Annotated in this window: 53 protein-coding genes (1 of these 53 only partly in view); 35 read left to right on the top strand and 18 right to left on the bottom strand. The window is 60.1% G+C overall.

All coding sequences use genetic code 11. The features are described from left to right. The 5 genes from infB to pnp form a co-directional block, all read left to right on the top strand. On the top strand, positions 1-2,297 hold the 3' portion of the coding sequence (infB, locus tag FHR87_RS01910; RefSeq protein ID WP_183164987.1) for a translation initiation factor IF-2. The gene continues 232 nt to the left of window position 1, outside the view; 2,297 of the gene's 2,529 nt are visible here — the last part of the coding sequence; the start codon falls outside the window, past its left edge; the stop codon is at positions 2,295-2,297. A gap of 125 nt (positions 2,298-2,422) precedes the next feature. Beyond that, positions 2,423-2,812, top strand: a complete 390-nt coding sequence (gene rbfA, locus FHR87_RS01905; protein ID WP_183164986.1) for a 30S ribosome-binding factor RbfA — start codon at positions 2,423-2,425, stop codon at positions 2,810-2,812. A gap of 3 nt (positions 2,813-2,815) precedes the next feature. Continuing rightward, positions 2,816-3,733 (top strand): tRNA pseudouridine(55) synthase TruB, encoded by a 918-nt coding sequence (truB, locus tag FHR87_RS01900; RefSeq protein ID WP_183164985.1) that lies wholly within the window; start codon positions 2,816-2,818, stop codon positions 3,731-3,733. Between the two features lie 120 nt (positions 3,734-3,853). Continuing rightward, positions 3,854-4,123: a 30S ribosomal protein S15 gene (gene rpsO, locus FHR87_RS01895; protein ID WP_183164984.1), complete on the top strand. Its 270-nt coding sequence runs from the start codon at positions 3,854-3,856 to the stop codon at positions 4,121-4,123. 159 nt (positions 4,124-4,282) lie between these two features. Continuing rightward, positions 4,283-6,391, top strand: coding sequence for a polyribonucleotide nucleotidyltransferase (pnp, locus tag FHR87_RS01890; protein ID WP_183164983.1), 2,109 nt, complete (start codon positions 4,283-4,285; stop codon positions 6,389-6,391). Positions 6,392-6,790: 399 nt separating this feature from the next. Here pnp and FHR87_RS01885 read toward each other — a convergent pair whose 3' ends face one another. Both FHR87_RS01885 and FHR87_RS01880 read right to left on the bottom strand, forming a co-directional pair. Further along, positions 6,791-7,897 (bottom strand): alkene reductase, encoded by a 1,107-nt coding sequence (locus FHR87_RS01885; protein WP_183164982.1) that lies wholly within the window; start codon positions 7,895-7,897, stop codon positions 6,791-6,793. Between the two features lie 4 nt (positions 7,898-7,901). Then, entirely contained in the window at positions 7,902-9,188 is a 1,287-nt protein-coding gene (locus tag FHR87_RS01880; protein ID WP_183164981.1) for an SGNH/GDSL hydrolase family protein, read from the bottom strand. A gap of 114 nt (positions 9,189-9,302) precedes the next feature. Here FHR87_RS01880 and FHR87_RS01875 point away from each other — a divergent pair, with 114 nt between their 5' ends. Next, the gene (locus tag FHR87_RS01875; protein ID WP_183164980.1) at positions 9,303-10,211 is read left to right on the top strand and encodes a LysR family transcriptional regulator; all 909 of its coding nucleotides are present in this window, start codon (positions 9,303-9,305) and stop codon (positions 10,209-10,211) included. Between the two features lie 107 nt (positions 10,212-10,318). Here FHR87_RS01875 and FHR87_RS01870 read toward each other — a convergent pair whose 3' ends face one another. Then, positions 10,319-11,212: a LysR substrate-binding domain-containing protein gene (locus FHR87_RS01870; protein ID WP_183164979.1), complete on the bottom strand. Its 894-nt coding sequence runs from the start codon at positions 11,210-11,212 to the stop codon at positions 10,319-10,321. A 112-nt stretch (positions 11,213-11,324) separates the two neighbouring features. Between FHR87_RS01870 and FHR87_RS01865 the strand changes: the two genes are divergently transcribed. Continuing rightward, on the top strand, positions 11,325-12,233 hold the full coding sequence (locus FHR87_RS01865) for an alpha/beta fold hydrolase (protein ID WP_183164978.1): 909 nt from the start codon (positions 11,325-11,327) through the stop codon (positions 12,231-12,233). Positions 12,234-12,357: 124 nt separating this feature from the next. Here FHR87_RS01865 and ycaC read toward each other — a convergent pair whose 3' ends face one another. Together ycaC and FHR87_RS01855 are read right to left on the bottom strand one after the other, a co-directional pair. Beyond that, positions 12,358-12,984 (bottom strand): isochorismate family cysteine hydrolase YcaC, encoded by a 627-nt coding sequence (ycaC, locus tag FHR87_RS01860; RefSeq protein ID WP_183164977.1) that lies wholly within the window; start codon positions 12,982-12,984, stop codon positions 12,358-12,360. A gap of 92 nt (positions 12,985-13,076) precedes the next feature. After that, positions 13,077-13,943 carry a pirin family protein gene (locus tag FHR87_RS01855; RefSeq protein WP_183164976.1) on the bottom strand — a complete coding sequence of 289 codons (867 nt, stop codon included), beginning with the start codon at positions 13,941-13,943 and terminating at the stop codon, positions 13,077-13,079. Between the two features lie 123 nt (positions 13,944-14,066). On the opposite strand from FHR87_RS01855, the gene FHR87_RS01850 reads away from it, so the two are divergent. Next, complete coding sequence (locus FHR87_RS01850; protein ID WP_183164975.1) at positions 14,067-14,969, top strand: LysR family transcriptional regulator; 903 nt, start codon at positions 14,067-14,069, stop codon at positions 14,967-14,969. Positions 14,970-15,052: 83 nt separating this feature from the next. Here the strand turns inward: FHR87_RS01850 and FHR87_RS01845 are convergent, their stop codons facing one another. Beyond that, positions 15,053-16,060 carry a LysR substrate-binding domain-containing protein gene (locus tag FHR87_RS01845; RefSeq protein WP_221189680.1) on the bottom strand — a complete coding sequence of 336 codons (1,008 nt, stop codon included), beginning with the start codon at positions 16,058-16,060 and terminating at the stop codon, positions 15,053-15,055. A gap of 187 nt (positions 16,061-16,247) precedes the next feature. On the opposite strand from FHR87_RS01845, the gene FHR87_RS01840 reads away from it, so the two are divergent. Both FHR87_RS01840 and FHR87_RS01835 read left to right on the top strand, forming a co-directional pair. After that, the gene (locus FHR87_RS01840) at positions 16,248-16,829 is read left to right on the top strand and encodes a class I SAM-dependent methyltransferase (RefSeq protein WP_183164974.1); all 582 of its coding nucleotides are present in this window, start codon (positions 16,248-16,250) and stop codon (positions 16,827-16,829) included. Positions 16,830-17,081: 252 nt separating this feature from the next. Further along, a complete protein-coding gene (locus FHR87_RS01835) occupies positions 17,082-18,038 on the top strand; it encodes a sulfonate ABC transporter substrate-binding protein (RefSeq protein ID WP_183164973.1) in 957 nt (318 codons plus the stop codon). Positions 18,039-18,252: 214 nt separating this feature from the next. On the opposite strand, the gene FHR87_RS01830 is transcribed toward FHR87_RS01835, so the two are convergent. After that, the gene (locus FHR87_RS01830; protein ID WP_183164972.1) at positions 18,253-18,537 is read right to left on the bottom strand and encodes a hypothetical protein; all 285 of its coding nucleotides are present in this window, start codon (positions 18,535-18,537) and stop codon (positions 18,253-18,255) included. A gap of 405 nt (positions 18,538-18,942) precedes the next feature. Between FHR87_RS01830 and FHR87_RS01825 the strand changes: the two genes are divergently transcribed. Together FHR87_RS01825 and FHR87_RS01820 are read left to right on the top strand one after the other, a co-directional pair. Beyond that, positions 18,943-19,254, top strand: coding sequence for a hypothetical protein (locus FHR87_RS01825; protein WP_183164971.1), 312 nt, complete (start codon positions 18,943-18,945; stop codon positions 19,252-19,254). Between the two features lie 78 nt (positions 19,255-19,332). Further along, positions 19,333-20,256, top strand: a complete 924-nt coding sequence (locus tag FHR87_RS01820) for an aldo/keto reductase (RefSeq protein ID WP_183164970.1) — start codon at positions 19,333-19,335, stop codon at positions 20,254-20,256. A gap of 20 nt (positions 20,257-20,276) precedes the next feature. Here the strand turns inward: FHR87_RS01820 and FHR87_RS01815 are convergent, their stop codons facing one another. The 3 genes from FHR87_RS01815 to FHR87_RS01805 all read right to left on the bottom strand — a co-directional run bounded on the left by FHR87_RS01815 (position 20,277) and on the right by FHR87_RS01805 (position 23,925). Next, positions 20,277-21,122 (bottom strand): NAD-dependent protein deacetylase, encoded by an 846-nt coding sequence (locus FHR87_RS01815; protein WP_420826713.1) that lies wholly within the window; start codon positions 21,120-21,122, stop codon positions 20,277-20,279. Positions 21,123-21,269: 147 nt separating this feature from the next. Next, the gene (locus FHR87_RS01810) at positions 21,270-23,327 is read right to left on the bottom strand and encodes an AsmA family protein (protein WP_183164969.1); all 2,058 of its coding nucleotides are present in this window, start codon (positions 23,325-23,327) and stop codon (positions 21,270-21,272) included. A 157-nt stretch (positions 23,328-23,484) separates the two neighbouring features. Beyond that, a complete protein-coding gene (locus tag FHR87_RS01805; RefSeq protein ID WP_183164968.1) occupies positions 23,485-23,925 on the bottom strand; it encodes a response regulator in 441 nt (146 codons plus the stop codon). A gap of 214 nt (positions 23,926-24,139) precedes the next feature. Between FHR87_RS01805 and FHR87_RS01800 the strand changes: the two genes are divergently transcribed. Next, a complete protein-coding gene (locus FHR87_RS01800) occupies positions 24,140-25,834 on the top strand; it encodes a thiamine pyrophosphate-binding protein (RefSeq protein WP_183164967.1) in 1,695 nt (564 codons plus the stop codon). A 140-nt stretch (positions 25,835-25,974) separates the two neighbouring features. Continuing rightward, entirely contained in the window at positions 25,975-26,457 is a 483-nt protein-coding gene (gene tadA, locus FHR87_RS01795) for a tRNA adenosine(34) deaminase TadA (protein WP_183164966.1), read from the top strand. A 64-nt stretch (positions 26,458-26,521) separates the two neighbouring features. Here tadA and argF read toward each other — a convergent pair whose 3' ends face one another. Beyond that, positions 26,522-27,439 (bottom strand): ornithine carbamoyltransferase, encoded by a 918-nt coding sequence (gene argF, locus FHR87_RS01790; RefSeq protein ID WP_183164965.1) that lies wholly within the window; start codon positions 27,437-27,439, stop codon positions 26,522-26,524. 456 nt (positions 27,440-27,895) lie between these two features. Here argF and grxD point away from each other — a divergent pair, with 456 nt between their 5' ends. After that, positions 27,896-28,222: a Grx4 family monothiol glutaredoxin gene (grxD, locus tag FHR87_RS01785; protein ID WP_183164964.1), complete on the top strand. Its 327-nt coding sequence runs from the start codon at positions 27,896-27,898 to the stop codon at positions 28,220-28,222. Positions 28,223-28,476: 254 nt separating this feature from the next. Here the strand turns inward: grxD and bfr are convergent, their stop codons facing one another. Together bfr and FHR87_RS01775 are read right to left on the bottom strand one after the other, a co-directional pair. Next, complete coding sequence (bfr, locus tag FHR87_RS01780; RefSeq protein WP_183164963.1) at positions 28,477-28,950, bottom strand: bacterioferritin; 474 nt, start codon at positions 28,948-28,950, stop codon at positions 28,477-28,479. Between the two features lie 144 nt (positions 28,951-29,094). Beyond that, positions 29,095-29,343, bottom strand: coding sequence for a bacterioferritin-associated ferredoxin (locus FHR87_RS01775; protein WP_183164962.1), 249 nt, complete (start codon positions 29,341-29,343; stop codon positions 29,095-29,097). A 195-nt stretch (positions 29,344-29,538) separates the two neighbouring features. On the opposite strand from FHR87_RS01775, the gene FHR87_RS01770 reads away from it, so the two are divergent. The 7 genes from FHR87_RS01770 to FHR87_RS01740 all read left to right on the top strand — a co-directional run bounded on the left by FHR87_RS01770 (position 29,539) and on the right by FHR87_RS01740 (position 37,571). Beyond that, positions 29,539-30,078 carry a YaeQ family protein gene (locus FHR87_RS01770; RefSeq protein ID WP_183164961.1) on the top strand — a complete coding sequence of 180 codons (540 nt, stop codon included), beginning with the start codon at positions 29,539-29,541 and terminating at the stop codon, positions 30,076-30,078. 42 nt (positions 30,079-30,120) lie between these two features. Beyond that, the gene (gene recJ, locus FHR87_RS01765) at positions 30,121-31,836 is read left to right on the top strand and encodes a single-stranded-DNA-specific exonuclease RecJ (protein WP_183164960.1); all 1,716 of its coding nucleotides are present in this window, start codon (positions 30,121-30,123) and stop codon (positions 31,834-31,836) included. A 75-nt stretch (positions 31,837-31,911) separates the two neighbouring features. Continuing rightward, positions 31,912-33,018: an NADH:flavin oxidoreductase/NADH oxidase gene (locus FHR87_RS01760; RefSeq protein WP_183164959.1), complete on the top strand. Its 1,107-nt coding sequence runs from the start codon at positions 31,912-31,914 to the stop codon at positions 33,016-33,018. A gap of 159 nt (positions 33,019-33,177) precedes the next feature. Continuing rightward, on the top strand, positions 33,178-33,897 hold the full coding sequence (locus tag FHR87_RS01755) for a tellurite resistance TerB family protein (RefSeq protein WP_183164958.1): 720 nt from the start codon (positions 33,178-33,180) through the stop codon (positions 33,895-33,897). 84 nt (positions 33,898-33,981) lie between these two features. Beyond that, a protein-coding gene (gene prfB, locus FHR87_RS01750; RefSeq protein WP_183164957.1) for a peptide chain release factor 2 occupies positions 33,982-35,077 on the top strand; the annotation gives its coding sequence in 2 pieces (ribosomal slippage) (positions 33,982-34,053 and positions 34,055-35,077; 1,095 coding nt in all). Between the two features lie 204 nt (positions 35,078-35,281). Further along, entirely contained in the window at positions 35,282-36,784 is a 1,503-nt protein-coding gene (gene lysS / locus FHR87_RS01745; RefSeq protein ID WP_183164956.1) for a lysine--tRNA ligase, read from the top strand. Between the two features lie 487 nt (positions 36,785-37,271). Further along, positions 37,272-37,571, top strand: a complete 300-nt coding sequence (locus FHR87_RS01740; protein WP_183164955.1) for a DUF3144 domain-containing protein — start codon at positions 37,272-37,274, stop codon at positions 37,569-37,571. A 221-nt stretch (positions 37,572-37,792) separates the two neighbouring features. Here FHR87_RS01740 and poxB read toward each other — a convergent pair whose 3' ends face one another. Next, positions 37,793-39,526, bottom strand: coding sequence for a ubiquinone-dependent pyruvate dehydrogenase (gene poxB / locus FHR87_RS01735; RefSeq protein WP_183164954.1), 1,734 nt, complete (start codon positions 39,524-39,526; stop codon positions 37,793-37,795). A gap of 233 nt (positions 39,527-39,759) precedes the next feature. Here poxB and FHR87_RS01730 point away from each other — a divergent pair, with 233 nt between their 5' ends. From FHR87_RS01730 to FHR87_RS01710, 5 genes are all read left to right on the top strand, one after another. Beyond that, on the top strand, positions 39,760-40,533 hold the full coding sequence (locus tag FHR87_RS01730; RefSeq protein WP_183164953.1) for an FCD domain-containing protein: 774 nt from the start codon (positions 39,760-39,762) through the stop codon (positions 40,531-40,533). Between the two features lie 75 nt (positions 40,534-40,608). Then, positions 40,609-41,904: a flavohemoglobin expression-modulating QEGLA motif protein gene (locus tag FHR87_RS01725; protein ID WP_183164952.1), complete on the top strand. Its 1,296-nt coding sequence runs from the start codon at positions 40,609-40,611 to the stop codon at positions 41,902-41,904. A 51-nt stretch (positions 41,905-41,955) separates the two neighbouring features. Further along, positions 41,956-42,705, top strand: coding sequence for a TIGR00266 family protein (locus tag FHR87_RS01720; RefSeq protein ID WP_183164951.1), 750 nt, complete (start codon positions 41,956-41,958; stop codon positions 42,703-42,705). A 19-nt stretch (positions 42,706-42,724) separates the two neighbouring features. Beyond that, positions 42,725-43,585: an alpha/beta hydrolase gene (locus FHR87_RS01715; protein ID WP_183164950.1), complete on the top strand. Its 861-nt coding sequence runs from the start codon at positions 42,725-42,727 to the stop codon at positions 43,583-43,585. Between the two features lie 99 nt (positions 43,586-43,684). Further along, positions 43,685-44,185, top strand: coding sequence for an O-acetyl-ADP-ribose deacetylase (locus tag FHR87_RS01710; protein ID WP_183164949.1), 501 nt, complete (start codon positions 43,685-43,687; stop codon positions 44,183-44,185). A 71-nt stretch (positions 44,186-44,256) separates the two neighbouring features. Here the strand turns inward: FHR87_RS01710 and lptF are convergent, their stop codons facing one another. The 3 genes from lptF to FHR87_RS01695 form a co-directional block, all read right to left on the bottom strand. Continuing rightward, positions 44,257-45,039, bottom strand: a complete 783-nt coding sequence (gene lptF / locus FHR87_RS01705; protein WP_183164948.1) for a lipotoxin F family OmpA-related lipoprotein LptF — start codon at positions 45,037-45,039, stop codon at positions 44,257-44,259. Positions 45,040-45,203: 164 nt separating this feature from the next. After that, on the bottom strand, positions 45,204-45,596 hold the full coding sequence (locus FHR87_RS01700) for a DUF4398 domain-containing protein (RefSeq protein WP_183164947.1): 393 nt from the start codon (positions 45,594-45,596) through the stop codon (positions 45,204-45,206). A gap of 199 nt (positions 45,597-45,795) precedes the next feature. After that, complete coding sequence (locus FHR87_RS01695; protein WP_183164946.1) at positions 45,796-46,131, bottom strand: pilin assembly protein; 336 nt, start codon at positions 46,129-46,131, stop codon at positions 45,796-45,798. Between the two features lie 234 nt (positions 46,132-46,365). On the opposite strand from FHR87_RS01695, the gene ppc reads away from it, so the two are divergent. The 6 genes from ppc (at position 46,366) to FHR87_RS01665 (ending at position 52,717) form a co-directional block, all read left to right on the top strand. Further along, complete coding sequence (ppc, locus tag FHR87_RS01690) at positions 46,366-49,002, top strand: phosphoenolpyruvate carboxylase (protein ID WP_183164945.1); 2,637 nt, start codon at positions 46,366-46,368, stop codon at positions 49,000-49,002. Positions 49,003-49,245: 243 nt separating this feature from the next. Further along, positions 49,246-49,893 carry an adenylate kinase gene (gene adk, locus FHR87_RS01685; RefSeq protein WP_183164944.1) on the top strand — a complete coding sequence of 216 codons (648 nt, stop codon included), beginning with the start codon at positions 49,246-49,248 and terminating at the stop codon, positions 49,891-49,893. A 91-nt stretch (positions 49,894-49,984) separates the two neighbouring features. Beyond that, entirely contained in the window at positions 49,985-50,662 is a 678-nt protein-coding gene (tsaB, locus tag FHR87_RS01680) for a tRNA (adenosine(37)-N6)-threonylcarbamoyltransferase complex dimerization subunit type 1 TsaB (protein WP_183164943.1), read from the top strand. A 79-nt stretch (positions 50,663-50,741) separates the two neighbouring features. Further along, the gene (locus FHR87_RS01675; RefSeq protein WP_183164942.1) at positions 50,742-51,092 is read left to right on the top strand and encodes a hypothetical protein; all 351 of its coding nucleotides are present in this window, start codon (positions 50,742-50,744) and stop codon (positions 51,090-51,092) included. Next, positions 51,061-51,954: a DUF72 domain-containing protein gene (locus tag FHR87_RS01670; protein WP_183164941.1), complete on the top strand. Its 894-nt coding sequence runs from the start codon at positions 51,061-51,063 to the stop codon at positions 51,952-51,954. The genes FHR87_RS01675 and FHR87_RS01670 overlap by 32 nt, the downstream gene beginning before the upstream one ends. A gap of 67 nt (positions 51,955-52,021) precedes the next feature. After that, complete coding sequence (locus FHR87_RS01665; protein ID WP_183164940.1) at positions 52,022-52,717, top strand: extensin-like domain-containing protein; 696 nt, start codon at positions 52,022-52,024, stop codon at positions 52,715-52,717. A gap of 62 nt (positions 52,718-52,779) precedes the next feature. Here FHR87_RS01665 and FHR87_RS01660 read toward each other — a convergent pair whose 3' ends face one another. After that, on the bottom strand, positions 52,780-53,544 hold the full coding sequence (locus FHR87_RS01660) for an acid phosphatase (RefSeq protein ID WP_183164939.1): 765 nt from the start codon (positions 53,542-53,544) through the stop codon (positions 52,780-52,782). Between the two features lie 278 nt (positions 53,545-53,822). Between FHR87_RS01660 and FHR87_RS01655 the strand changes: the two genes are divergently transcribed. Continuing rightward, positions 53,823-54,596 (top strand): class I SAM-dependent methyltransferase, encoded by a 774-nt coding sequence (locus tag FHR87_RS01655; RefSeq protein ID WP_183164938.1) that lies wholly within the window; start codon positions 53,823-53,825, stop codon positions 54,594-54,596. A gap of 110 nt (positions 54,597-54,706) precedes the next feature. Continuing rightward, entirely contained in the window at positions 54,707-55,927 is a 1,221-nt protein-coding gene (locus FHR87_RS01650; protein ID WP_183164937.1) for a molybdopterin molybdotransferase MoeA, read from the top strand. Positions 55,928-56,115 lie beyond the last annotated feature (188 nt).

Genomic DNA, 56,115 nt, shown 5'->3' with positions numbered 1-56,115 from the left:
GTAGCAAGACGATTAGTGTCGAAGTACGCAAGAAAAAGACATACGTCAAGCGAAATACCGACGAAGGCGAAGCTGAAAAACAGCGCGAGCTTGAAGCTCGGCAGGCTGCTGAGGAAGCTGCTCGCTTGAAATCGGAAGAAGAAGCCCGCCTTCGGCGCGAAGCTGAAGCTCGTAGCATTGCTGAGGATCAGTCCAAAGCTGCTGCAGCGCTAGCTGAGAAGACGACAAGCAAGCCGGCGCAGGTCGTTGCAGCACCGCCTGCAACTGTAGATGCATCGGTTTCCTATCCCAAACCGGCAATCGAGGAGCGTAAGAAGGAAGAACCTCCTCGTCGCGTCGAAAAAGACCGTACCGATGACGATGACCGTCGTGATCGCAAGCATGCCCAGCATCGCCCTTCATTGAAAACCAAAGCGCCATCGGCCGCTCGTACCGTTCGTACGGATGATGAAGAAGGTGAAGGTTTCGGCCGTCGTGGTGGACGCGGCAAGGCCAAACTGAAGAAACGCAATCAGCACGGCTTCCAGAGCCCGACCGGCCCGCTAGTTCGGGATATTTCTCTGGGTGAGACCATTACGGTTTCTGAGCTGGCTCAGCAAATGTCGATCAAGGCTGCCGAAGTCATCAAGTTCATGTTCAAGATGGGGTCGCCAGTAACCATCAATCAGGTGCTTGATCGGGAGACTGCGCAGCTTGTGGCCGAAGAGTTCGGGCACAAAGTCACGTTGGTGAGCGATAACGTTCTAGAAGAGCAGTTGGCCGAGTCGCTGAAATTTGAAGGCGAGGCAGTCAACCGGGCGCCGGTTGTGACCGTAATGGGCCACGTCGACCATGGTAAGACCTCATTGCTCGACTATATCCGGCGTGCCAAGGTGGCGGCTGGCGAGGCAGGTGGTATCACTCAGCATATCGGTGCCTATCATGTGGATACCGACCGAGGAATGGTGACTTTCCTCGATACTCCCGGTCATGCCGCGTTTACGGCCATGCGTGCGCGCGGAGCGAAGGCTACCGATATCGTTATTCTGGTCGTTGCCGCCGATGATGGGGTGATGCCGCAGACAGAAGAGGCTATCCAGCACGCCAAGGCTGCTGGTGTACCCATTGTTGTTGCGGTGAACAAGATCGATAAGCCGGACGCTGATCCGGATCGGATAAAGCATGATTTGGCTGCACGCCAGGTGATCCCGGAGGAATGGGGTGGCGACACCCAGTTCGTCCACGTCTCTGCCAAGGCTGGAACGGGTATTGATGCATTGCTCGAGTCGATACTGTTGCAGGCCGAAGTTCTTGAGCTCAAAGCCATACCTGATGCTCCCGGACGTGGCGTGGTGATCGAGTCTCGTTTGGATAAGGGACGTGGTCCGGTCGCTACCGTGCTGGTACAGAACGGTACGCTTCGCCAAGGTGACATGGTGCTTTGTGGCGTAAACTATGGTCGTGTGCGAGCCATGCTCGACGAGAATGGTTTGCCAGTTCGCGAAGCTGGTCCCTGTATCCCGGTGGAGATCCTCGGTCTCGACGGTACACCTGAGGCAGGCGATGAGCTAACGGTTGTCGCCGACGAGAAAAAGGCACGCGAGGTTGCGTTGTTCCGTCAGGGCAAGTTCCGCGAGGTCAAGCTGGCTCGTCAGCAATCTTCCAAGCTCGAAAACATCTTCGAGACCATGGGGCAGGATGAGAAGAAAACGCTCAACCTGGTACTCAAGTCAGACGTTCGCGGTTCACTGGAAGCTCTGCAGGGAGCCTTATCCGATCTGGGTAACGACGAAGTGCAGGTTCGGGTCATCGGTGGCGGTGTCGGTGGTATCACCGAAAGCGATGCCAACCTGGCTCTAGCATCTAATGCTGTGCTGTTCGGCTTTAACGTACGCGCTGATGCTGGTGCGCGGAAAATCGTCGAGCAGGAAGGGTTGGATCTTCGTTACTACAACGTCATCTACGACATCATCGAAGATGTGAAGAAAGCCCTGTCGGGCATGCTGGGTAGCGATGTTCGCGAAAATATTCTCGGCATTGCCGAGGTTCGTGATGTATTCCGTTCGCCCAAGTTCGGTGCGATCGCTGGCTGCATGGTGACTGAAGGAAATGTCTACCGGAATCGCCCGATTCGCGTTCTGCGTGATGATGTGGTGATTTTCGAGGGCGAACTCGAATCGTTACGTCGCTTCAAGGACGATGTTTCCGATGTTCGTGCCGGAATGGAGTGCGGTATCGGCGTGAAGAGTTATAACGATGTACGAGTCGGCGACAAGATCGAGGTCTTCGAGAAAGTCCAGGTAGCACGTAGTCTCTAAGCGGCTACAGGTGCAGGCGGCAGGTTAGGGCAGAGCGTTCGCGCACTGTCACTGGCTTGCCGCTTGTGCCTTGTGTTCACAGTTTTTCAGCTTCCGGTGCGAGCCGCAGCTGTTGCGAGTTTGAAATGGCGAAAGAGTATAGCCGTACCCAGCGTATCGGCGATCAGATCCAGCGCGAGCTGGCAATGTTGATCCAACGCGAGATCAAGGATCCGCGCCTGGCGATGGTGACCATTACGGCAGTCGAGGTCAGTCGGGATCTTGCACATGCCAAGGTTTACACCACGGTGATGAGCCAGGATGACAGCAGCCAGATCGCTGAAAGCCTGGATATTCTCCAGGACGCTGCCGGATTCCTGCGCATGCAACTAGGCAAGGCAATGAAGGTGCGAACCGTACCGCAACTGCACTTTCACTACGATGCCAGCATCCGTCGCGGTACAGAGCTTTCCGCATTGATCGAGCGGGCCGTGGCCGAAGATCGTAGTAAGCACCATGATGCTTCGGAGGATTGACGGATGGCTCAGGTAAAGCGTATCCGGCGCAAGGTCGATGGCGTGCTCGTGCTGGATAAGCCCAGAGAGATGACTTCCAATGCCGCTTTACAGAAAGTCCGCTGGTTATTCAATGCGGAAAAAGCTGGCCATACCGGAAGTCTTGATCCACTAGCGACAGGCGTCCTGCCTTTGTGCTTTGGCGAGGCAACCAAGTTCTCCCAATATTTGCTGGAATCCGACAAGGGTTACGAGACAGTCATGCAACTGGGCATAGCCACTACTACGGGCGATGCCGAGGGAGAAGTGACCGAGCGTAAACCCGTCGATGTTACTCCGGCCCGTTTGGAAAGCATTCTGGCGACTTTTCGTGGTGACATTGCGCAGATTCCGCCGATGTACTCGGCTCTGAAGCGTGACGGTCAACCACTGTATAAATTGGCTCGAGCTGGCGAAGTAGTGGATCGGGAAGCTCGTTCTGTTACCATTTCCCGCCTCGATGTGCTCGATTGGGATGGCGACCGAGTCCGACTGGCGGTTGCCTGCAGCAAGGGAACCTATATTCGCACGCTAGTCGAGGATATCGGACGCGAGCTTGGATGTGGCGCACATGTCGCACAATTGCGGCGAACCCTGGCAGGGCCGTTCGAGGTACTTTCTGCAATCACGCTGGATGTCCTGGAGCGGGCGCATGAAGAGGGGGGAGCAGAAGCTCTCGATGGATTTCTACTGCCAGTCGATAGTGCGTTGGAGCATTGGCCTTTGCTAACGTTGTCCGAGCATACTTCCTATTATTGGTTGCATGGCCAGCCAGTATGGGCGCCGGATATTCCAAAATTCGGCATGATCAGAGTTCAGGATCACAATGGCCGCTTCATCGGTATCGGCGAGGTGAGTGACGATGGGCGTCTGGCACCTCGTCGTCTGGTTCGGTCTGAATGACCGATAATCTCGTTGCGCCAGGCGTAGGGGGATTCGAGGGTGGCTGTCGGCAGGCACGGTCACACCTCTTCAATCAACTCGGGATGCGAGTCCCGGCCTGTTCACTGTAGGGAGCCCGAAATGGCACTTAGTGTTGAAGAAAAAGCCCAGATCGTTAACGAGTACAAACTGGCCGAAGGCGATACCGGATCGCCGGAAGTGCAGGTTGCATTATTGACTACTAATATCAACAAGCTCCAGGAGCACTTCAAGGCCAACGGCAAGGATCACCATTCTCGCCGTGGCTTGATCCGCATGGTCAACCAGCGTCGTAAGCTGCTGGATTACCTGAAAGGCAAGGATACTACTCGTTACAGTAGCCTGATCGGCCGCCTGGGCCTGCGTCGCTAAGGCGCAAGCCGCCCGCAGCTGGGATCGGAAGCTGGAAGCAGGATTTTGTGCCTGCTTCCAGCTTCCTTGCTTCCGGCCCCGGGTTTTTCAGGATTGCCCGGGTCCGATTCCCGTCATTCCTGGCAATTTCCCCAGAGGCAATATAGAGAAGGAAAAACCGTGAATCCGGTAACCAAGCAATTTCAATTCGGTCAATCGACCGTCACCCTGGAGACTGGCCGTATCGCTCGCCAGGCTTCCGGAGCTGTTCTGGTTTCTATCGATGACGATGTCAGCGTTCTAGTCACCGTCGTTGCTGCCAAGCAGGCTGATCCAGGCAAGGGGTTCTTTCCGCTGTCCGTGCACTATCAGGAAAAGACCTATGCTGCCGGCCGCATTCCTGGTGGATTTTTCAAGCGTGAAGGCCGCCCTTCCGAGAAAGAGACACTGACTTCACGTCTGATCGACCGACCGATTCGCCCACTGTTCGCGGAAGCCTTCCTGAATGAAGTGCAGGTGGTTTGCACGGTGGTTTCCACCAGCAAGAAGATCGATCCGGATATTGCAGCCCTGATCGGTACGTCCGCCGCCCTGGCCATTTCCGGTATTCCTTTCAGCGGCCCCGTCGGTGCGGCCCGGGTCGGTTATCACGAGGAAACCGGTTATTTGCTGAACCCATCTTATGAACAGCTCAAGGCTTCGCGGCTGGACATGGTCGTGGCAGGCACCGAAACCGCTGTATTGATGGTTGAATCCGAAGCGCAAGAGTTGACTGAAGACCAGATGCTGGGTGCTGTACTGTTCGCTCACCAGGAATTCCAAGCCGTTATCCAAGCGGTCAAGGAGTTTGCTGCCGAAGCGGGCAAGCCAGCCTGGAACTGGGAGCCGCCAGTCGCGAAAACCGAGCTGCTCGATGCCATCAAGAGCGAATTCGGTGAGGCCATTTCCCAAGCCTATACCATCACTTCGAAGCAAGATCGCTACAATCGTCTCGACGAATTGCGTGACCAGGTCGTGGCGAAGCTGGCCGGTGATGAAGAAGGCAAATCCTCCAGCGAGGATGTCAAAGGAGCCTTTGGCGAAATCGAATACCGTACCGTGCGTGAAAATATCGTCGACGGCAAACCGCGAATCGATGGCCGTGACAACCGCACCGTTCGACCGTTGAAGATCGAAGTCGGGGTATTGCCCAAGACTCATGGCTCGGCCCTGTTCACTCGTGGCGAGACCCAGGCGCTGGTCGTGGCGACGTTGGGTACGGCGCGCGATGCTCAGGTGCTCGATACGCTGGAAGGGGAGCGCCGGGATGCCTTCATGCTGCATTACAACTTTCCGCCGTTCTCTGTCGGGGAATGTGGCCGCATGGGTAGTGCCGGGCGTCGTGAAATCGGCCATGGGCGTCTTGCGCGGCGTGGCGTACAGGCCATGCTGCCGAATGAAAGTCAATTCCCCTACAGTGTTCGCGTTGTTTCGGAGATCACCGAATCGAACGGATCGAGCTCCATGGCTTCCGTGTGTGGCGCATCTCTGGCACTGATGGATGCCGGTGTACCGATGAAAGCTCCGGTTGCCGGTATCGCCATGGGGTTGGTTAAGGAAGGCGACAAGTTTGCCGTACTGACCGACATCCTGGGTGACGAGGATCATTTGGGCGACATGGACTTCAAGGTGGCCGGAACCGCTGATGGGGTTACTGCTCTGCAGATGGACATCAAGATCCAGGGTATTACCGAGGAGATCATGGAAATTGCCCTGAATCAGGCTCTGGAAGCACGCCTGAATATCCTGGGGCAGATGAATCAGGTCATTGCGCAATCACGTAGCGAGTTGTCTGCTAACGCGCCAACCATGCTGAGCATGAAGATCGATCCGGACAAGATCCGTGATGTCATTGGCAAGGGTGGCGCGACCATTCGTGCCATTTGCGAGGAAACCAAGGCTTCGATCGATATCGAGGATAATGGCGCGGTCAAGATCTTCGGCGAGACCAAAGAAGCTGCAGAGGCCGCTAGGCAGCGTGTCCTGGGTATTACTGCAGAAGCGGAAATCGGCAAGATCTACGTCGGACGTGTCGAGCGCATCGTCGATTTTGGTGCTTTCGTGAACATCCTGCCTGGCAAGGACGGCCTGGTGCATATTTCGCAGATCAGTGACCAGCGGATCGAAAAGGTCACCGATGTGCTGAAAGAAGGTCAGGAAATCAAGGTTCTGGTTCTCGATGTAGATAATCGTGGCCGGATCAAGCTCTCCATCAAGGATGTGGCTGCTGCCGAAGCTTCCGGAGCCTGAATTCGACCTATTTGATCCAAAAAGGCCCTTCGGGGCCTTTTTGCTTGTGCGCCCTGCATGGACGCAATCTTGTGGGTGAAAGTCCCATCGTAAGTTGACCACGGCGAACGAAGTGAAGCGCAACTGCATAAGAATGACCGCGTGTGGGCAGGAAGCGTGGAGCGAAGCCGCGAGCCGATGAACAAGAATCGAAATGCCGACCGGAGCGAGCGGGCAAGCAACCGCAACGCTCTCGTGGCCAAGGAGCGGCAGCGTAGATCCGAGGGTTGTACGGTGAAGGATTGCGTTCTTCCCTGGGGAGATCTCGCTTTGTGCCTGAAAGGGTGACGGTGCAAGCCGAGGTTGATGTGAAATACTGTAAGTCAGATGCCTGCCAAACGCGGGGCGGATACCCGGCGCTCATCGGACAGCCCCTGGATAATCGGTGTAACCAGCCGCGCCGCCACCAAAGAAGCGTTCGCTGTCTGGTTCGTTCAATGCCAGTCCCTGCCGCAAGCGTTCCGGCAAATCGGGGTTGGCGATAAACGGCCGACCAAACCCGATCAGGTCAGCCCAACCGTTGCGCAAGGCTGTCTCGGCGCGTTCTTGCGTGTACTTGCCGGCATAAATCAGCGTGCCGCGATAGATCAGACGCAGTGCCTCCTTGAACGCTGCCGGCATGTCCGGAGCATCCTCCCAGTCCGCCTCGGCGATGTGGATGTAGGCCACGCCGATGTCGTCAAGCACCTTGGCGGCGGCGAGATAGGTGGCCTGGGGCGTGTCGTCCACCGCGCCCTGCAGGGTGGTCAGTGGTGCCAGGCGCACGCCGACGCGCTCGCGGCCCGCAACCGCCACCACCGCTTCGGTGACTTCGCGCAGGAAGCGCAACCGATTGGGTAGCGAGCCGCCATAGCCATCGGTGCGCGTATTGGCTCGGGAGTCGATGAACTGATTGATCAGGTAGCCGTTGGCACCGTGCAGTTCCACGCCATCGAATCCGGCCTCCAGTGCGTTGGCCGTGGCACGGGCGTAGTCCTGCACCACGCCGGCGATCTCGGTTTCGGACAGGGGACGTGGTGCCGAATGCTGCACCATCTCTCCAACACCGGCTTCGGGGCCGCGGCCTTCGGGATCGATGAAAACCTTCACGCCTTCGGCAACCAATGGTGAGGACGACACCGGCGCTGCACCATCGGGTTGCAGCGCGACGTGCGACACGCGGCCGACGTGCCACAACTGCGCGAAGATGCGCCCGCCGGCTGCGTGTACCGCGTCGGTCACGCCACGCCAGCCGGCGACCTGTTCGCGGCTATGAATGCCGGGCGTCCAGGCATAGCCTTGGCCCTGCTGGCTGATTTGCGTGCCCTCGCTGACGATCAATCCGGCCGAAGCACGCTGATGGTAGTACTCGGCCATTAACGTGTTGGGTACGTCGCCAGGCTGGCTGGCGCGTGAGCGGGTCATCGGTGGCATGACGATGCGGTTGGGCAGCTCCAGGCCGCCAAGTCGGTAGGGGGTGAATAGCATGGTGTCAGTGCTCCTGAGAGGTAACGGACCGGGCGGCGAGGCCCGGCAGCAGATCGTCGAGGTTGATGGACTCGGCCATGGCGTGGTTACCGGCGTCGCCTGGGTGCAGGTGGTCGCCGGAATCGAAGCGCGGATCGAGCTGGGCGAGGTTGGCCGGATCGCGTGTCACCGCGTCGAAATCAATCACTGCGTCGAAGGCGCCGCTGTCGCGAATCCAGATATTGACCTGTTGGCGCAGCGCGTCTTTGTCGGGGTTCCAGTAATCGTCCAACGGGGTATCGGGCAGCGCGCCTGCGAACGGCGTCAGCGTCGCGCCGATCACGCGCAGGCCACGGCTGCGCGCACGTTCGATCAATTGCCGGTAGCCCGCGACCAGCGCGTCCAGCGCCGGCTGTGCCGTCTGTCGCGCGAAGGCCGTTCCCGGCCAGGCGATGTCGTTGATGCCCAGCAGTACGACGACGCTGCGCACGCCAGGTTGGGCCAGCACGTCGCGCTCCAGCCGGGCCAGCGCATTGACGCCCATGCCGTCGGATAACTGCCGGCTGCCGGAGATGCCTGCGTTGATCACTGCTACACCGTGCGGGGCCAGGCGGGTGGCCAGGAAGTCCGGCCAGCGGCTGTCCGTGTCCAGACTGGCGGTGGCCCCGTCGGTGATGGAATCGCCGATCACCGCAACCGCTTGCGCCGACGGGGCGGCCTCGATTTCGATGCCGCTGAGCAGCAAGCGGGTTGTGGTGCTTTGCGCCTGATCCTGTGCGGTATCCAGCTCCGGGGCGCTCGTCTGGTCACCTGGCACGATCCAGGCGGTTTGCCGCCCATCCCAGTGAAAGGTGCTGACCGGCGTTTCGCTTGGCAGATAGAGGCTGACGGTCACTTGAGCCAGCGTGGGCACTGGCAGCTCGACCGGATCGCTGAGCAGCGGCGCGCCGGGCGCGATCGTCGCGCTCGTTTGGCCGCCGAAGGTGACGCTACGCAGATGGTTTGCGACGGTGGTGGTTGGCGCCCCGGACAACGCGACCGTGGCACCGCCGACGGTCAACGGCCGCTCACCATAGGCATTCGACAGCACGAGGCGCAGGCGTGATCCTCCCAGGCTGAGGCGTGCTACCTGGCGCACGGTCTGGTCGCGCAGCACGGCCGGGGCATGGGTGGGAAACAGGAAGTCCAATCCCCAGACCGGCTGCGGACTGGCCGTCCAACTGGTCACCCAGGTGGACTCGGCGGCGGCCGTCTGTGCGGCAAGCGCGAAGGTCAGTAGCGTCGCGGCCGATCCTTTGGAGACAGTTTTCATGATTGATGAATTCATGGCCGATAACGGACTTGATGATGAATTCAACGACATTGATGCACTAGACTGCCTGCTGGAAAAACATTTATGAGTTGATCTCACCAAGCGAAGGCACATATGGCTCGACTGGAAGTCAACCGCTCCGGCGAGTTGGAGGTTTTTGTACGCGTGATCGAACTCGGCGGGTTTTCCGCGGCCGCGCGAGCCTGCGGCATGACGCCCTCAGCCGTAAGCAAACTGGTGGCGCGGCTGGAGCAGCGCCTGGGGACGCGTCTGGTGAATCGCTCTACACGGCAACTCCAGCTCACGCCCGAGGGCTGCGCCTTCTATGAGCGCGGCGTGCGTGTGCTGGCCGATCTGGACGAGGCCGAGCGTAATGCCAGTTCGCACAGCGTGCCGCGCGGCCGGCTGCGGGTGAATGCCAACGTGCCATTCGGCCACCATTTCCTGTTGCCGCTGGTGCCTGCGTTTCTGGAGCGCTATCCCGACGTGATGCTGGACATCGTGCTCACCGACGAGGTCATCGACATCCTGGAGCAGCGTACCGATGTGGCTGTGCGCGCCGGCCCGCTCAAGAGTTCGAGCCTGATGGCGCGCAAGCTCGGCCAGACCCGCATGGTGATTGTTGGCGCGCCTGCCTATCTGGCGCGCCAGGGCACGCCGGCCACACCGGATGATGTGCAGCGGCACAATCTGCTGGGCCTGAACTACGTGCGCGCCCGGCAGGGCTGGCCGATGCGCCGGGATGGCGTGGATAGCAACGTGGCCGTGACTGGCAACGCGCAAGCCAGCGATGGCGAAGCCGTGCGCCATTTGGCTCTGGCCGGCCTGGGGCTGGCCCGACTGGCGGCGTTCCAGGCGCGCGAGGATATCGCGGCCGGACGGCTGGTGCCGGTGTTGGAAAACTTCAATCCGGGCGACCGCGAAGAAATCCATGCGGTGTTCGTTGGGCAGGGTGGCTACCTGCCGCTGCGGGTACGGGCGTTTTTGGATTTTCTGGCCGAGAACGTGAAGCTTGGGGATTGAGTCGCGCCGCCTGCGATAGGTCAGCCAATGGCGCAGCGGTAAGCGCGCCGCCGTGTGTCGAGGGCAACCTGCTCGGCCATGCTGGCGTTGCATCTCACGGTTGGTTTTCAAGTGCCGACGGCAAAGCGGTGTCGTTGACCAACTTCGCGTACGGCCGAGACCAGCGCCTGGACCGCCGGTCCGTCGCTGCGTGCAAAGGCATGGAACTGAACCCTGGGCAAATCTGGCATGCCCTCCGGCGTGGATAGCACCTGCAGGCCGCTATGTAACTGGCTGCGGGCGATAGGCGTGACGGCAAACCCGGCCGTTGCGGCAGCCAGGCAGCCGGCCATGCTGCTGCTTTCGAACGCTAAGCGCCATGGGCGAGCGCAACTGCCAAGCGCTGCCAAAGCCGACTCGCGGTAAACGCAGGGTTCCGGAAAAACCGCCAGGGGGACGACCGCGCTGCTATCGAAATGCTGGTCCGCGCCGTACGCCCATACCAGATCCTCTTCCCACATCAACTCGCCAGTATCCGCTGTGCGACTGCATTGCTTGCCGAACACGACATCCAACTGCTCGCCTGCCTGTTGACGCAACAGATTGGCGGTCACGCCGACTTTCAGTTCGATCGATGCCCCGGGGTGCCAGCGATGAAACGTCTGCAGGACACGTGGCAGCCAGGTGCCGGCAAAGTCTTCCGAGGCGCCGATGCGCAGCCGTCCTTTTATCGGCGAGCCGCGCAACCGGGCGCGCACTTCTCGTTCCAGGTCCACAATGTTGCGTGCATAGGCATACAGCAGTTCGCCAGCCGGCGTCAGCTCGAAACGGCGAGTGGTTCGAGCCAGCAGTCTGGTTGCCGTGGATTGTTCTAGGCGTTTGATGTGTCCGCTGACTGCCGACGGCGTCAGCGCCAGGCGTTCCGCTGCCAGGGCGAAACCACCCGTATCCACCACTTCCAGGAAGGTGCGCAGCAGCACGACTTCCAGGCTTGCTGCTGCCGAATCGGGATAACTGTCCATTTCATGGTGCTCTATTCATCATGATATATGAACAATTATCGACTATTCTTCATGAAAAGAATTGGTTTGTAATCCTATCCTTGAGTCTGACTACCAAGCAAGGGCAGATAAAATGCAGACCTATACATTCGTTACCACACCACGGTTGGACATCGCGTATCTGGAATGGAATCCGGCGGGCGACCGGACGGTGGTGCTGGTGCATGGCTGGCCTGATAGTCCGGAGGGCTGGGAGCTCGTGGCCACCCGGCTCGCGCATGCCGGCTACCGTGTGCTATGCCCGGCCTTGCGTGGATTCGGGCCAACCCGTTTTCGCGATGAGGCGATTCTTCGAAGTGGCGAGCTGGCAGCATTGGGGCGGGATCTGTTGGATTTCATCGATGCCTTGGGGGTGCGGCAACCCGTGCTGGTCGGCCATGACTGGGGCGCGCGTGCCGTGGCCAATGCTTGCGGCTTGCGCGAGCAAGCGGCAACGCATCTGGTCATGCTATCGGTAGGCTATGGCACCAACGATCCCAACCAGCCGCTTACGCTCGATCAGGCGCGCAATTACTGGTATCACTGGTTCATGGCAACGCCCAGGGGACAACAGGTCGTAGAGGAGGATCGCCGCGCCTTCACCCGGTTGATGTGGGATACCTGGTCGCCATCTGGCTGGTATGAAGAAGCCACTTTCGAGGTGGCCGCGCGAGCCTTCGACAATCCTGACTGGGCCCGGGTCGTGGTGCATTCCTACCGCCACCGCTGGGGATTCGTTGCCGGCGATCCGGCTTACGCTGCGGACGAAGCCCGTCTGAATCCCGCGCCGATTCTGAACGTGCCGGCCTTGGTGCTGCATGGTGGCGTGGACCGTTGCAATCAACCCGGTACTTCCCTCGGCAAAGAGCGATTCTTTGCCGGCCGCTATGAACGCCATGAACTGGATGGCATTGGGCATTTCCCGCAGCGAGAGGCTCCGCAAGCGGTTGCCGATGCCCTATTGCGCTTCTGTGGTAATGGCCATGACAGAGATACCGCGTGACGCTTGCTGCTTCGCCCAGCCCGGGTGAGCCGGGCGAAGAAAACGCCGATCAATTGCCTGCGCTGGGCGTTTTGCCAGCGAGTGACCGTATACGGATAGCGGGTCGTCAGCGGTGCAATCGACTTTACCGATGCTGAGTCTGCGTGGTGTAGCTGGTGATCAGGTTGCGGTAGTCGGGAATATGGTTGGAGAACAGCGTGCCCAGTCCTTCCACGTCGTTGCGCCAGTCGCGGTGCAGTTCGCAGGCTACGCCGAACCAGGTCATCAATTGCGCGCCGGCGGCAGACATGCGGTCCCAGGCGGCGTGACGGGTGATTTCGTTGAAGGTGCCTGAAGCATCGGTGACGACAAACACGTCGAACCCTTCTTCGATGGCCGACAGCGCCGGGAACGCCACGCACACTTCGGTGACCACGCCGGCAATGATGAGTTGTTTCTTGCCCGTGGCCTGCACTGCCTTGACGAAATCTTCGTTGTCCCAGGCATTGATATTGCCGGGACGGGCGATGTAAGGGGCGTCGGGAAACTGATTTTTCAGTTCCGGTACCAGAGGGCCGTTCGGTCCTTCTTCAAAACTGGTGGTCAGGATAGTCGGCAGTTTGAAATAGCTGGCGAGGTCGGCCAGCGCCAGCACGTTGTTCTTGAACTTGTCTGGCTCGATGTCGCGTACCAGCGACAGCAGGCCAGTCTGATGATCCACCAGCAGTACGGCGGCGGCGTTCTTGTCGAGACGGACGTAAGGCTTGGTCATGGCATTGCTCCTGCGCGGTTGAGAATTTGCCCTGGTGGGCAGTGGCTGATCCGTTGGCCGCTCCTGGTGCTGTCCAGGAACGGTAGGGCGGATCAGGCCGGCATCCGGCCGAAACGGCCGTTGTCGAAATCGTCGATTGCCTGGCGGATCTCCGCTTCGCTGTTCATCACGAACGGGCCGTGACCGACGATGGGCTCATCGATTGGCTCGCCGGCGAGCAGTAGCAGCGTGGTGTCGCTGTTCGCCGCGATCTCCACACCACTGCCCTGGCGGTCGAATTGCACCAGTTGGCCTTCATGTACGACCTCGCTGCTATTGATTTGCACCAGGCCATGCAGTACGACCAGCGCCAGTGTGTGTCCATCCTGCGTGTCGAAGCGGGCGATGCCGTTCTGCTTCAGGCGTACGTCCCATACATCCAGCGGCGTAAAGGTGCGCGCCGGGCCGCGGTGGCCGTCGAACTCACCGGCGATTACGCGCACGCGACCGGCTCGCTCAGGCAGGTCCACGGATGGAATCTGTGCATCCAGTAGGGTTTGGTAGCCCGGCTCGGCCAGCTTGTCCCTGGCTGGCAGATTGACCCACAGCTGCACCATCTCCAGGGTGCCGCCGTGCCTGGTAAAGGCCGGTGAATGGAATTCTTCGTGGAGGATGCCGCTGGCGGCTGTCATCCACTGCACATCACCCGGACCGATCAGGCCGCCGGCACCGGTGGAATCTTTATGCGCCACTTCGCCCTGGTAGACGATGGTCACGGTTTCAAAGCCGCGATGTGGATGCTGGCCCACGCCGCGTGGGCGCTCGGCTGGGGCGAACTGTGCCGGACCTGCGTAGTCGAGCAGCAGGAACGGGCTCAGGTGCTGGCCGTGGCTGCCATAGCTGAACAGCGACCGTACCGGGAAGCCGTCGCCTACCCAATGCTGGTGAGGGGGGCTGTAGATGCCAAGGATCTTTTTCATGTTCATCTCCTGCATTGGCGAGGGGTAAAAGCCCGCGTTGATGGGAAAAGAATAGGAATGGAACGATGATCCCGGTAGTCAGCAATACTTGGCTTCAGAGTCCTATTTGATGAACGATCAGTGATGAGAAACTTGAACGACCTTTATTACTACGTACAGGTGGTGGACCACGGTGGTTTCGCCCCGGCTGGACGGGCGCTGGGGGTACCGAAATCCAAACTGAGCCGGCGCATCGCGTTATTGGAAGAACGCCTGGGCACCCGGCTGATCCAGCGCTCCACGCGGCGCTTCGCGGTCACCGAAATCGGCCAGACTTATTACGGCCACTGCAAGGCCATGCTGGTAGAAGCCGAGGCTGCCGACGAAGCCATCGCGCTCACCCAGGCTGAGCCGCGTGGCATTGTGCGCATGACCTGCCCGGTAGCGCTGCTCGATGCACGGATTGCCGATATGGTGGCGGCCTTCTTGGTGAGCTATCCGCGCGTGGCGATTCATCTGGAAGAAACCAATCGTCGGGTGGACGTGGTGGGCGAGGGGATCGATGTGGCTATTCGGGTGCGCCCGCCACCGCTTGCGGACAGCGAGCTGGTAATGCGCGTGCTGGCCGACCGCGGACAGTGCCTGGTGGCTTGCCCGCAGTTGTTGAGGAACGGACCGCTCGAGACGCCTGCCGATCTGGCCGGCCTGCCCAGTATGGATCTGGGGCTGCCGCAAAACGAACACATCTGGAACCTTTTCGGTCCCGACGGCGCGCATGCTGCCATTCGCCATCAACCGCGCCTGGTTACGCGCGGGATGCTGGCATTAAGGGCCGCCGCCGTGGCGGGGGTGGGTATCGTGCAGTTGCCTGCGATGATGGTGCACGAGCAGCTCGAACGCGGCGAACTGGTCCAGGTCATTCCGGGCTGGGTGCCGCGGCGCGAGATTATTCATGCGGTGTTCGCTTCGCGCCGAGGCTTGCTGCCAGCGGTCAGAGCCTTGGTTGACTTTCTGGCGGAGCGCTTTGTCGCGCTGGATGAGGATTGAGTCCAGCACAACCCTCGGCTTTTTCCTTCTCCTGCTGGCCGGATGAAGGGATCGGCGCTGGCGCTAAAGTGCAGTGCTCAATTCTACCGATCCGTCTCTGGATACAGCTCGGCCGTATTTGACCAGCACACTTCGATAGCCGGCATCTGGTAATCGCTCGGCTGGAAGTCCTGGCGTAGTCGGGCACGGGCGAAATCGATGAAGGCGCGCAGCTTGGGCAAGGATTGCGTGCGATTGGGGTAATAGAGCGTCAGCCCCGATTTTTCCGCCGCGAAGCAGTCGAGCGTGGTTTCCAGCCGACCGTTGGCGATATGGAACATGGCCAAAGGGCGCGGCAGGTAGGCCAGGCCCACGCCCATCAGGGCGGCGCGCAGGTTCAAGTCGGCGTCGTTGACGATCAACGGTCCCTTGACCGCTATATCCACCGGTTGGCCGTCGACGATGAATTCCCAGTCGAAAATGGCCTGGGAAGGGGTGCGCAACTGGATACAGCGATGCTGTTGCAGCTCCTGCGGAGTCGTCGGGTAGCCGTGTTGCTGGAAATAGGCCGGCGCGCCGACCACGATAGATTGCAGCGGCGGTGTCAGGCGCACGGCCACCATGTCGGCCTGGATGGTTTCGCCAAAGCAGATGCCGGCATCGAAACCTTCCTCGACGACGTCGATCATGCGGTCTTCGGCAAACAGCTCCAGTTGCACGGCGGGATAGGTCGAGCAGAATTCAGGAAGCAGCCGGTTGGCCAGCAGGGGCAGAAGCGTGCGCGGTACGTTGAGCCGGAGCAAGCCGCTGACTTCATCGCCGAGCCCCATTGCCGCCTCGATTCCCGAGGTCAGCATATCCATCGCGGGTTTCGCCTGGCTCAGCAGGCGTTCACCGGCTTCGGTCAGGCCGACGTTGCGCGTCGTGCGGACCAGCAGTGGCACGCCGACTGCCGTTTCCAGGGCCCGGATGGACTGGCTGACAGCCGATGGGGTGATACCAAGCTGGCGGGCCGCGGCACGAAAGCCGCGTAGCTCGGCCACGACGAGAAACACCGCCAGCCCATCCAACTGGCCGCGTGCAATCGGTAAGCGCGACTGTACTATCCCCACAAGATATCCCCTGGCCGAATGGCACTACAGTCGATAGAGGAAGTTACCTAAGCAGATGAGTGTTAAGGAAAACTGAACAGGTCATTCAGTGAACGCGTGATTATCGAAGTGTGATTCGGTCAGTAAGATCCCCTACGATGCAAATTCGGCCCTCTAGGTCGACATTAAAGCGCTGGAGGTTATCGGCTTGTTCAAATCGGACCTGTTGACGTTTTTCCTTGCCTGGGCGGCCAATCCGCTGCAGGTAGCTTCGATCATCCCTTCCGGGGACCGCTTGTGCGCTCTGATCACGTCCGAAATCTCATCCGAGACGGGCCCTGTAATCGAATTCGGGCCGGGAACCGGGGTGTTTACGCGTGCGCTGCTCGATTGCGGTGTGCGCCAGCAGGATCTGACGTTGATCGAATTCGGCGACGATTTCGCCAATATGCTGCGGTTGCGTTACCCCGAGGCTCGGGTACTGCAGATGGATGCACAGCGGCTGGCGCGTCATGCACTTTATGCTGGGCGACCGGTCGGTGCGGTCGTGAGCGGCTTGCCACTGTTGTCCATGTCGCCGCGCCAGGTGATGGGGATTCTGCGAGGTGCCTTCTGCCACATGCGCGATGGCGGCAATTTCTATCAGTTCACCTATGGGCCGCGATGCCCCGTTCCGCGGCCGATCCTCGACCGCCTGGGTCTCAAGGCTGTGCGGCTCGGTCGGGAGTTGCGCAATTTCCCGCCAGCCACTGTTTACCGGATTTCACGCTGCCAGCCGATGTATGTTTGAAGAAAACCCTGTCGAGGTTCCAGAAATGCCGGGGCGATCCGCTCGATGCACCGGCCTTTTTCTTGAGGCTTCTGTGGGGTGCGTGCTTGTAGTGCACCAGGGGAGACGCCCTTTCTGGCGACGGGTTATTAAATGTCAAAAGGTTATTATGAAAATAATGTATTAGATCGATATTGGATAAAGGATTTAGGCTCCTCAGCTCCCAGGTTCTGCGCGAAGGGCGCAGGCTGGTGAGCCAAAAGGAGTTTGAAAATGCGTTCTACCGTTTTCCATAGGCGGCTGGTAGCCGGCTTGGTGCTGTTGGCTGGGGTGCTGTTCGGGTTGCCGGGGGTCGCCAGCGCCGAGGAAGTATTGAAAATCGGCTTCCAGAAAGGAGGCGGCTTATTATCGATATTGAAATCGCGGGGAACCCTGGAGGAGTCGCTGGGCAAGCAAGGCTACAAGGTAACCTGGCATGAGTTCCAGGCCGGCCCGCAACTGCTCGAAGCGCTGAATGCGGGAAGTGTCGACTTCGGCTATACCGGATCGCCACCACCGATCTTCGCCCAGGCTGCCGGTATCGATCTGGTCTATGTCGGAGCGGAGCCTTTCGCGCCTGCTACCGAAGGTATCGTTGTCGGCAAGGACGCGCCCATCACCAGCATTGCCGACCTCAAGGGCAGGAAAGTCGCCGTGCAGAAGGGCTCCAGTGCCAACTATCTGCTGGTTGCATCTCTGGCCAAGGCCGGCTTGGCCATCAAGGATATCCAGCCGGTTTATCTACCACCTGCCGACGCCCGTGCGGCCTTCGAAAATCACAATGTCGATGCCTGGTCGATATGGGACCCATACCTGGCAGCCATCGAGAAAACCGGATCGGTCAAGGTACTGGGCAATTATCAAGGCTTGCAGCAGACCAATGCCTTCTACGAAGCCTCGCGCAGCTTTGCCGAAAAGAAACCGCAATTGTTGCAAGCGTTGTTGGCCGAGCTGGCCAAGGCTGGCGCCTGGGCTAACGATAACCCGAAGGAAGTGGCGCGGTTACTGGCTCCGCAGCTCGGTTTGCCCGAGGATGTGCTGGAGTATTGGCAGGCCCGCGCTCGCTACGGTGTGCAGCCGCTATCCGAGGAGATTGTTGCAGTACAGCAGAAGGTGGCCGATACCTTTTATGAGCAGAAGCTGATCCCGAAAGCGGTGAAGGTCGAGGACATCGTCTGGAGAGCCCCGTGATCCGGGGTCATTCAGCGGGGGGCGGAGCGCTCCTTGCCGAGTGTTCCGCAACGGCTGGCCTGTGGAAAAGGCGCTGACGTTCAAATGCCGAACGCAAGAGCATTGGCTTTTTTCATGGAGCGTCGCTGGCGGCTTTTTCGTTCGGCTTTCCAGTCTGAAGCGCTGTTCATCCACGTCAGGGCAGGCAGCTACTGCCTGTACCCGGCGAGCGGAATCAGTCGTTCTCGCTCCAGAGATACTGGTCGATTTCCTGCATCAGGTAATCGTTGTGCCGGATCCCGCGGGCAACTGCTTCGGCCTCTTCCTGAGTATAGCCTTGCAGGGTGAAACTGGTGCGGCCGGCTGGCTCACTCTCATAGTAGAGCTGTACTTCCAGCAGCCAGGCATCGGCGCGCTGGGGAATCGGTAGCAGCCGCAGGTAGGCCTTCAACTTTTTTTCGAGCTGTACTATGAGGTTCAGGACTTCCGTCGATTCACTCGATGGCTTCACTTCACTCACTCGATTTTCCCCTGTTTTGCTGCAAGGCGAGCGCCTGTGCATTCGGTCTGCTGTTACATGCTCGTTTCCGCTGGGCAATGCGGTTGGTGGTTCGACATGGAATGATTGGCTGGACCACCGGCCGCGGCGCATTAAACCAGATCGTCGTTCGACGACGCGAGCACCTGCGACGGATCGTCCAGGAATTCACGCGATTTTCCGTGGATAATCTGTACTGTGCTGGCTATTTTCGGGCAGTTGGCGGTGTATTTGCAGGAAATTCACAGGATTTTTTTGTCGCTGGGCGCGGCGTCGATCCGCTTGCCGGAATCTGGTGCGGTCGCTACCCCTATTGGTCCACCACATGCCATTGCCTGACAAGCCCTTGTCGGAAATGGCAGGAAAACGAAAGAACGGAGCGAGGTCATGAACATCTGGGCGCTGGACAAACATCAGGATATTCGCCATGTGCTGTTGCTGCTGCACGAGCAGTTGGGGCCGGACGCCTTTGTCGTCGATGCCACCACTTCCTTGGACTCTCGGGCGATTTATCTGCGGCATCGTACCGACGAAGGCGTCCGTGCCTGGCTCTACACGCTTGGCCAGAATTCAGGGCACTACGGCGTGCATCTGGAGTACCCCAACAGCACCGATCCGCATGAAAACGTACCGTTGTCGGCTTTGGTGGAGATGCTTGCCGTGCATTTCGATGTGGCGATCATCCAGCCGCTGCCTTGAGCTGGTTTGTGGAACTCCGTTCTTTCGATGACCTCCTTTTTGATAGCGCAGCCTGCATTTATCAAAGGAGAAGTCGTCATGCCCGACCGCCGTCGTTTTCTGCACTATTCGCTTGCTGCATCCGCGCTGTTGGCAAGCAGTTTCTGGTTCCGGCACGGTCTGGCCGCAACAGCAAGCGAAACGTCCATGCTGATGCGCAAGATCCCGTCTACCGGTGAAGCGTTGCCGGTGATCGGGCTGGGCACGGCCGATGCCTTCAATGTCGAGCAGACCCCCGAAGCGCTGCGACCGCTCGCCGAAGTTCTCGATACCCTGTTCGCGGCAGGCGGCGCGGTCATCGATACCGCGCCCAGTTACGAGAAGGCTCAAGGCGTCGTCGGCGCGTTACTGGCCGAAAAGGGGCGACGCGCCAAGGCTTTCGTCGCGACTAAGGTGGAAGGGCCGGAAGCAGGCATTGCTGAAATCGAGCGGGAACTGGCGGACCTGAACGTCGAGCAGATCGATCTGTTACAAGTTCACAGCATGAAGAACCACAAGACGCTGCTGCCTCTGCTGCGGGAAATGAAGACGCGTGGACGGACGCGTTACATTGGCATCACTCATCATGCGGAGCGAGCCCAGGAGCAGATGATCGAGCTGGTGCGCAAGGAGCAGCTGGATTTCGTGCAGATCAACCTGTCGCCTGGCGAGCGCAAGGCGCAGGAGCGATTGCTGCCGTTGTGCCAGGAGAAAGGTGTCGCCGTGATGATCAATCGGCCTTTCAATGACGGTCGGTTGTTCGAGCGGGTCGCTGCCAAGCCGTTGCCGGATTTCGCCGCCGAGCTCGGTTGTTCCACGTGGGCCCAGTTGATGTTGAAGTATTCCATCGCGCATCCGGCGGTGACCTGCATCATTCCGGCCACTTCGAATCCCGCTCACATGGCCGACAATATCAAGGCGGGCAGCGGGCCATTGCCTGATGCGAAGCTGCGCCAGCGAATCGCCGCCTATTTCGACGCGTAGGGTGTGGTGAATGCCGCTAGCTATAGGGTGCCAAGCCGTTCGGCAAGCCAGGGCAGGACCCGTTCGCAAGGTTGCTCGATCTTGGCATCCAGCAACTCGTCGGCGCGGGTCTTGCCGAGGTTGATGGCTATCAATGGCTTGCCTTGGGCCGATATCGACTGGCAGAGCCTGAAGCTGGAGTAGGTCATCAAGGTCGAGCCGATTACCAGCAGTGCCGGTGCCTGCTCGATGCTCCCTGTCGCGGCCTGGCTTTGTTCGCTCGATACGCCCTCGCCGAAGAACACCACGTCCGGCTTGAGCAGATCGCTCCCGCAGCAGGGGCAGTGCGGAATGCGAAAGCCTTCTAGATAACGGGTCGCCAGCAGGGCATCGCCATCCGGTGCCACGACCGCCTCGATACCTTGCAGGTAGGCGTTCTCTTGCTCCAGTAGCGCCTGAACCTCGGTACGCGGCAGGATCATGCCGCAATCCAGGCAGCGTACGCGATGCAGGTTGCCATGCAGTTCGACGACGCCATGATTACCGGCCTGCTGGTGCAATCCGTCGACATTCTGGGTAATCAATCCTGCGATCTGCCGCCTGGCCGCGAGCACGGCAAGGGCCCGGTGCGCCGCATTCGGCTGCGCTTTGTGTACTTTCGTCCAGCCGACCATGCTGCGTGCCCAGTAGCGCTTGCGTGCTTCGGGCGAGCCGACGAATTCCTGGTACAGCATGGGGGCCTTGCCGCGGCGGATGCCATCCTGGTCGCGATAATCCGGAATCCCGGATGGCGTGCTGATTCCCGCGCCGGTTAACACCAATAGCGGCTGTCGGGCCATGAGTTCGCACAGCTCCAGCAGCGCTGTCTGGTGGTCGATCATCTGCATGAAATTTCTCCACAACTGCCGGTCGGTCAAATGCAATCCGGACAGAATAGAACGAGTGCAGTGATTACGGAAAGGCAGCGGCCTGGACGTGGTAGCGCCAGCGGCGGATCGAGCTTCCTCTTCGGGGCGATCCGCCGCTGGCCGGGCTCAGCCAGCTTTAGGCCGGCTTTCCTGGATTTGCTTGAGCAATGGCGCGCACTGGTCGGGTTGCTGACCGCTCGGCGCGATCAGTGCGGCCAGGCCGGCCACGGGGGCCAGTGTGGCGCCAAGGATCACCATGCCGGCGCCACGGGCGATCAGCGAGCCGGCCTGTACACCGGGACGGGGCTCCTTGAAGGTACCTCGGACATAGAGCGGCGAGCGCAGCGAGATGATTCGTACCCCCTTGGAGCGTGGCACGATGTCCAGATCCATTGCTTCCGTCTTGAAGTTGACCGTGCCGTTGATATTGACCAGTGCATTCTCCGTATCGAAGACGAATACCCTGGAACGTGCCAGGCCATTGGCGATGCCAATATCCGCTGCCGCGCAGTTGATCTTTACTTCCTCGTCGCCGAATAACCGATCGACCACATAGTTGCCGACGTTCAGGCCGGCGATCTCCATCAGTGCGCTGCTGATGGTGCCGTCGTTGATCAGGATCTTCACTTCGCCATCGGCCGAACCGAGCAGGGCGGCGACAGAATTGCCGGTGCCGCTCAGGGCCGCGTCGCCGTTCAATTCACCGAGGCTTTTCTGCATGCTCGTGACCCCGGGAAACAGTCGTTTGAGTTCGAGTTGCCGGGCATTGAGCCTGGCTTTGGCTTGCAGCGGTTGTTGCCGGCCATCGAGCATCATCATCGTATCCAGGCGGCCGCCGGCCATGCCCAGGCGTAGCGGTTCGAGGTTCAGCAAGCCATCGTCGAGCACCACATGGGTGTGCAGGTCGGTGATCGGCAGCTTCTCGCTCTTGACGATACGCTTGCCGGTGAAGCGCACATCGGCATCCATGGCGCGCCAGCGCTCGGTCAGGAACGGGTCGATCGGCAGCACCTTGTCTGCCGGCTGCTGTACTGCGCCATCACGTTTTTTCTGGGTGGTATTGGAATCGGCACCGATCAGCGGCGCAAGATCGTTGAACAGCAACTGGTTGGAGGTCAGTTCTCCGGTCAGTTTGGGGCGAGGCTTGCCGGCCACGAAGCTCAAATCGCCGCTGATATCGCTCTCGCCGATGCGGCCACTGAAGTGGCGGTAGTGGTACTGTGCGCCTGCCTTATCTTGCAGGTTGGCAGTGAGGCGTCCTTCGGTCGCGTAAGTCGGGGTGTCCGGCAGGGTCACGCCGATCAACGGGTAGAGATTACCCAGGCTGTCGCCGGCGAGGCGCAGGCGCAGGTCCAGCGCGCCAAGGTGTGTCGGGTCGGTCAGGGTTCCTTCGATTCTGATGCGGGTGGCACCGGCCCGCAGGTCGACCTGCAGGGGAAACGGCAGGTTGGGATCTTTCAGAGCGAGTACGCCACCGACCTTGCCACTGCCTTCGAGCGGCTGGTTTTGGTAGCGCCCCTGGGCTTTCCAGGCGAAAGCGTAGTCTTGGGGGCGAGCAGTTTTTTGCTCGGTTTTCTGTTCCGGCTTCCGGTCCAGAATCTGCTCGAACGGAATGGGCTCGCCGAGCGGCGAAATTTCCATGTTGACCTGGGCCTTGAGCGTCTCGTCGTCCAGGCGCACATGGGCGTGGTCGAACTCAATGGTGCCAAGGTCGACTGTCCAGGAAGACGGCTGCTTTTCTTCCTTTTCGTCCATCTCGAATAGCCAGTTGGCGCGACCGTCGGCCAGCCGTTCGAGATCGGCCTGCGTACCGCTCAGCACGATACGGGGAATGCTGACGGTCTTACCCAGCAGCGGCAGTGGTGCAATATCGGCTTCGACCCTTTCAAGCGTGACCAATTGCTTGGTCTTGGCCCAGTCTGGATTACCCAGTCGTAGCTTCTCGGCACTGATATGCGGCCAGGGAATCCAGCCGCGCCAGCCGGCTTCGGTGCTTGCACGCTGCCAGCCAACCGCCAGGTTGCCTTCGATGGCGAACGGGCGGTTCAGGGCTTGCGATACTTGCTCGTTGATCGTCGGCCTGAGTCGATTCCAGTCGAAGGTCGCTATCACGATTACCAGGACAAGAACCAAGGCCAGCAAGCTGCCCAGGACCCAAACCAGAATCTTTCTGCTACGCGTCAATGCCGTTCCTCCCCTCATGCTCGCCGTCACGACCGCGTTTTATACGCTATCGACTGGCAAAAGGCGGAGATGATTCATTCGCTTATGCGGGTACCGGAGACCCGGCAAGTCCGAAACAGGGTATCGAGCCAGACTGGCTTTGCTGATCGGCAATCGTTCATGAGCGCGTAATGGAATGTGCCAGCCCTGTCGGCGGTAGCTCGTCGCGAGTGGCGAGCGGTAAGGCTTGTAACAGCTGGCCTATCAGCACCAGCAGTTCATCTGCTCTCCAAGGTTTGGGTAAGTACCGGACTTGCGCGAACAACCCCTTGGCGATGTCGCTGCCATGGCTTGAGGTCAGGATAATGGGCAATTCAGGCCAGCGAGATACGGCAAGACTCGCAAGTTCCGCTCCGTTCAGCTGGCTGCCCGTTTGGTAGTCGGTGATGAGCAGATCGATCTGGGCACGGTGCTGCAGAAGATACAAAAGCGCATCGTCGGCTGTTTTGCAGGTTACACAGCGGTATCCGTCGTAAGCCAGAATGTCGGGGATGATGTCCCGTAACACTGGATCGTCTTCGGCAATCAGAATAGTCCCTTGAGTTTTGCTATTGTCCATGAGCTGAGTCCCATACTGCTGGTCGTCATTGCCACTTAGCATAGGAAAATCTTCCGGGGCTCGATTCATTCAAGTAGATGAATTGAGCGATACGCCAGATTTTTTCGCTGTATGTCCGCTGCGCTGGTGTTCTGTGTCGAACGGTGTCATCGGTCGCGTTTCGCTGTCCGACGCTGGAAGAACGCTTTCGCTTTCGTTCACCAGGAGGTCGCTCATGTCATTTACCCGTTTGTCCGATCTCGAGAAAAGCCCGCGCCGCCGTGGCGCCGACATCCTGCTCGAGCTCTTGCACCAGCAAGGTGTGGAATACATCTTCGGCAATCCGGGAACGACCGAATTGCCGCTGATGGACGCGTTGGCCGATCACCCCGATATCCAGTACATCCTGGCGCTGCAGGAAGCCTGCGTTGTCGCCATGGCCGACGGCTACGCTCAGGCGTCCGGCCGGCCGGGTTTTCTCAATCTGCATACCGCCGGCGGATTGGGGCACGGCATGGGCAATCTGCTCAACGCAGCGATTTCGCAAACGCCACTGGTAGTGACTGCCGGGCAGCAGGATATGCGCCACAGTCTGACCGACCCTTTGCTGTTCGGCGATCTCGTGCGTATTGCCGCGCCGGCGGTGAAATGGGCGCAGGAAGTGACTAGTGCCAATCAGTTACCCGTATTGGTGCGGCGAGCTTTCCAGGATGCCAGCGCTGCGCCCAGCGGCCCGGTGTTCCTCTCGTTGCCGATGAACGTGATGGAGGAACTGAGCGATGTCGATACCAGCAAGGTATCGCATATCGAATACCGTTCCTGCGCCGGTTCGCTTGATCTGCTGGCCGGACAACTGGCTGCCGTTGCTCCAGGCCGGCTGATGCTGATCGCCGGTGACGAAGTCCATGGGTCCGGGGCGGCAGAGGAGGTCGTGCAACTGGCCGAGTTGCTCGGTGCGCCGGTCTACGGTTCGTCCTGGCCAGCCCATATTCCATTTCCTACCGCGCATGCGCTGTGGGCTGGCAACCTGTCGCCGAAGGCTGCGGAGATTGCCAGGGAGCTGGAACATTACGATGCCGTTTTTGCTCTGGGTGGCAAGTCACTGATCACCATCCTTTACAGTGAAGGGCCGGTGGTTCCGCCGCAATGCGAGATCTACCAGTTATCCACGGATGTCCGCGACCTGGGCCGGACCTTTCCGACACGCCTGTCGCTGGTCGGGGATATTCGCACTTCGCTGCGCGGGCTGTTGCCACAGTTGGCGCCGCTGGTCGCAGGCACTGCATCGCAGCGTAGTGAACTGATCCGGCAAGCGGCGACCACTCGCCGGGCCGCAAGGCAGAACCTGGAGCAAGATGTGCGGGCCGAATGGACGGCGTCGGTCATTTCACCGCTGGTCGCCGCCCATGAAGCGGCGCATGCCATCGGGCCGCAAGTCGCCATCGTCGACGAGGCCATCGCTACGGCAGCGCATCTGCGCCATTTCCTCGATAGCCCGTCGGCGCGCCAGTATGCATTCCTGCGTGGTGGTGGGCTTGGCTGGGGAATGCCGGCGGCGGTCGGTTATTCGCTCGGCCTGGGGCGCGAACCGGTGGTCTGCCTGGTGGGTGACGGGGCTGCGCTATATTCGCCACAGGCGCTGTGGACCGCCGCCCACGAGAAACTGCCGGTGACCTTCGTGGTGATGAACAATCACGAATACAATGTGCTGAAGAATTTCATGAAGGCACAGACCGATTACGCATCGGTACGCAAGGGCAAGTTCATTGCCATGGATCTCATCGAACCGCTCATTGACTACCAGGCCATGGCGGCATCGATGGGAGTGCCTGCCGTTCGCGTCTCCAGGGCTACGGATATCGCCCCGGCGATTCGCGCCGGTATCGAGGGCGGTACGGCCAATCTGGTGGAAATCATGATTGGCACCTGAATTTCCTTGGGGTTGGCGAAGAAGATGTATTTCGGCCACGGCCCCAATGTAGTGGATAATCGCGGCCCTGGAATTTCCTGGCGGGCCGCTGGGAGCCACTGCCATGAACTGATGCACAAGGTTTTGCAAAGAACGATGCCATGAACCGACCGTTGATCATCGACCGCAGCCAGGATGAGTTTTTCATGCGCGAGGCGCTAAGGCTGGCGCGCCAGGGGGCCGAGTGCGGCGAGGTGCCGGTCGGTGCCGTACTGGTGCGTTCGGGAGAAATCATCGGGCGTGGTTTCAACTGTCCCATCTCGACCCATGATCCCAGCGCGCATGCCGAGATGATGGCGATCCGGGCTGCCGCCGAGGCGGTGGCGAACTATCGACTGCCAGGCGCTACGCTCTACGTGACCCTGGAGCCTTGCAGCATGTGCGCCGGGCTGATCGTTCATACGCGAATTCAGCGGCTGGTTTTTGGTGCTGCCGAGCCCAGAGCCGGCGCGGCCGTTAGCCAGGGGCGCTTTTTCAGCCAGGATTTTCTCAATCACCGAGTACTGGTCGAAGGCGGAATTCTGGCCGAAGAGTGCGGAGCAGTGCTTGGCGAATTCTTTCGTCAACGGCGGCAGAAGAGCTGAGCGTTTCCAGCCGCCGTTCTCAAGGCTGCCATGGAGTGGCAGAGAAGCTGTAGAGGTAGTTGCGCTACGAGCCGAGAGCCGGTTTCACCAGAAATTCGAGCAGGGCTTTTTGTGCGTGCAGACGATTTTCCGCCTGGTCCCAGGCTACTGAGCGCGGATCGTCGAGCAGATCTTCACTGATCTCTTCACCCCTGTGCGCCGGCAGGCAATGCATGAACAGGACGTCCTTTTCCGCCCGGTCGAGCAGCGCCTGGTTGACCTGATAAGGGCGGAACAACGCGAGACGGGCCTGAACTTCGTCTTCCTGGCCCATCGACGTCCATACATCCGTACTGATCAAATGAGCACCCGCTACTGCTGCGTTCGGATCGGTGAATATTTTCACTCGATTACCGGCCTGTGCCAGCAGGCTGGCCTTGGGACCATAGCCCGTCGGGCAGGCTATATGCAGGTGGAAGTCGAACTGAATCGCTGCTTCGATATAGGTGTTGCACATATTGTTGCCATCACCGATCCAGGCCATCGTCTTGCCGGTGATGCTGCCGCGATGCTCCAGGAACGTCTGCATGTCAGCCAGTACCTGACAGGGATGCAGATCGTCGGACAGTCCGTTGATGACCGGGACCTGCGAGTGAGCGGCAAACTCTGTCAGCGTGCTATGGGAGAATGTGCGAATCATGACTGCATCGAGCATGCGCGACATGACGATGGCGGTGTCGCCAAGTGGCTCGCCGCGCCCAAGCTGGCTGTCCCGCGGCGAAAGAAAAATGGCCTGGCCACCGAGCTGGATCATCCCGGCTTCGAAGGAAAGACGGGTCCGGGTGGATGCCTTCTCGAAAATCATTCCCAGAATGCGATTTTTCAGCGGCTCGAAAAGCACACCACGTTCGCGCAGTTCTTTCAGTTCGATGCCGCGACGGATCAGGGCATCGAGCTCCTGGGGTGTGCAGTCCATCAAGGAAAGAAAGTGTCTGGCGCTCATTATCGAATACCTTGTAGAGCCTCTGGTCGCGGCCTGGCACATTTATCGCGGCAAAGCCTGCCGGCGACTGACTGATGAGCCGTAAAGCGAGCGACGGAAAGGGAAAACGCCGATCTTATCGGGAAATCCTTCCTTGGCGCAAACTCCGCCTTTTACTTGGAATGTCCGCTTCAGGAGCGATATCAGACAGATGGTCAGTGGGTCAGGATGCCCTGAGAAACCGCGTGCTGTTTCATCCCAACTGCTATGTATTGCTGCACAGTCGGCAATTGACGGTGACCCTACGATATGGCGGTCTGAGGTGCTAAGATCGTTAGTCATAGTTGCTGGCCAGTCGTTTGGCTGGCTTTACGTAAGCTTGAGCCTTATGCGGGCAGACCCACCTGCATGTAGGTTCTCAGGGGCCTCTGGATCAGTAATGATCCAGAGCTACCCGACAATTAGCCGAGGTGCCTTATGGATATCATCGAAACCATCAAAGAACAGATCGCAGTCAATCCCGTGCTTCTTTATATGAAGGGTTCGCCGAATGCACCTCAGTGCGGTTTTTCTGCACGAGCTGCGCAAATAATCATGAGCTGTGGTGAGAAGTTCGCTTACGTCGATATCCTGCAGAATCCGGAAATCCGCGCAAACCTGCCGAAATATGCCAACTGGCCAACCTTTCCCCAACTCTGGGTCGGCGGTGAGCTGGTTGGTGGTAGCGATATCCTGATTGAGCTGTACGAAAAAGGCGAACTGCAGGAATTGTTGAAGTCGGCAGCCGCCAAGGCCGATGCTTGATAAGAATCGATTCGATCTTAGAGCCTGTTCACGATCTCGCGAGCTAGAGCTAAACGGTGGCGAAAACGGCTGAGGAAGCGGGCCGGGCTCGCGTGCGAGTTTACGAGTGGTAAATGAGCATTTCGACCGGGCTGGCGATCCAGGCTGGTTTCAACGCCGTTTGGCCGACGCGCAGCAGATCGTGAACAGGTTCTTATGAAAAAGCCCCGCAAATGCGGGGCTTTTTCATTGAGAGCAGGGCAGCCAGGATGGCTTCACTCTTCATCCATCTGAGATTGGATGTAGTTTTCGAGGCCAACCTTGTCGATAAGACCCAACTGGGTTTCCAACCAGTCCACATGATCTTCTTCGGATTCAAGGATGTCTTCGAGCAGTTCACGACTGCCATAATCCCCAACGGTTTCGCAATAGGCGATGGCTGCACGTAGATCGGGGAGGGCTTTCTGCTCCAGACGCAGGTCGCATTCGAGCATTTCGCGGGTGTTTTCGCCGATCAGCAGCTTGCCGAGTTCCTGCAGATTGGGAATACCTTCGAGAAAGAGAATGCGCTTGGTCAATTTGTCGGCATGCTTCATCTCGTCGATGGATTCTTTATATTCGTGCTTGCCGAGTTTTTCCAGGCCCCAATCTTCGTACATGCGCGCATGCAGGAAGTATTGGTTGATCGCAATCAGCTCGTTAGCGAGGATTTTGTTGAGATGCTGGATGACCTGCTTGTCGCCTTTCATGTCTTCTCTGCCTGATTTGCTTGGAGAAATTGCATAAGAGTCTGGCGACTTGACGAGCTACTGTCAATCAATTGCTTCAGGCAAAGAGAAAGCGCACTGCCTGATATGAGGCAGCGGGGTTAGGAGGTCGAAGAAGCCGGTTTTCTAACTGGCTTCTAGCGCAACAGACTCCATCTGGGCATTGGCAGGGCAAACAACCATCGGCGATTCTGTTTGGATAATAGGCAAATTACTCAAGGTTTCTTTCACAAGTCCTTTGGCGGCACAGGCACATTTTCCGCATTGGGTGCCAACGCCGAGCGTGCTTCGTACATCGCGAAAACTGCAGCATCCTTCGGAGATAGCTTCACGAATGTGGCCATCGGTAATGCCATGGCAAAGACAGACGTACATCGGCGCTACTCCATGAGTTGTGCTGTAAAACAGATACTATTAATAATGATAATGATTGTCAAACATCCGTTCGTCGACTGTCATTTGCGTTTAATCGTACGGTCTTATTTCGAGCAACCCATCGTTTGCTGCGGATTGCACTGCCTGCCATGGTGTTACGCTAGACTGGCTGCTTTTCGCACCGGTATCTATTTCATGGCACTGCAAGCCACTCCTTATAAAGTCGAACTAAATCTCACCGATATCGATCACAGTGTTTATGAAAATCAAAGATTTACTGTGGCTCGCCATCCTTCGGAAACCGAAGAGCGCCTCGGCGCGCGTCTGCTTGCCTATGCGCTTTGGTATGGCAAATCACTGGCTTTCGGTAGAGGACTATCCGATGTCGACGAGCCGGCGTTATGGGAGAAAAGCCTGGATGAGCGCGTCCTGCACTGGATCGAGGTGGGCCAGCCGGACGCCGAGCGCCTGACCTGGTGTTCACGCCGTGCCGAGCGAGTCAGTCTGCTGGCCTATGGCAGCCTGAGGGTTTGGGAAGGCAAGGTGCTGGGTGCGGTCAAGAACCTGAAAAATCTATCCGTTGTGGCCGTTGACTCCGCTGCCTTGATTGAGTTGACGCGTGATCTTCCCCGCAGTCTGCAGTGGGGCGTGATGATCAGTGACGGCGCTTTGTTCGTGACCGACGAGCACGGTCAGCACGAAATTCCTTTGCAATGGCTGCTCGGCGAGCGCTGACAGCCTCTTTGCATTCTTTTGGAAGTTCTCGACTGGATCACCATGCGCATCGAATCCCGAGCCTTACCCGAGTCTTTACCTGATCTTGGGGATCTCCCCCCCTTGTTGACGCGCCTGTATGCCTCACGTGGCGTGCTTTGCGCCGAGGAGTTGGACAAAAGCCTGGCACGCTTGATTCCTTTCGCGTACCTGAAGGGGATCGGGGAGGCTGTGGAGCTGCTGGTCGAAGCCCTGGAGCAGCATCAGAGCATCCTCTTTGTCGGTGATTTCGATGCCGATGGGGCGACGGCCAGTGCCGTTGGTGTGCTGGGATTGCGCCTGCTGGGGGCGGCCCAGGTGGATTATCTGGTGCCGAACCGTTTCGAGTACGGCTATGGTCTGACGCCGGAAATCGTCGCCGTGGCCGTGGCGCGGCGCCCTGATCTTCTGGTCACGGTGGACAATGGCATTTCCAGTTGCGAGGGTGTGGCTGCTGCCAGGGCGGCAGGGCTGAAAGTGCTGATCACCGACCACCATCTGCCTGGCCGCGATCTACCGCTTGCCGATGCTATCGTCAATCCGAATCAACCGGGCTGTGGGTTTCCCAGCAAGAGCATGGCTGGCGTCGGGGTGATCTTCTATGTGTTGCTGGCGCTGCGCGCGCGTTTGCGCGATCTGGGCTGGTTTGCGCGCATTGGACTGGATGAGCCCAATCTTGCCGAATTGCTTGACCTGGTCGCACTGGGCAGTGTGGCCGATGTGGTTCCCCTCGATGCCAACAATCGCATTCTGGTCCATCAAGGGCTGGCCCGCATCCGGGCCGGTCGGGCACGGCCTGGGGTGCTGGCGATTCTCGACGTCGCAGGTCGCGATCCTGGCCGCCTCACCTCCAGCGACCTGGGGTTCATTCTCGGGCCGCGCCTGAATGCTGCCGGGCGCCTGGACGATATGTCGCTCGGCATCGAATGCCTGCTTTGTGACGATCCTTCCCTGGCGCGCGACATGGCTGTCCAACTGGATCAGCTCAATCGCGACCGCAAGGCCATCGAGCAGGGCATGCAACGCGAAGCGCTGGCACAAATCAAGGAATTGCCATTGGATGGTTTGCCGTTCGGCCTTTGCCTGTTCGATCCGCAATGGCACCAGGGGGTGATCGGCATTCTGGCTTCGCGCCTGAAGGAACGTTATCACCGTCCGGTGATTGCCTTCGCCGAGGCCGGTGATGGTCTGCTCAAAGGTTCGGCGCGCTCCGTACCGGGGCTGCATATCCGCGATGCACTGGATGCGGTGGCGACGCGTCACCCGGAGCTGATCAGTCGGTTCGGCGGGCATGCCATGGCCGCCGGACTGTCGTTATCGCAAGCGTGTTTCGCCGATTTTGCCGCTGCTTTCGATGCCGAGGTGCGCCGGCAGCTCTGTGAGGATGATCTGGCCGGACGCCTGCTTACGGATGGTCAGCTTGGTGCCGAGGAATTCCACCTGGAGTTGGCGCGTACGCTGCGGCATGCCGGGCCTTGGGGGCAGCATTTTCCCGAGCCTTTATTCCATGGCGTATTCCGGCTGCAACAACAGCGCCTGGTCGGCGAACGCCATTTGAAAATAAGTTTGCAAAGCGAATGCGGCAGCCAGATTCTGGATGGCATCGCTTTCAATATCGACCGCGATGCATGGCCGAATCCGTCGGTGCAGTGGGTGGAACTGGTCTACAAGCTGGATGTGAACGAATTCCGCGGCCAGGAGAGCGTGCAACTGCTGGTGACGCATCTGCAGCCGCGCTGATACCCGTCGATCAAGGGAAACGCTGTCGATTCTGGGTGGTCTTATTCAAACAGACTCAGAGACGAGGCTTTCCTCATGTCCCAGCTTTTTCAATCCTATACATTGCGCCAGCTGACTCTCCCCAATCGCATCGTGGTTTCGCCCATGTGCCAGTATTCGGCACGGGACGGAGTAGCCAACGACTGGCATCTGGTTCATCTGGGCAGTCGTGCCGTTGGCGGCGCGGGCCTGATCATTGTCGAAGCCACCGCCGTGGTGCCGGAAGGGCGGATTTCTTCGGAAGATCTGGGGCTCTGGTCGGATGAGCAAATCGAGCCGTTGCGTCGCATTACCCGATTCATCGAAGCCCAGGGCTCTTATGCCGCGATCCAGTTGGCTCACGCGGGACGCAAGGCCAGTACTTGGCGACCCTGGCTGGGTAAATCGGGAACCGTTCCGGTGACGGAGGGCGGTTGGCCGACGGTTGCGCCTTCAGCCATAGCATTCGATCGCAATCATCTGGCACCTGCTGCGCTGGATGAGAGGGGTATCGCTAATGTGGTGCAGGCATTCGTTCGTGCGGCCGAGCGGTCGCTGGTAGCGGGGTTCAAGGTGGCCGAGATTCACGCCGCGCATGGCTATTTGCTGCATCAGTTTCTCTCGCCACTGTCCAATCAGCGCCAGGATAACTATGGCGGCTCCTTCGAGAATCGCATTCGTCTGTTGTTGGAAGTGGCAGCGGCTGTGCGCAACGTCTGGCCGGAAAGCTTGCCGCTGTTCGTGCGCCTGTCGGCTACCGACTGGGTGGAAGATGGTTGGAACGAGGATGAGTCTGTCGAGCTGGCGCGTCGCTTGAAAGCGCTGGGCGTGGATCTGATCGATGTCTCTTCCGGTGGCACTTCGGCCAGTGCCGAGATTCCGATCGGGCCCGGTTACCAAACTCATTTCGCCGCCAAGATTCGCCAGCAAGCAGAGATTCCCACCGGTACGGTCGGCCTCATTACCGATGCCGCCCAGGCCGAACATATCCTGCGAACCGGTCAGGCTGATCTCGTTCTGTTGGCGCGCGAGCTGCTGCGCGATCCTTACTGGCCGCTGCACGCTGCGGATTTCCTGCATGATAAAACAGCGTTCTGGCCGGCCCAGTACATTCGGGCAGCACATCGTGATACGCCATTTCATGAAGCCGACTCGGTCGCCTAATGGCCTGTTTGGTTGATTTGACTCGTCATCAATGTTGGCACCCGCGGCTCCGGTACAGTGTTGCCACTCCTTGCCATAGCTCTGCTATGACTCGTCGTAGCGCCTGATTCTGGAGCCATGAACTCACCCATTCAGCTTTTCCAGCTTATGGAGTCATGTATGAATACCAGTAGCTTGCTCGATCAGCTTTTGAAGTCCGGTCTGTCGCTTGGCCAGAACAAGCAAGTATCCGGCAACGAACGCTCGTCTACCGGTGGCGCGCTTGGCGACCTATTGAAGGGAGGCGGTGGTGGCCTGGGTAGCCTGCTGGGTGGAGCAGGGAAAGGCGCATTGGCTACCGGTGCGTTGGGTATGTTGTTGGGTAGCAAGCGGCGCGGCCATTCGTCCGCAGGTATGAGCTCGGTCCAGCGAAGCGGCCTGGTCGCGCTGGGGTTGTTGGCGTACAAGGCCTACAGCAATTGGCAGGCCCAGCAAGCCAATGCGCCTAAAGCCGAACCGCAGACTATTGATCGGTTGCCAGCGGAAAAAGCCGAGGGTCACAGCCAGGCCATCCTCAAGGCGCTGGTTGCCGCTGCCAAGGCCGATGGCCATGTGGACGATAACGAGCGTCGGTTGCTCGAGGCCGAACTGGGCAAGGCGACCGACGATCCCGGCCTGCAACAGTGGTTGCAGACCGAGCTGAACAAACCGCTCGATCCTGCCGAGGTGGCCCGTGCTGCCAGTAGCCCGGAAATCGCGGCAGAGATGTACCTGGCAAGCCTTATGGCCGTGAACGAAGCACAATTCATGGAGCGGGCCTATCTCGATGAACTGGCCCGCGAGCTCAGGCTCGATCCAGCGTTGAAGGCCGAGCTGGAAGCACAGGCCAAGGCTGCCTGATCCCGGCGCGGCAGGCTGTCAGGCGTGGCCTGCTGCGCTATACTCCTCGGCTTTTGAACTGTCCGACCGAGAGTGCTGCCCATCATGGAAATCAACCCGATCCTCAACGGTATCAAGGACCTGTCCGAGCGTACCCAGACCATCCGGGGGTATCTTTGACTACGATCAGAGGCATGATCGCCTGATCGAAGTCAATCGCGAACTGGAAGACCCCAACGTCTGGAGCAATCCGGAATATGCCCAGAACCTGGGGCGCGAGCGTGCCCAGCTGGCGCAGGTCGTCGAAACCCTCGATGACCTGACCGGCGGCCTGGCCGATTCGCGTGACCTGCTGGACATGGCCGTCGAAGAGAACGATGAAGGGGCGGTGAACGACGTTGCCGCCGAAGTCGACCGGCTACGGGGCATCCTCGAAAAGCTTGAATTCCGTCGCATGTTCAGTGGCGAAATGGATGCCAATAACGCCTATCTGGATATCCAGGCCGGCTCCGGTGGTACCGAGGCGCAGGACTGGGCCAACATGCTGCTGCGCATGTATTTGCGCTGGGCCGACAAGCATGGTTTCGACGCCACGATCATGGAGCTCTCCGAAGGCGAGGTCGCTGGTATCAAGGGGGCTACCGTGCATATCAAGGGTGAATATGCCTTTGGCTGGCTGCGTACCGAGATCGGTATCCATCGCCTGGTGCGCAAGAGCCCGTTCGACTCCGGTAATCGCCGCCATACCTCCTTTTCCGCGGTCTTCGCTTCGCCGGAAATCGACGACAATATCGAAATCGATATCAATCCGGCGGATCTGCGCATCGATACCTACCGTTCCTCCGGTGCCGGTGGTCAGCACGTAAACACCACCGATTCGGCGGTACGGATCACTCACTTGCCCACCAATACGGTAGTGAGTTGCCAGAACGAGCGCTCCCAGCATGCCAACAAGGACACCGCCATGAAAATGCTGCGGGCCAAGTTGTACGAGATGGAAGTGCAGAAGCGCAACGCTGCTTCCCAGGCGCTGGAGGACAGCAAGTCGGATATCGGCTGGGGCCACCAGATTCGCTCCTACGTGCTCGACCAGTCGCGGATCAAGGATCTGCGTACCAACATCGAAAACAGCAACTGCGATGCCGTGCTGGATGGCGATCTGGACGAATTCATCGAGGCCAGCCTCAAGCAGGGCCTGTGAGCTGCTGTGCTCGGTCATACTGCGTTGAAAAATGGCACGGACTACGCACCTACAGCACGTAAACTCCCTGTTCGCGCCATTTTTTGCCTCACCTGCGCCCGCTACGCTCACAGCCCCTGCCGCGCAGGGTTCAGATTTTGCCTGGCATCGGTAGTGCCCATCGGAAACAGCTGCCAAGCCCATTTACCGGAACATGAAACGACCATGAGCGAACAACCGCTGAACCCACATGCCCTCCACGAAGAAGAAAACCAGCTGATCGCCCTGCGCAAGGACAAGCTGACTGCCGAGCGCGAGAAGGGCAACGCCTTCCCCAACGACTTCCGGCGCGACAGTCATGCCGGCAATCTGCAGCAACGCTATGCCGACAAGAGCAAGGAAGCGTTGGCGGCGGCAGCGATCCCGGTCAAGGTGGCGGGGCGCATCATGCTCAACCGTGGTGCTTTCATGGTGCTGCAGGACATGACCGGGCGCATCCAGGTCTATGTCGACCGCAAGGGGCTGCCGGCCGAGACGCTGGAAGCCATCAAGCATTGGGACCTGGGCGATATCATCGCCGCCGAAGGCACCCTGGCTCGCTCCGGCAAGGGCGACCTCTATGTGCATATGGACAGCGTGCAGCTGCTGACCAAGTCGCTGCGCCCGCTGCCTGACAAGCACCACGGCCTGACTGATACCGAGCAGCGCTATCGGCAGCGCTATGTGGACCTGATCGTCAACGAGGAAACCCGTCATACCTTCCGGGTGCGTTCGCAGATCATTGCTCACATTCGCAAGTTCCTCACCGAGCGCGATTTCCTCGAGGTGGAAACGCCGATGCTGCAAACCATTCCCGGTGGTGCAGCCGCCAAGCCGTTCGAGACCCACCACAACGCGCTGGATATGGCCATGTTCCTGCGTATTGCGCCGGAGCTGTATCTCAAACGCTTGGTGGTAGGTGGCTTCGAGAAGGTCTTCGAGATCAATCGCAACTTTCGCAACGAAGGCGTCTCGACCCGGCACAACCCCGAATTCACCATGCTGGAGTTCTACCAGGCCTACGCCGACTACGAAGACAACATGGACCTGACCGAACAGCTGTTCCGCGAACTGGCGCAACTCGTGCTCGGCAGTACTGACGTGCCCTACGGCGACAAGGTGTTCCACTTTGGCGAGCCGTTCGCGCGGCTGTCGGTGTTCGACTCTATCCTCAAGTACAACCCGGAACTCACCGAAGCTGACCTCAGGGACATCGACAAGGCCCGCACCATCGCCAAGCAGGCCGGTGCCGATGTGAAAGGCTTCGAGGGCCTGGGCAAGTTGCAAACGATGATTTTTGAAGAGCTGGTGGAGCACAAGCTGGAGCAGCCCACCTTCATTACCCGCTACCCGTTCGAGGTCTCGCCGCTGGCGCGGCGCAGCGATGACGATCCCAGCGTTACCGACCGCTTCGAACTGTTCATCGGCGGGCGCGAGATTGCCAACGCCTATTCCGAGTTGAACGACGCGGAGGATCAGGCCGAGCGCTTCCTCCAGCAGGTCAAGGACAAGGACGCCGGCGACGACGAGGCCATGCATTTTGACGCTGACTTCGTCCGCGCCCTGGAATACGGTATGCCGCCGACGGCGGGCGAGGGCATCGGCATCGACCGGTTGGTGATGCTGCTGACCGACTCGCCGTCGATCCGCGACGTGATCCTGTTCCCGCACATGCGTCCGCAGCAATGAAAGCAAGCCGTCAACCGGATTGACTCAGGGCGTGTCTCGGCACCGGCGTTTTTACGGAACATAGGCTGTGGAGCGGATGGGCATGCTGTCCATCCACCGTTCTGGTTGAGTAAAGGGTGAGCAATAAAGAGCCCTACCCAACATTCAAGTTACTCATCGAGTGTTGGGGTGGCACTTACCAAATGGGACGTGCCCGAGATTATGACAAGGCATCGATGTGCCTTCGACGCCTTTCTCATCGCCCTGCGTAGCTAGTGTCATATCAGGCGTGACACGACACTAGGGTATTCGTTCTGGCGGACAAGGCCGGAGCAAGCCTGCACTTATATATTCGCATCGCCCGCACAGTGTTTCTAACATTCTGGTGGCCGATGATATATGGCCTATTTCAAGATGGGTGGCTTGATACTTGCCTATGTTGAATGGCGCGTTACAAGCATCTCTAACGGATTTCTAATAGTCTACTGTTAAAGAAATAGGTTAATAAATGTCTGATAATCAAGATAATACGATTATTTTCAATATGGCCGATGAGTTCATCGAGATAGCCAATCGACTGGTAGGGAATGAGAAGAAAGATCTGGGACATGTCAGCACCGCTTTCCGCTATGCGGCTGCACGGTTCAGCGTCCATGAGGCTTCATGCAAGTTCAACGATTTACCAAACGAGCAGGAAAAACTGCAGAAATGGTATACGAATCAATTCGACGCCATGTTGCAAGAGAACTTCGAGGATCATATCGAACGGCTCGGGCAGAATTTTATTGTCGAAATGTCGGGAGATTAAGGCTTTTGGCACCTTGCTGGTAAATCTGAAAACTGACTTGTAATGTTAATACGGCTTTTAAAATAGTCCGGATTTGTTAGTTTTGCTTTGCCAGCCATGAACATGGATAGGTAGTCGAAGATGCCTCCGTCGAGAGGCCTCTTCGCTTTCGGTGCCGCCGCGGCCTCGGACTGCTCCAGGCCGGCATGGATGAAGCCGGTTTTTACGGTTCGGGCGTTCCTTCAGCGCAGCAGGTTGCTGCGCGCAAGGTCGATCACTTCGCTGCCACGGCCGTCCAGCACTGCCTTCAGCACATACAGGCTGAAGCCCTTGGCATGGGCCATCTCGATCTTCGGCGGGATCGACAGCTCGAAGCGATTGGTGACCACGTCCAGCAGTGCCGGTCCGGGGTGGGCGAACACCTCGCGCATGGCACCTTCCAAGTCGCCGGGGTCTTCCACCCGCAATGCATGCACGCCCATGGCACGCGCTACTGCGGCGAAATCCGGGTTCTCCAGGGCGACACCGGTTTCCAGCAGGCCCGCCGCCTTCATCTCCAGCTCGACGAAGCCCAGCGTGCCGTTGTTGAAGATCACCACCTTCACCGGCAGCTTCTGTTGGACCAGGGTGAGGAGGTCCCCCATCAGCATGGCGAAGCCGCCATCGCCGGACAGTGAGACCACCTGGCGGTCGGGAAAGGCTGCCTGGGCACCGATCGCCTGCGGCAGCGCGTTGGCCATCGAGCCATGCACGATCGAGCCGACCAGGCGGCGTCGGCCGTTCATCTTCAAGTGACGCGCCGCCCAGACGGTCGGCGTACCGACGTCGAAGGTGAACACGGCATCGTCCGCCGCCAACTCGCTGGCCAGCCGCGCGACCTGCTGCGGATGGATTGGCTTGCTTCCCGGGGTGCCTTCAGCGCTTTCGTCCAGCCCTTCCCTGGATTTGCGGTAGTGCTCCAGGCTGCGGTCGAGGTGGCTGCGCTCGGTCTTGACCTGCAACCTCGGCAGCAGCGCTTCGAGGGTAGTGCCCACGTCACCGACCAGACCGAGCGACAGCGTACAGCGGCGGCCCAGGTTCTCCGGACGCAAGTCGATCTGCGCCACCTTGGCCGATTCCGGGTAGAACTGCCGGTAGGGGAAGTCGGTTCCCAGCATCAGCAGCGTGTCGCAGTCCTTCATCGCCTGGTAGCCGGAAGAGAAGCCGATCAGTCCGGTCATGCCGACATCGTAGGGATTGTCGTATTCGACGTATTCCTTGCCACCGAGGGCATGCACGATGGGTGCTTTCAGCGTCTCGGCCAGCTCCAGCAGCGGCTTGTGCGCCCCGGCACAGCCGCGGCCGCAGAGCAGCGTCACCTTGCGCGCCTCGTTCAGTAGGTCGGCCAGCGCATTCAGTTCCGCCTCGGCCGGCCGTATCACGGGCGTCGGCGGCAGCAGCCCGGCCACCGGAGTCACCGTTTTCTGCGGCGCGTCCATCAAGGCCACATCGCCTGGGATCACCACCACGGCTACTCCGCGCTGGCCGACCGCCGCCCGTATCGCGGCCTCAAGCACCTGGGGCAACTGCGTGGGGCTGGAGACCAGTTCGCAGTAGTAGCTGCATTCGCGAAAGAGTTCCTGTGGATGGGTTTCCTGGAAATAACCGCTACCGATCTCCGGACTGGGGATATGGGCGGCGATCGCCAGCACCGGTACGCGCGAACGGTGGGCGTCGAACAGGCCGTTGATCAGATGCAGGTTGCCCGGCCCGCAGGAGCCGGCGCAGACGGCCAGCGCGCCGGTCAGATGCGCCTCGGCGCTGGCTGCGAAAGCGGCTGCTTCCTCGTGGCGGACATGTACCCAGTCGATGGTTTTGCGTTGGCGCAGGGCCTCTGTGATGCCGTTCAGGCTATCGCCCACCAGGCCGTAGATCCGCTTCACACCGGCGGTTTGCAGGGTCTCGACCAACAGGTCGGCAACATTCGCAATCTTCATCCATTCATCCTCGTCACATGATTTCGTAGACTGGTTTCGCCGTGCTCACCAAGGATTCGACCACCTATTTCGTTTTATTGGAGGTGCGGCAATTTGTTGCTGCTTATTACATGATGAGGATGTATGGTCAAATAACTTTACCGGATAAAAATAGCGGTTAATGTGGATTTCCATATTCTGGTTCATTGTCTTATTCTGGATACGACAGAAAACAGCGATGAGGTCAGTGCCCGGTGACGGAGCCAACCATCAAGCCGGACAGTGCGGCGGCCGGCGTTGCGAAGCGGATCGAGATGCTGGTGCTGGAGGGTTCGCTGCGTCCGGGCGAACAGCTCCTGCCGGAACGGAAACTGGCGGAGCGCCTCGGGGTTTCGCGTCCCACGCTGCGCGATGGCATTCGGCTGTTGAAAGAGGCGGGAGTGCTGGCCGGCGAGCCCGGCGGTGCGACCCGGGTTGCCGCTTTGGGGACCAGCTTCACCGACCCGCTGGCCCGCTTGCTGGCCATGCACCCGGATAGCGCAATCTTCGACTATCTGGAGTTTCGTACGCTGGTCGAACCACAGATCGCCGCCCTGGCTGCGCAACGCGCGAGTGCAGTGGATCTCGAGGTGATCCGCACCTGCCTGGCGCGGATCGAGCAGGCCCATGAACGCCAGGAGCCATCCGGCGAGGCCGATGCCGATCTGCATATCGCAGTGTACGAGGCTTCCCATAACGTCATGATGCTGCATGTCATGCGCTCGATCTCCGGCATGTTGCGCAACAGTGTCTTCTACAGCCGTACCCGGCTCCATGAACGACCCGAGCTGCGCGAAATACTGTGTGAACAGCACCGGGCGATTGTCCAGGCGATCCTCGATCGCGATGGCGAGCGGGCGCGGGAAGCGGTGGCGCGGCACATCGACTTCACCGCCAAGGCCCTGCGCGAGGTTATCGAGGCCGACAGCCGACTGGAAGTGTCCCTGCGGCGTCTGGAGCGCGGGGCGCTGGCGGTGAAAAACCCGTAGCGGGTTGCTCGCGGATATCGCCTTTGGCGGTAAAGGCGTCCATCATCCCCCTTCACTTTGTTCAATAGTCTAGCCATGTCTACCCACGAGTCCTTGAACGACTATCAGAGAACCGTCCGTACCCTGTCCGACCGTATCGTCGAGGCCCAGACCCCGATCCGGGTGCTGGATGCGGTCAAGTGGGACGATAGTGTCCGGCAGGCGTTTCTCGCCAGCGACGGTCGAGAATTGCCGGCGGTCGACCGCAGTTACTACGAGAGCCGTTCCCTCGGCTTCGATGCCAGCGCCAAGAAGCAGGAATTCCAGAATATCGAGCGCGACGTTACCCGCCTGCTCGGGCAATTCAGTCCGGTCGGGCAGATCATGCGCCGCATGTGCAAGGAATACCGCATGGTCGTGCGTATGCTGGAGGCGCGCGGCACCGCCGATTTCGGGCTGATTTCGCAGGATCTGTATGGTGCTGCATCCGATGCCTTCCATGCCGGCGACCCGACCTTGGCGGACCTGGGCCTGATGCTGTCGGATTATCTGAACAACATCGCCGATCGGGGCGACCTGAAGGACGAACCGAAAACCCTGAACGCCACGCAAGCGGTCGAGCAGCTGCAATCGCGGCTGGATCTGGTGTTCGGCGAAGGCGAAGGGGTCATCCGGGTATTCGAGTCCGACGGCATTGTCGCCGACGCGGCAGCCGGCGCCGATTACATCAAGATCCGCAGCGACGCGCTGTTCAACGAGCGCGATATCCGTGCCCTCGAAGTACACGAGGGGCTGGTCCACGTGGGCACCACATTGAATGGGCAGAGTCAGCCGATCTGCACCTTCCTGGCCAAGGGGCCGCCGTCCTCCACGGTGACCCAGGAAGGTCTGGCGATCCTGATGGAAGTGATCGCCTTCACCTCCTATCCGACCCGCCTGCGCAAGCTCACCAACCGCACCCGCGCCATTCACATGGCCGAAGAGGGGGCGGATTTTCTCGATGTGTATGACTTCTTCCGCCAGCAGGGCTATAGCCAGGAAGACAGCTATGGCAATGCTAGCCGAGTGTTTCGCGGTTCCTCGCCGAACGGCTTGCCGTTCACCAAGGATCTGTCCTACTTGCGCGGTTTCATCATGATCTACAACTACATCCAGCTTGCCGTGCGCAAAGGCAAACTGGAGCAGATTCCTCTGTTGTTCTGCGGCAAGACCACTCTGGAAGACATGCGCAGCCTGCGCCAGTTGGTGGACGAAGGCCTGGTGATGCCGCCGAAATACCTGCCGCCACAATTCGCCGACCTCAATGCGCTCTCGGCCTGGATGTGTTTTTCCAACTTTCTCAACCACCTGAGCCTGGATCGAATCGAGTCTGACTACGCCAATATTCTCTGAGCGTCAGGCCACGGCGAAAGCGACATCCAACCCACTATCAAGGAGGCACCCATGGCCGACCATCGGCTCGAATATGAAATTCTTGGCAACTCGGCGCAGACGGTGGAGATCATTCTCGATCCGGGCGAAACGGTGATCGCCGAAGCGGGGGCGATGAACTACATGACCGGCAGCATCCGCTTCGAGACGCGCATGGGCGATGGTTCGGAAAGCGGAGTGCTGGGCAAGTTGTGGGGCATGGGCAAGCGCATGCTTACCGGTGAGTCGCTGTTCATGACCCATTTCACCAATGGCGGTAAAACGGTACAGCGGGTCGGCTTCGCCGCGCCTTACCCGGGTAGTGTGGTGGCTGTCGATCTGCAGCAAGTTGGCGGACGGCTGATCTGCCAGAAGGATTCCTTTCTCTGTGCTGCCCACGGTACGCGAATCGGCATCACCTTCAACAAGCGTATTGGCGCCGGCTTCTTCGGCGGCGAAGGATTCATCCTGCAGGAGCTGGAAGGGAAAGGGCTGGCCTTTCTGCATGCCGGCGGTACGGTGATTCGCAAGGAGCTGAACAACGAAACCCTGCGCCTGGATACCGGTTGCCTGGTGGGATTCACCGATGGCATCGACTACAGCATCGCCCTGGCCGGTGGCCTGAAAAGCATGCTGTTCGGTGGCGAAGGCATTCTGCTCGCCACGCTGAAAGGCACCGGTACGGTATGGATCCAGAGCTTGCCGTTCTCGCGCCTGGCGGAGCGGGTGTACGAGTCGACTTTCAAGGCGCGTGAGGAGATTCGTGCGGACGATAGCAAGTAAAGGTTCATGCATTGCGCTAATGGCGCTGCTGTTGTCCGCCTGCAGTTCTCTGTTGTTCTATCCGGTGCCGGGCCAGCCGATCACCCCAGGCAAGGCGTTCGGCGTCGACTATCGCGATATCTACCTGACGGCAGAAGACGGCACGCGCCTGCATGCCTGGTGGCTGCCGGTCAAGCGCAGGCATGCGACGAAAGGGACCGTGCTGTTCCTGCATGGCAACGGTGGCAACCTGGCCTGGCACCTGGCTGGCGCGTACTGGTTGCCGGAGCAGGGCTATCAGGTCCTGCTGCTGGATTATCGTGGCTACGGTCTTTCCAGCGGCGAGCCTGGTTTGCCGGCGATCTATCAGGACGTCGCTGCCGCTTTCGCCTGGCTGGAGCGCCGCCCCGAAGCGCAGGGCCAGCCGCTGACGCTACTCGGCCAGAGTCTGGGTGGCGCCCTGGCTCTGCATTATCTGGCTGAACACCCGGAGCAGCGCGAGAAACTGCATGCGCTGGTATTGGACGGCGTACCGGCCAGTTATCGCGAGGTGGCCCGTTATCTGCTGAGTACCGGCTGGCTGACCTGGGCTCTGCAAGTGCCACTGAGCTGGGCCGTGCCGGATGATGACAGCGCCATCCGGGCGATGCCCCAGGTGACCGGTGTACCGATGCTGATCTACCACAGCATCGACGACGACCTTGTGCCGCTGACCAATGGCGTGCGCCTGTACCAGGCAGCACCGCCGCCGCGAGTGTTCCAGCCGACCCGTGGCGGCCATGCGCAAACCTTCGCCGGATCTGCCTGGCGCGAGTTGCTGTTGCGCTATCTGGACGATCCGCGTGGCTTCACCGGGCTGCGTCCGGTGGTTGAACTCCCGGATCCACGCCGGCCTCGATAAATCATTACCAGCGTCTGTTCGAGACTGAACCGCCGACCGGACGGCAAGCGATTGCTGTCCAGATGGCTTTATTCGATACGAAAACGAGGGTACACAACCATGGGGATTGAGATCTGGCAGGGCGATATCACTCGCCTGGAGGTGGATGCCATCGTCAATGCAGCCAACGAATCCTTGCTGGGTGGCGGCGGTGTGGATGGCGCGATACATCGGGCGGCAGGGCCGCAATTGCTGGAATATTGCCGGACTCTGGGGGGCTGCCCGACCGGTGAGGCCCGCTTGACTCCCGGGTTTCGCCTGCCCGCCCGCTATGTGATCCATACGGTCGGGCCGATCTGGCATGGCGGTTCGGATGGCGAGCCGGAACTGCTGGCTGGCTGTTATCGCCGCTCGTTGGCGCTGGCGCAATCCACAGGGTTGCGCAGCATCGCCTTTCCGGCAATCAGTTGCGGGGTTTACGGGTATCCCTTGGAGGCCGCAGGGCAGATCGCCATCACTGAACTGCGCCATGGCTTGTCGCAGGCCAAGAGCCTGGAGCGTGTGGTGCTGGTCGCTTTCTCGCCGGAGATCGATGAGCTCTACCGGCGCTTGTTGTCCTGAATAAGAAGGAGCCCATGCGCAGGCACGGGCTCGGCGGCAGAGCTTTTGCTTACGCCAGTATTGGCCATGTTTCAACGTATCGACGAGCGTGGTGCTACCGGCTGGTTGTCGTTGGAGATGGTCACTTCCACCCGGCGGTTCAGCGCGCGCCCGGAATTGGTACTGTTGCTGGCAACCGGATACTGCTTGCCATAGCCTTGGGTGACGACGCGGCGCGGATCGACGCCCATCTTGATCAAGGCTACCCGGACTGACTCGGCACGGCGCTCGGACAGTTGCTGGTTATAGGCATCGCCGCCAGTGCTGTCGGTATAGCCTTCGGCGATCACCTGGCGCTCCTGGTCCTGGTTGAGGAAGTCAGCCAGTTTTTGCACGTTGCGCAGGCCGCCCGGCTTGAGTTCGGCACGGTTGTAGTCGAACAGGACATCGCCAAAGGTCACCAGCGTACCGCGCTCGGTCTGCTTGCCTTGCAGTTCCTGCTGCAGTTTCTTGATCTGCGCATCGCGCGCCTGGAGCCTGGCCTCGGTCCGCTGGGCGTCGGTCTGTTGCAGCTCCTGCTCGGCTGTACGGAAGGCGATCGTTTGCTCGGCCAGTTCGACGCGCCGCTTGGTGACATAAGCCAACTGGTCGACCTTTTCTTCGCTGGCATCTTCCAGGTAAGCCTGGTTCGCCAGGTCCAGCTGTTTGCTGGCATCCTGGGTTTCCAGGGCCGCAAGCTGCGAGGCGCGCGGGTCGTTCTGCAGGGCGTAGAAGGAATTGCGGGCTTCTTCCAGGTTGGCATTGGGCTGTGAAGAGCAGGCAGCCAGGCCAATGCTCAGTGCCAGCAGGGTAGGGATTGCGATGACTCTGTTCATAAAGCGATCCTTAGGCAGTTAGGGAGATCTCAGCGATCGGGATACGTCGCTCAGGCATGCGTTCTACTTCTGCTTTTTGCCTGGAACTTCCAGTTCCGTAGTCCCGGTGCCATGGCCGGACGTTGCCAGCCGGATTTCAATGAGCGGATTCGGTGACGAGTGCTTTACTGGATTTGGCGCTGGCCTTCTTCGCGCAGGTCTTCGACACCTTTTCTGGCGTCATCGACGGCTTTCTGGATCTTGGCGACGTTCGCCTTGCGTTCGGCTACCCGGGCGTCCCATTCGGCCTGCTCGGCCAGGGTGCGGGCGACTTCATAATCTTCGGTCTGCATCGCCAGCCCGGCCTGGCGCCATTTTTCCTGGGCGGAGCGCATTTCTACCGGTGCGAATTGGGTCGCGTCGGCGCTGACGGCACTCTGGATTGCCGCATCAGTGAGGGCGAATTGCTCCTTGGGTGGGTTACCTGAACAACCAGCCAGGATCATGCCGCTCAGGGCCAGGGCTGTCAGCCTGCCCAGGAGGTATGGAGCAGGTCTTGCATTGGTGGTTTCTTTCATGGTCAGCCTCTATTTACTCGTTTGCATGAAGTCCCGTTCGCCGTGGAATGCAAAGGTGCAATTCCACGACGAATGGGGCTTTTATTTGTGAGGCTTTTTTGCGTGGAACGTTCCGTTTCGCTTAAGCCATTGTTTTGCTTGAAGTCAGACCGGATGCACAGATGTTTGTCGCAGCCGGTGGGCGACGAGACTGGGTGATTCAGGCCTGTTGCTCGTCCTGCAGTCGTTGCAAATGCTTGCGCGAGAGCTCCAGAAAACGCGGTGTCGGACCGATGTCTTCATAGATCGGATCGCCTTCCTCGTCGGTACTGATCGCTTGGCTGCCCTGGACGTAGGGAAAATTTGTCTCGACCGCTTCCAGCGCCGTGCGGATCAACTCTCCGAGCAGTTCTTCGGGGGTGCGCTTGGGGTACATCTCGGCGAGCGCTGCCAGCCGTGCGGCGGATTCGATGTCCAGTGGAATGCTGTAGTGGGCCGTGGTCAACCGGCCTCTGGCGGTGCGCTCCCATTGATTGACCAGTTCAGAAATATTCATGCGGCTTGCTCCTTCGTTTCCGGGAATATATGAGGGTTGACGTGCAATCTTCGCCGGGAATTCAACAGGGCGCCGCTGCAAAATGCGCGATTATCGGTACCAGCATTCTTTCCTGCCGGTTATGAATATCGGCACCGATACTTTCGAAAACTTGCCAAGAACCGCTATTGTGCCTGCGTTATTCGGCTCGGTATCAGTTGCCGTAGCTACGACAATAAAATGAGGAGTAAGGTCATGGTGAACATCGATGCGCGGCTGCGGGAAAATGTCCACCTGCTCGGCAAATTGCTGGGACAGGTCATCCGCCAGCAGCATGGAGATGAGCTGCTGGAGAAGATCGAGCTCATCCGCAAAGGGGCCAAGGCGGCCCGTCAAGGCTCGCCCGAGGGCGCGCGTCAGCTCGGTGAAACACTAGATGGATTACGCGAGGATGAGCTGTTGCCCGTCGCTCGCGCCTTCAACCAATTCCTCAATCTCGCCAATATCGCCGAGCAATACCACGGCATCCGCCGCCGCCGGCCCGGCGAAGCGCAACCCTGCGAATCGCAGGCATTGCCGCGCCTGCTGGAGCGTCTCGTCGCGGCCGGGCATACCCCGCAAAACCTGGCCCGGCAGGTAGCGGAGCTGGATATCGAACTGGTACTCACCGCGCATCCCACTGAAGTGTCGCGGCGTACGCTGATCCAGAAATACGATGCCATCGCCGCCGAGCTGGTAGCCAAGGATCACGCCGATCTGTCTGCTACCGAGCTGGCACGCATCGAGCAGCGCCTGATGCGGCTGATCGGCGAGATCTGGCACACCGAGGAAATCCGGCGCCAGCGGCCAACTCCAGTAGACGAAGCAACCTGGGGGGTTGCGGCCGTTGGCGATTCCCTCTGGCAAGCGATGCCCAATATCCTGCGCCAGATCGATGAAATGCTGTACCGGCATGCCGGCCAGCACTTACCACTCAAGGCGGCCCCGGTCCGTTTCGCTTCCTGGATGGGCGGGGATCGCGACGGCAACCCCAACGTTACCGCCACCGTCACGCGCGACGTATTGCTGTTGGGCCGGCACGAGGCCGCCAGTCTCTACCTGCGTGAAATAGACGAGCTGATCGGTGGCTTGTCCATGCAGGCGGCCACGCCTGAACTGCTGGCATTGAGTGGCGACCATCCCGAGCCCTACCGCGTGCTGCTCAAGCAACTGCGCGAGCGCTTGCTGACTACTCGCGACTGGGCCGTAGCCGCCTTGCACCAGGCGTTACCAGCACCTGCGGCGGTTCTGCAGCGACGTGAGGAGCTATTCGAGCCGCTTGAACTTTGTTATCGCTCCCTGCATGCCTGCGGCATGGGGCTGATTGCCGATGGAGCCCTGCTCGACTGCCTGCGGCGAGTGGCTGTATTCGGCCTGTTTCTGGTACGGCTCGACATCCGCCAGGACTCCACTCGGCACCGCACGGCGCTCGGCGAGATCACCACGTATCTCGGTCTGGGCGATTATGCCCAATGGCCGGAAGCGCAGCGCCTGGAGTTCCTGCAACAGGAACTGGACAACCCGCGCCCGTTGCTGCCAATCGACTACCAGCCTTCGGCCGATACTGCCGAGGTGCTGGCAACCTGCGCGGTGATTGCCGAGGCTCCGGCCGATTCGCTGGGCTCCTATGTCATCTCCATGGCCCGCGATGCCAGCGATGTGCTGGCCGTGCAACTGTTGCTCAAGGAGTCCGGGCTGCGTCGACCGATGCGTGTAGTGCCGTTGTTCGAAACCCTCGATGACCTGAACAACGCGGCGCCGACCATCCGGCAGTTGCTTGCCTTGCCGGTCTATCGGCAGCGTTTGGACGGGCCGCAGGAAGTGATGATCGGCTACTCCGACTCGGCCAAGGATGCCGGTACCGCCGCTGCAGCCTGGGCGCAGTACCGGGCCCAGGAAGAACTGGTCGATGTCTGCCGCCAGCACGATGTGGAACTGCTGCTGTTCCATGGCCGTGGCGGCACTGTCGGGCGTGGTGGTGCGCCAGCGCATGCGGCGATCCTTTCGCAGCCTCCGGGTTCGGTGGCGGGGCGTTTCCGCACCACCGAGCAGGGTGAGATGATCCGCTTCAAGTTTGGTCTGCCCGATCTGGCCGAGCAAAACCTGAACCTTTACCTGGCGGCGGTGCTGGAAGCCACCTTGCTGCCACCGCCGCCGCCCGAGCCCGGCTGGCGCCAACTGATGGACCGACTGGCCGACGATGGCCTGGTGGCCTATCGCGGTGTCGTACGCGAGCAGCCGCAATTTGTCGACTACTTCCGCCAGGCGACCCCGGAAACGGAGCTGGGCCGCCTGCCACTGGGCAGCCGGCCCGCCCGGCGGCGGCAGGGCGGTATCGAGTCTCTGCGCGCGATTCCCTGGATCTTCGCCTGGACCCAGACGCGCCTGATGCTGCCGGCCTGGCTGGGCTGGGATGCGGCGTTGGACAATGCGCTCAAGCGTGGCGAAGGCGAGCAGTTGGCTGAAATGCGTGAGCACTGGCCGTTCTTCTCCACCCGGCTCGACATGCTGGAAATGGTCCTGGCCAAGGCGGATGCCGATATTGCCCAGCGCTACGACGAGCGTCTGGTGGCAAAAGAACTGCTTCCTCTGGGCGAGCATCTGCGTGACCTGTTGTCGCAGACCATGCGATCCGTTCTCCAGATCACGGGCCAGAGCGAGCTGCTTTCCCATAGTCCTGGCGTCCAGGAAGCCTTTGACCTGCGCAATACCTATCTGGATCCGTTGCACCTGTTGCAGATGGAACTGCTGGCCCGCTCTCGGCATCTGCAGGAGCCGCAGGAGGGGCCTTTGGAGCAGGCTTTGCTGGTGACCGTGGCCGGGATTGCGGCAGGGCTGCGCAACACCGGTTGAGGTTTTACCGAGCGGTCTGGTCGAAGCGTGGTCTAAAATCCTGCTGCCGGAGCGAGTGTTTTTCTGCCACATGCAGGTTGCCGATGACGGTATTTGGCAACTTGTATGCGGCGGTTGCGCTTGTGTATCGTGTCGCCCCCTTGCGCCGCGGCATGGCGGCGAACCAGACCAAGGCAGACCGAGACGGCTGGCAAGCGTCCGGCTCTATATGGCAGTCGTTTCTACTTTGAGAGGAGCACATCGATGCGCGTGATTCTGCTGGGTGCGCCCGGTGCAGGTAAGGGGACTCAGGCCCGTTTCATCACCGAGAAATTCGGAATTCCGCAGATTTCCACCGGCGATATGCTGCGTGCAGCCGTGAAGAACGGCACCTCACTGGGGCGGCAGGTCAAGGAAGTGATGGACAGCGGTGGCCTGGTTTCCGACGACATCATCATCGCCCTGATCCAGGAGCGCCTGGCTCAGCCCGATTGCGCCAAGGGCTTTCTGCTCGATGGCTTTCCGCGCACCATTCCCCAGGCCGAGGCGCTCAAGGCCGTCGGCGTGGCGCTGGATCATGTGATCGAGATCGATGTCGACGATGAAGAGATTGTCCGGCGCATGTCCGGACGCCGCGTCCATCCGGACTCCGGACGCGTCTACCACATTCAGTACAATCCGCCGACAATCGACGGCAAGGACGATGTGACCGGTGACTCGCTGGTCCAGCGCGAGGATGACAAGGAAGAAACCGTACGCAAGCGCCTGGCGACCTACCATTGCCAGACGCGGCCTCTGGTGAGTTTCTATCAGGATCTGGCAGCGAAGGAAGGCAGCCCCAAATACACCCGGATCGAAGGAACGGGATCTGTGGAAAGCATCACGGCTGCTCTGCTCAAGGCGCTCGATTGAGGTGATGGGCGAATGACGGTGCGGCTCCTGCGGGAGCCGTTTGCGTCTGGCCTGAGCTGCTTTTTTCCTGCTTATTCTTCCGGATTTTCAGATGACGACTCTGCTGGCACTGGATACCGCCACTGAAGCCTGTTCTGTCGCCTTGTTGCACGAAGGCCACGTGCTCAGCCGCTACGAAGTGATTCCCCGTCTGCACGCCCAGCGCATCCTGCCGATGATCCAGGAGCTGGTTGCCGAGGCCGGGATCGCCTTGTCGTCCGTGGACGCCATCGCTTTCGGTCGAGGGCCCGGCGCCTTTACCGGTATCCGGATCGCCATCGGTGTCGTGCAGGGATTGGCGTTCGGGCTGGAGCGGCCGGTACTGCCGGTTTCCGATCTGGCGGTGATCGCCCAGCGGGCCTGGCGCGAGCAGGGTAGTCGACAGGTCGCGGTAGCCATCGATGCGCGGATGGATGAAGTCTACTGGGGGTGTTATCGCGAAGCGCAGGGTGCGATGGCGCTGGTCGGTATCGAAGCTGTGCTGCCACCGGAACAGGTCAGCTTGCCACGTGACAGCTCTGGTGACTGGTTCGGGGCCGGAACCGGCTGGTGTCACGCGGCGCGTATGCCGGTTTCCACCAAGGCCAACGACGCCAGTCTACTGCCGCATGCCGAAGACTTGTTAACGCTTGCCCGGCTCGCCTGGGCGCGAGACGAGGGCTTGCCCGCCGAGCAAGCTCAGCCGGTCTACCTGCGTGATAACGTCGCCACACCGAAATCTGCCGGCTGAGCGGAATTTTCAGAGGGAAACGTTGCCTGTTTTCAGGCATCCCCTTTAGAGTTCCTGAACCACTGGTACAGGTTGCCGTATGCGCATCGATGGTTTTCCCTCCTATCCGTCAATTCGTGCTGCACGCTCCGCTGGTGCCATCCCGGTCTATGGGGAAGCCCCGCACCAGGTTGAACCACAGCATGCACGGCAGGTCGTCGTATCCGCCAGCAGCCAGGATCTGGAGCGCGAGCCGCCATCGCAGGTCGAGTCTGCCAATCCGGCAGGCAACATGAACATGCGGCTGGCCGCACAGTCGTGGACGAGTCAGGTACATACCATCGGGCTGTCCAGTGTGATCGCCAGGGCGCTGGCCAGCTATACCAGTACCGCCGGCATGACTCCGGAGGCAGATGCCTATGGGGTGCTGGGCATCGATATCCACGTCTGATCGCGTGAACATTCCGTATTTTCTCGGCTGTCCATCCTGGAGTGAAAGCGCCTGGGTCGGCTCGCTCTATCCGAGTGGACTGGCAAGTGCAGGTTTTCTGGCGCATTACTGCTCGGTGTTCAATTCGGTGGAGGGCAATACCACGCTGTATGCCTGGCCGACGCCACAGACAATCCAGCGCTGGAGCGAACTGATGCCGCCGGGTTTCCGCTTCTGCGCCAAATTTCCCCGCGATATTACCCACGCCGAACAGCTCGGTCAGACAATGGCGCAGGTCGATGCTTTCCTGGCCTTGCTGGCTCCGCTCGGATCGCGGGTGACACCATTCTGGCTGCAGTTTCCGGCCAGCTTCGGTCCGTCGCAACTTGGCGAACTGGTCACCCTGCTGGAACATATCCGCATGCCGCTGGCGGTGGAGGTGCGTCACTCGGCCTTCTTTGCGCGTGGCGAAGAGGAGCGGGCGTTGAATCGTCTGTTGCGGGAGCGTGGGGTCGAACGTATCTGCCTGGATTCGCGCGCGCTGTTCAGCTGCCGATCCGCTGACCCTGCCGTGCGGCATGCGCAATCCAGAAAACCGCGCTTGCCGGTGCGCCCGGCAGCCTTCAGCGATTCGCCGCAAGTACGCTTCATTGGTCATCCGGATCTAGCGGCCAACGACCCCTTCATGGTGCCCTGGATAGAAAAGGTGGCTACCTGGATCGAAGCAGGCAAGACGCCCCATGTCTATCTGCACACACCGGACAATCGTCTGGCACCGGACCTGGCCCTGCGCTTTCATGCGCAATTGCAGGCACGCCTACCGGGGCTGCCGGCGCTGGCAGTGTCGTCTCTGCAGGGCGAGGCGCAGTTACCGCTGCTCTGACTCCGCTCGTGCGCGTCTTGACTCTACGGTGTTGATGCAACAGGCCCTACGCATTGTCTGACAAGGTATGACCTTCGGCCGACTCCTTTTCCTGTTTCTGCTGCTGACACTGGCTGTGCTGGGCTATGCGGTGTGGCACGGCCATGTCGAGTGGCCGCCGCGCTGGAATCCCTGGGCACCGCTGGATATCCGCGAGCCGCCGAACTGGCTCACGGGTTACAAGCTGAGCCGGCTGCAGGATGATCGCCAGCTCTGCGAGCAGGTCTTGGCGAATTCGCAACTGCGCTATGCACGTGTTCCCGATAGCCAACCGGAGCCTTCCTGTCCCTTGCACAATGTTGTGCGGATACAGGCATCGACGCTGCGTTTCAATGGCAGCTTCCTTGCCACTTGCCCGTTGGCGGCAGCCTATGCGCTGTTCGAGCGGCATGGCCTGCAACCGGCCGCGCAAGCGGTGTTCGGCCAGCCGGTGGTGCGCGTCGAGCACTTTGGCAGTTTCGCCTGCCGCAACATCGCCCGCAGCAATCGGCGCAGCCAGCATGCCCACGCCAATGCCCTGGATCTGGCCGGTTTCCAGCTTGCGGATGGTATCCGTATCAGCGTGGCGCGCGACTGGTCGGGGGCTGGCGACAAGGCGCGCTTCCTGCGCCTAGTGCGCGATGCAGCCTGCGAATCCTTCAATGTCACTCTGGGCCCTGAGTACAACGCCGCCCATCACGATCATCTGCACGTGGATATGGGCGGATTCGGGATGTGCCGATAAAGGTCGCCGGCGGGGAGGCGCTTCGTTGATGGGGCACAGGTGACCCATCAGCGGCTCGTTCGTCAGGGGGTCAGGGTTGCCTGAAGCTCGGTCTTGGCCTGGGCGAAGTCTGCCTGGAAAACGGGATCGGTGAACAGGATGGCCGCCAGCGCGGTGCCGGCGCGCCGTCCGGCCTCAAGATCCGAGGGATAGTGCATGCCGGCGACAACCCGGCTTTGGGCGTACTCATCGGCGCGTTTCCAGATGGCGGCCTGCCGTTCGGGAAGCAGGGCGGCCAAGACAATGCCGCTGGCTGTCACCCGCGTGCTGCGTCCGGACGGCCAGGAGCCGCTCTTGGGCATGGCGCCTTCGATTTTGCTGGCAGCGTCGGGTGGCATCATGGCGGCGGCGACCAGCACGTTGACGCGGTTGTCGGCCAGAAACGGCCGGGTCCTGTCGAAGACCTTCTGGGCTGGACCTACCACGGCGGCCTCGGAGGCCCCCAGCCGGGCGAAAAGTTCTGCCGTTTTGGGCAGGTTGGTGGGGGTGAACTTTGCCCCCAATGGAGCACCGAACATATCGAAGACACTGCCTTTGGCATCGGCTTCAGCTTGCTTGAGGCGCGCCGGGTTGGCCGCTTGCTGGGCTGCGAGAATAGCTGCCACTTCTCCAGCCTGTTCCGGGCTGTTCAAGGGTGGCGGCGATGGCAGGAGCTGGGCGAGGTCGAGTTTCTCGATGGCCGGGTAGGGTTGCGAATCGGCCGCCTGCAGCCATGTACTGCCCAGGCTGAGGAGCAGTGCGGCGATCAGATGGGCACTGGCTTTCTGCCGTACACGAGCATTCTTCATGGAGCACTTCCTTTTGTCTGAATGGGGAGATGAGCGCATAGCAACCCCTGTGCCGCTGATCCAGGCTGTACGACCGCGTAGAAAACCCCGGTTTGGTTCCTGAATGTCGAGGAAATCGGCTGGCCACCCCACTTGAGGTTCGACAAAAGGTTCGCAGACGAACAGCCGAGTACGTGGATGTTCGCTTGGCCGCAATGGCGCGGCAAACGCGACGCGGCGTTTCGCTCGGGCTCCATGGGTCTGGCACAATGCGGCGCTTTTCGATCCGGGAATTTTCTATGTCCGGCCTGTGCCCTGTGATTCGTGTCGAGCCGCTCGATCCGCTGTATGCCGCCGAGGCCGCTGTCTGGGCCCGGCGCTTGAACTTGCTGCCCGAAGGGGAAGCCGGCTTCGCCCTGCAAGTAGGGCCTGCCGGCTTGCAGTTGCAGGCGCTGGGTGCCGACGCACCGGGACCCGTGCGAGTCGATTTCATCGAGGGAGCGGTAGCGCATCGACGGCAGTTCGGCGGCGGCAATGGTCAGCTGATCGCCAAGGCCGTGGGCATTCAGCCCGGCGTTCGGCCCACGGTCCTGGATGCCACGGCCGGCTTGGGGCGCGACGCCTTCGTACTGGCCTCCCTGGGCTGCCGGCTGACTCTGATCGAACGCCACCCGCTGATTGCCGCTTTGTTGCAGGATGGCTTGCAACGGGCGCGGCTGGACCCCGAGGTGGGTGCAATCATCGCGCGGATGGAATTGCTGCCGGGCGAGGCCATCGAGACAATGCGGCACTGGGTACCCGATGCGCCACAGGTGATCTACCTCGACCCCATGTTTCCGCATCGGGACAAGAGCGCGCTGGTGAAGAAGGAAATGCGCCTGTTTCGCCCCCTGGTCGGCGACGATGACGATGCTCCCGCGTTGCTGGCCGCCGCCCTGGCGCTGGCCAGCCACCGGGTGACAGTCAAGCGCCCACGCAAGGCTCCCCCCCTCGACGGACCTCGGCCAAGTTTCAGCCTGGAGGGCAAGTCGAGCCGCTACGATATCTACCCCAGGCGCTCACTGAAGGCTTGACCGTCGACGCCGCGTCCCTGGCGGGACCGGCAAGTTGCTCATCAACGCTTGTATAATCGGTTCGGCGAGCGCTGCCCGCTTTTCGTGCCCCCTGAACCCCGAGGAAGACTATGTCCATGGACCCTTGTGCCGAGCCGGCACTGCTGACTGTCGAGGCCATGCAGCAGAAGCTGTTGCAAACGCTGTCCCCCCTGCCGGCAGCGAACGTGCCGATCGCGGACAGCCTGGGGCGGGTCCTGGCGGAGGAGATCCGCGCCAGCGTGGTCAACCCACGCTTCGACAATTCGGCCATGGATGGCTTCGCGCTGGGCGGCGAGGCGACCGCGGCAGCTCCCGGAACCTTCCCGCTGGTCGGTACGCGTCTGGCGGGCAGCGAAGATCTGGCAGAACTGGCACCCGGCGCAGCAATGCGCATTACTACCGGCGCACCCGTGCCGGAAGGGACAGCCACGGTGGTGATGCAGGAGCACTGCAGCGTCACTGACGACAGCGTAACGCTCCGCGACGCCGTCAAGGCCGGGCAAAACATCCGCCGCCGGGGCGAGGATATTCAGTTAGGGCAGTGCTTGCTGGAAGCCGGCACGCGTGTCGCTCCCCGTCATATCATGCTGCTTTCCAGCCAGGGTCTGGAGACACTCCAGGTCACGCGCCAGCCAGTGGTGGCGGTGCTGTCCTCGGGCGATGAATTGCATCCGGTGGGTCAGCCGTTGAGCCGCAGCGGTATCTACGACTGCAATCGCCCCTACCTGTTGGCCCGTCTGCAACAGGCCGGCGCACGGGTCATCGACATCGGCATCGTTGCGGACGACCCGCAACAAATCCGTGACGCCCTGCTGCGGGCAGCCAACGAGGCGGATCTGATCGTCAGTTCCGGTGGGGTATCGGTCGGCCAGGCCGACTGGCTGAAACGCTGTGTCGAGGAGCTGGGTACCCTGCTGCACTGGAAGGTCAATATCAAGCCCGGCAAACCGGTGGCCTGGGGACGGATCGGTGCGGTGCCTTTCCTCGGTCTGCCCGGCAATCCGGTGTCGACCCTGGTCTGTGCCGAACTGTTCCTGCTGCCGGCGCTGGCCCGCCTGGGCGGTGTTGCACAGCCGTTGCCACGCGTTGTGCGCCTGCCGATCGCCCATGACCACAAGCACAAGCCGGGGCGCGACGAATATCAGCGCGCGGCGCTCGTCGCCGGAGCCGAGTCGCTGCAGGTAGCGGTGCTCAAGGGCCAAGGTTCCGGCTCCCTGGCCAACCTGGCCCGCACCGATGCCCTGCTGTTGCTGGGCGCTGATGTGACCAGCGTGGCAGCGGGTATGCTGGTGGATGTATTGGTGCTGTAATTTTGCTCCAGGTTGATCTGGACAAGAGCGACGGGGCGCTCTTCAAGTGATGTCGGTTTCCCCGGAGTCCCGCGCCCTATCCGACATAAAGGCATGGATTGCCGCTTTCTTGGACGGGGCTCTTTATCATCTTCAATTATGCAGATGACGAACTCCACAGGCTTGCGCATAATAAGAGTAATTCTTAT

The sequence above is a fragment of the Azomonas macrocytogenes genome (genome assembly GCF_014191985.1).
Lineage (GTDB): Bacteria > Pseudomonadota > Gammaproteobacteria > Pseudomonadales > Pseudomonadaceae > Azomonas > Azomonas macrocytogenes.
Note: the sequence above shows the minus strand (reverse complement) of the source record. Positions and strands in the feature narration are given on the sequence as shown.

What these genes read in the sequence shown, in the direction of transcription:
- ycaC (WP_183164977.1), bottom strand. Translation starts at nt 12,984, where the DNA reads ATGACCAAGCCTTACGTCCGTCTCGACAAGAACGCCGCCGCCGTACTG.
- FHR87_RS01700 (WP_183164947.1), bottom strand. Translation starts at nt 45,596, where the DNA reads ATGAAAGAAACCACCAATGCAAGACCTGCTCCATACCTCCTGGGCAGG.
- FHR87_RS01665 (WP_183164940.1), top strand. Translation starts at nt 52,022, where the DNA reads ATGACCTTCGGCCGACTCCTTTTCCTGTTTCTGCTGCTGACACTGGCT.
- FHR87_RS01720 (WP_183164951.1), top strand. Translation starts at nt 41,956, where the DNA reads ATGGCCGACCATCGGCTCGAATATGAAATTCTTGGCAACTCGGCGCAG.
- tadA (WP_183164966.1), top strand. Translation starts at nt 25,975, where the DNA reads ATGAACCGACCGTTGATCATCGACCGCAGCCAGGATGAGTTTTTCATG.
- FHR87_RS01760 (WP_183164959.1), top strand. Translation starts at nt 31,912, where the DNA reads ATGTCCCAGCTTTTTCAATCCTATACATTGCGCCAGCTGACTCTCCCC.
- bfr (WP_183164963.1), bottom strand. Translation starts at nt 28,950, where the DNA reads ATGAAAGGCGACAAGCAGGTCATCCAGCATCTCAACAAAATCCTCGCT.
- FHR87_RS01775 (WP_183164962.1), bottom strand. Translation starts at nt 29,343, where the DNA reads ATGTACGTCTGTCTTTGCCATGGCATTACCGATGGCCACATTCGTGAA.
- FHR87_RS01660 (WP_183164939.1), bottom strand. Translation starts at nt 53,544, where the DNA reads ATGAAGAATGCTCGTGTACGGCAGAAAGCCAGTGCCCATCTGATCGCC.
- tsaB (WP_183164943.1), top strand. Translation starts at nt 49,985, where the DNA reads ATGACGACTCTGCTGGCACTGGATACCGCCACTGAAGCCTGTTCTGTC.
- FHR87_RS01740 (WP_183164955.1), top strand. Translation starts at nt 37,272, where the DNA reads ATGTCTGATAATCAAGATAATACGATTATTTTCAATATGGCCGATGAG.
- recJ (WP_183164960.1), top strand. Translation starts at nt 30,121, where the DNA reads ATGCGCATCGAATCCCGAGCCTTACCCGAGTCTTTACCTGATCTTGGG.
- FHR87_RS01835 (WP_183164973.1), top strand. Translation starts at nt 17,082, where the DNA reads ATGCGTTCTACCGTTTTCCATAGGCGGCTGGTAGCCGGCTTGGTGCTG.
- FHR87_RS01870 (WP_183164979.1), bottom strand. Translation starts at nt 11,212, where the DNA reads ATGGACAGTTATCCCGATTCGGCAGCAGCAAGCCTGGAAGTCGTGCTG.
- FHR87_RS01770 (WP_183164961.1), top strand. Translation starts at nt 29,539, where the DNA reads ATGGCACTGCAAGCCACTCCTTATAAAGTCGAACTAAATCTCACCGAT.
- lptF (WP_183164948.1), bottom strand. Translation starts at nt 45,039, where the DNA reads ATGAACAGAGTCATCGCAATCCCTACCCTGCTGGCACTGAGCATTGGC.
- FHR87_RS01650 (WP_183164937.1), top strand. Translation starts at nt 54,707, where the DNA reads ATGTCCATGGACCCTTGTGCCGAGCCGGCACTGCTGACTGTCGAGGCC.
- FHR87_RS01725 (WP_183164952.1), top strand. Translation starts at nt 40,609, where the DNA reads ATGTCTACCCACGAGTCCTTGAACGACTATCAGAGAACCGTCCGTACC.
- poxB (WP_183164954.1), bottom strand. Translation starts at nt 39,526, where the DNA reads ATGAAGATTGCGAATGTTGCCGACCTGTTGGTCGAGACCCTGCAAACC.
- FHR87_RS01710 (WP_183164949.1), top strand. Translation starts at nt 43,685, where the DNA reads ATGGGGATTGAGATCTGGCAGGGCGATATCACTCGCCTGGAGGTGGAT.
- argF (WP_183164965.1), bottom strand. Translation starts at nt 27,439, where the DNA reads ATGAGCGCCAGACACTTTCTTTCCTTGATGGACTGCACACCCCAGGAG.
- FHR87_RS01675 (WP_183164942.1), top strand. Translation starts at nt 50,742, where the DNA reads ATGCGCATCGATGGTTTTCCCTCCTATCCGTCAATTCGTGCTGCACGC.
- truB (WP_183164985.1), top strand. Translation starts at nt 2,816, where the DNA reads ATGGCTCAGGTAAAGCGTATCCGGCGCAAGGTCGATGGCGTGCTCGTG.
- FHR87_RS01825 (WP_183164971.1), top strand. Translation starts at nt 18,943, where the DNA reads ATGAACATCTGGGCGCTGGACAAACATCAGGATATTCGCCATGTGCTG.
- FHR87_RS01805 (WP_183164968.1), bottom strand. Translation starts at nt 23,925, where the DNA reads ATGGACAATAGCAAAACTCAAGGGACTATTCTGATTGCCGAAGACGAT.
- FHR87_RS01855 (WP_183164976.1), bottom strand. Translation starts at nt 13,943, where the DNA reads ATGAAAAAGATCCTTGGCATCTACAGCCCCCCTCACCAGCATTGGGTA.
- FHR87_RS01875 (WP_183164980.1), top strand. Translation starts at nt 9,303, where the DNA reads ATGGCTCGACTGGAAGTCAACCGCTCCGGCGAGTTGGAGGTTTTTGTA.
- FHR87_RS01880 (WP_183164981.1), bottom strand. Translation starts at nt 9,188, where the DNA reads ATGAAAACTGTCTCCAAAGGATCGGCCGCGACGCTACTGACCTTCGCG.
- FHR87_RS01715 (WP_183164950.1), top strand. Translation starts at nt 42,725, where the DNA reads ATGGCGCTGCTGTTGTCCGCCTGCAGTTCTCTGTTGTTCTATCCGGTG.
- FHR87_RS01695 (WP_183164946.1), bottom strand. Translation starts at nt 46,131, where the DNA reads ATGAATATTTCTGAACTGGTCAATCAATGGGAGCGCACCGCCAGAGGC.
- ppc (WP_183164945.1), top strand. Translation starts at nt 46,366, where the DNA reads ATGGTGAACATCGATGCGCGGCTGCGGGAAAATGTCCACCTGCTCGGC.
- FHR87_RS01655 (WP_183164938.1), top strand. Translation starts at nt 53,823, where the DNA reads ATGTCCGGCCTGTGCCCTGTGATTCGTGTCGAGCCGCTCGATCCGCTG.
- FHR87_RS01820 (WP_183164970.1), top strand. Translation starts at nt 19,333, where the DNA reads ATGCCCGACCGCCGTCGTTTTCTGCACTATTCGCTTGCTGCATCCGCG.
- FHR87_RS01815 (WP_420826713.1), bottom strand. Translation starts at nt 21,122, where the DNA reads ATGCAGATGATCGACCACCAGACAGCGCTGCTGGAGCTGTGCGAACTC.
- FHR87_RS01885 (WP_183164982.1), bottom strand. Translation starts at nt 7,897, where the DNA reads ATGCTATTCACCCCCTACCGACTTGGCGGCCTGGAGCTGCCCAACCGC.
- lysS (WP_183164956.1), top strand. Translation starts at nt 35,282, where the DNA reads ATGAGCGAACAACCGCTGAACCCACATGCCCTCCACGAAGAAGAAAAC.
- adk (WP_183164944.1), top strand. Translation starts at nt 49,246, where the DNA reads ATGCGCGTGATTCTGCTGGGTGCGCCCGGTGCAGGTAAGGGGACTCAG.
- rpsO (WP_183164984.1), top strand. Translation starts at nt 3,854, where the DNA reads ATGGCACTTAGTGTTGAAGAAAAAGCCCAGATCGTTAACGAGTACAAA.
- grxD (WP_183164964.1), top strand. Translation starts at nt 27,896, where the DNA reads ATGGATATCATCGAAACCATCAAAGAACAGATCGCAGTCAATCCCGTG.
- FHR87_RS01865 (WP_183164978.1), top strand. Translation starts at nt 11,325, where the DNA reads ATGCAGACCTATACATTCGTTACCACACCACGGTTGGACATCGCGTAT.
- FHR87_RS01755 (WP_183164958.1), top strand. Translation starts at nt 33,178, where the DNA reads ATGAATACCAGTAGCTTGCTCGATCAGCTTTTGAAGTCCGGTCTGTCG.
- FHR87_RS01800 (WP_183164967.1), top strand. Translation starts at nt 24,140, where the DNA reads ATGTCATTTACCCGTTTGTCCGATCTCGAGAAAAGCCCGCGCCGCCGT.
- FHR87_RS01850 (WP_183164975.1), top strand. Translation starts at nt 14,067, where the DNA reads ATGAGAAACTTGAACGACCTTTATTACTACGTACAGGTGGTGGACCAC.
- rbfA (WP_183164986.1), top strand. Translation starts at nt 2,423, where the DNA reads ATGGCGAAAGAGTATAGCCGTACCCAGCGTATCGGCGATCAGATCCAG.
- FHR87_RS01670 (WP_183164941.1), top strand. Translation starts at nt 51,061, where the DNA reads ATGGGGTGCTGGGCATCGATATCCACGTCTGATCGCGTGAACATTCCG.